Annotated in this window: 55 protein-coding genes, 3 tRNA genes and 1 other RNA gene (2 of these 59 cut by a window edge); 27 read left to right on the top strand and 32 right to left on the bottom strand. The window is 58.0% G+C overall.

All coding sequences use genetic code 11. From position 1 onward, the window contains the following. The 4 genes in view from hisB to hisG are tightly spaced (at most 39 nt apart) and all read right to left on the bottom strand, a layout consistent with a single transcriptional unit that may run on beyond the window. Nucleotides 1–222, bottom strand: partial view of a bifunctional histidinol-phosphatase/imidazoleglycerol-phosphate dehydratase HisB gene (gene hisB, locus E0486_RS12895; protein WP_131852593.1) — the 5' portion only. The gene continues 936 nt to the left of window position 1, outside the view; the window shows 222 of its 1158 coding nt (coding positions 1–222); its start codon is at nt 220–222; its stop codon lies beyond the left edge, outside the window. After that, nucleotides 215–1270 (bottom strand): histidinol-phosphate transaminase, encoded by a 1056-nt coding sequence (hisC, locus tag E0486_RS12900; protein WP_131852594.1) that lies wholly within the window; start codon nt 1268–1270, stop codon nt 215–217. The genes hisB and hisC overlap by 8 nt, the downstream gene beginning before the upstream one ends. A 24-nt stretch (nt 1271–1294) precedes the next feature. Beyond that, on the bottom strand, nt 1295–2569 hold the full coding sequence (hisD, locus tag E0486_RS12905; protein WP_131852595.1) for a histidinol dehydrogenase: 1275 nt from the start codon (nt 2567–2569) through the stop codon (nt 1295–1297). A 39-nt stretch (nt 2570–2608) separates the two neighbouring features. Next, the gene (gene hisG, locus E0486_RS12910) at nt 2609–3463 is read right to left on the bottom strand and encodes an ATP phosphoribosyltransferase (RefSeq protein ID WP_131852596.1); all 855 of its coding nucleotides are present in this window, start codon (nt 3461–3463) and stop codon (nt 2609–2611) included. A 192-nt stretch (nt 3464–3655) separates the two neighbouring features. Between hisG and E0486_RS12915 the strand changes: the two genes are divergently transcribed. Continuing rightward, entirely contained in the window at nt 3656–4054 is a 399-nt protein-coding gene (locus tag E0486_RS12915) for a hypothetical protein (protein WP_131852597.1), read from the top strand. Nucleotides 4055–4153: 99 nt separating this feature from the next. Here E0486_RS12915 and fsa read toward each other — a convergent pair whose 3' ends face one another. Both fsa and ffs read right to left on the bottom strand, forming a co-directional pair. After that, the gene (gene fsa / locus E0486_RS12920; RefSeq protein WP_131852598.1) at nt 4154–4807 is read right to left on the bottom strand and encodes a fructose-6-phosphate aldolase; all 654 of its coding nucleotides are present in this window, start codon (nt 4805–4807) and stop codon (nt 4154–4156) included. A 167-nt stretch (nt 4808–4974) separates the two neighbouring features. Beyond that, an RNA gene (gene ffs, locus E0486_RS12925) (signal recognition particle sRNA small type) lies at nt 4975–5074 on the bottom strand. 130 nt (nt 5075–5204) lie between these two features. On the opposite strand from ffs, the gene E0486_RS12930 reads away from it, so the two are divergent. The 3 genes from E0486_RS12930 (at nt 5205) to E0486_RS12940 (ending at nt 8330) form a co-directional block, all read left to right on the top strand. Beyond that, complete coding sequence (locus E0486_RS12930) at nt 5205–6455, top strand: ABC transporter permease (RefSeq protein ID WP_243697437.1); 1251 nt, start codon at nt 5205–5207, stop codon at nt 6453–6455. Between the two features lie 112 nt (nt 6456–6567). After that, a complete protein-coding gene (gene tsaD, locus E0486_RS12935; RefSeq protein WP_131852599.1) occupies nt 6568–7572 on the top strand; it encodes a tRNA (adenosine(37)-N6)-threonylcarbamoyltransferase complex transferase subunit TsaD in 1005 nt (334 codons plus the stop codon). A 110-nt stretch (nt 7573–7682) separates the two neighbouring features. After that, the gene (locus tag E0486_RS12940; protein ID WP_165917326.1) at nt 7683–8330 is read left to right on the top strand and encodes a tRNA1(Val) (adenine(37)-N6)-methyltransferase; all 648 of its coding nucleotides are present in this window, start codon (nt 7683–7685) and stop codon (nt 8328–8330) included. Nucleotides 8331–8337: 7 nt separating this feature from the next. On the opposite strand, the gene E0486_RS12945 is transcribed toward E0486_RS12940, so the two are convergent. After that, nucleotides 8338–9546, bottom strand: a complete 1209-nt coding sequence (locus tag E0486_RS12945) for an NAD(P)-dependent oxidoreductase (RefSeq protein ID WP_131852601.1) — start codon at nt 9544–9546, stop codon at nt 8338–8340. Between the two features lie 141 nt (nt 9547–9687). Between E0486_RS12945 and hscB the strand changes: the two genes are divergently transcribed. Both hscB and E0486_RS12955 read left to right on the top strand, forming a co-directional pair. After that, nucleotides 9688–10200 carry a Fe-S protein assembly co-chaperone HscB gene (hscB, locus tag E0486_RS12950; RefSeq protein WP_131852602.1) on the top strand — a complete coding sequence of 171 codons (513 nt, stop codon included), beginning with the start codon at nt 9688–9690 and terminating at the stop codon, nt 10198–10200. Between the two features lie 12 nt (nt 10201–10212). Beyond that, nucleotides 10213–10296, top strand: a tRNA-Leu gene (locus E0486_RS12955). A 465-nt stretch (nt 10297–10761) separates the two neighbouring features. On the opposite strand, the gene E0486_RS12960 is transcribed toward E0486_RS12955, so the two are convergent. From E0486_RS12960 to E0486_RS12985, 6 genes are read right to left on the bottom strand one after another with little or no spacing between them, the layout of a single operon-like run. Then, nucleotides 10762–11946: a DUF3570 domain-containing protein gene (locus tag E0486_RS12960; protein ID WP_131852603.1), complete on the bottom strand. Its 1185-nt coding sequence runs from the start codon at nt 11944–11946 to the stop codon at nt 10762–10764. A gap of 10 nt (nt 11947–11956) precedes the next feature. Further along, the gene (locus E0486_RS12965) at nt 11957–12169 is read right to left on the bottom strand and encodes a DUF4266 domain-containing protein (RefSeq protein WP_131852604.1); all 213 of its coding nucleotides are present in this window, start codon (nt 12167–12169) and stop codon (nt 11957–11959) included. Between the two features lies 1 nt (nt 12170). Beyond that, nucleotides 12171–13112: an FAD:protein FMN transferase gene (locus E0486_RS12970; RefSeq protein ID WP_131852605.1), complete on the bottom strand. Its 942-nt coding sequence runs from the start codon at nt 13110–13112 to the stop codon at nt 12171–12173. A gap of 7 nt (nt 13113–13119) precedes the next feature. Beyond that, nucleotides 13120–13557 (bottom strand): thioredoxin family protein, encoded by a 438-nt coding sequence (locus E0486_RS12975; protein ID WP_131852606.1) that lies wholly within the window; start codon nt 13555–13557, stop codon nt 13120–13122. Nucleotides 13558–13604: 47 nt separating this feature from the next. After that, nucleotides 13605–14012, bottom strand: coding sequence for a DUF3037 domain-containing protein (locus E0486_RS12980; RefSeq protein WP_243697438.1), 408 nt, complete (start codon nt 14010–14012; stop codon nt 13605–13607). Continuing rightward, nucleotides 13978–14781: a HipA family kinase gene (locus E0486_RS12985; protein ID WP_243697439.1), complete on the bottom strand. Its 804-nt coding sequence runs from the start codon at nt 14779–14781 to the stop codon at nt 13978–13980. Before E0486_RS12985 ends, E0486_RS12980 begins: the two co-directional genes overlap by 35 nt. A gap of 72 nt (nt 14782–14853) precedes the next feature. Between E0486_RS12985 and E0486_RS12990 the strand changes: the two genes are divergently transcribed. After that, nucleotides 14854–16200, top strand: a complete 1347-nt coding sequence (locus E0486_RS12990) for a DUF2130 domain-containing protein (RefSeq protein WP_207906251.1) — start codon at nt 14854–14856, stop codon at nt 16198–16200. Here the strand turns inward: E0486_RS12990 and E0486_RS12995 are convergent. Beyond that, nucleotides 16197–17450 carry a zinc dependent phospholipase C family protein gene (locus E0486_RS12995; protein ID WP_131852607.1) on the bottom strand — a complete coding sequence of 418 codons (1254 nt, stop codon included), beginning with the start codon at nt 17448–17450 and terminating at the stop codon, nt 16197–16199. The two genes, E0486_RS12990 and E0486_RS12995, sit on opposite strands and share 4 nt — an antisense overlap. 31 nt (nt 17451–17481) lie before the next feature. Beyond that, nucleotides 17482–18111 carry a 4'-phosphopantetheinyl transferase family protein gene (locus tag E0486_RS13000; protein WP_131852608.1) on the bottom strand — a complete coding sequence of 210 codons (630 nt, stop codon included), beginning with the start codon at nt 18109–18111 and terminating at the stop codon, nt 17482–17484. A gap of 69 nt (nt 18112–18180) precedes the next feature. Here E0486_RS13000 and dcd point away from each other — a divergent pair, with 69 nt between their 5' ends. Beyond that, on the top strand, nt 18181–18717 hold the full coding sequence (gene dcd, locus E0486_RS13005; RefSeq protein ID WP_131852609.1) for a dCTP deaminase: 537 nt from the start codon (nt 18181–18183) through the stop codon (nt 18715–18717). Between the two features lie 33 nt (nt 18718–18750). Here the strand turns inward: dcd and E0486_RS13010 are convergent, their stop codons facing one another. Next, a complete protein-coding gene (locus E0486_RS13010; protein ID WP_131852610.1) occupies nt 18751–19224 on the bottom strand; it encodes a TspO/MBR family protein in 474 nt (157 codons plus the stop codon). A 51-nt stretch (nt 19225–19275) separates the two neighbouring features. Next, the gene (locus tag E0486_RS13015; protein WP_131852611.1) at nt 19276–20382 is read right to left on the bottom strand and encodes a DUF3810 domain-containing protein; all 1107 of its coding nucleotides are present in this window, start codon (nt 20380–20382) and stop codon (nt 19276–19278) included. Between the two features lie 88 nt (nt 20383–20470). Between E0486_RS13015 and E0486_RS13020 the strand changes: the two genes are divergently transcribed. The 10 genes from E0486_RS13020 to E0486_RS13065 all read left to right on the top strand — a co-directional run bounded on the left by E0486_RS13020 (nt 20471) and on the right by E0486_RS13065 (nt 31556). Next, on the top strand, nt 20471–21028 hold the full coding sequence (locus E0486_RS13020; RefSeq protein ID WP_131852612.1) for a YceD family protein: 558 nt from the start codon (nt 20471–20473) through the stop codon (nt 21026–21028). 28 nt (nt 21029–21056) lie between these two features. After that, complete coding sequence (gene rpmF / locus E0486_RS13025) at nt 21057–21245, top strand: 50S ribosomal protein L32 (protein WP_131852613.1); 189 nt, start codon at nt 21057–21059, stop codon at nt 21243–21245. A 71-nt stretch (nt 21246–21316) separates the two neighbouring features. Further along, nucleotides 21317–22246: a phosphate acyltransferase PlsX gene (plsX, locus tag E0486_RS13030; protein ID WP_131852614.1), complete on the top strand. Its 930-nt coding sequence runs from the start codon at nt 21317–21319 to the stop codon at nt 22244–22246. Between the two features lie 44 nt (nt 22247–22290). Beyond that, on the top strand, nt 22291–23163 hold the full coding sequence (locus E0486_RS13035; RefSeq protein WP_131852615.1) for a hypothetical protein: 873 nt from the start codon (nt 22291–22293) through the stop codon (nt 23161–23163). Between the two features lie 117 nt (nt 23164–23280). Further along, nucleotides 23281–23353: transfer RNA gene (locus E0486_RS13040), tRNA-Lys, on the top strand. Nucleotides 23354–23461: 108 nt separating this feature from the next. Continuing rightward, nucleotides 23462–24271, top strand: a complete 810-nt coding sequence (locus E0486_RS13045; RefSeq protein ID WP_131852616.1) for an SDR family oxidoreductase — start codon at nt 23462–23464, stop codon at nt 24269–24271. 90 nt (nt 24272–24361) lie between these two features. Further along, a complete protein-coding gene (locus E0486_RS13050; RefSeq protein WP_131852617.1) occupies nt 24362–25171 on the top strand; it encodes an SAM hydrolase/SAM-dependent halogenase family protein in 810 nt (269 codons plus the stop codon). 255 nt (nt 25172–25426) lie between these two features. Beyond that, nucleotides 25427–28753: a glycosyltransferase family 117 protein gene (locus E0486_RS13055; protein WP_131852618.1), complete on the top strand. Its 3327-nt coding sequence runs from the start codon at nt 25427–25429 to the stop codon at nt 28751–28753. 135 nt (nt 28754–28888) lie between these two features. After that, nucleotides 28889–29986 (top strand): vWA domain-containing protein, encoded by a 1098-nt coding sequence (locus tag E0486_RS13060; protein WP_131852619.1) that lies wholly within the window; start codon nt 28889–28891, stop codon nt 29984–29986. A gap of 37 nt (nt 29987–30023) precedes the next feature. Continuing rightward, on the top strand, nt 30024–31556 hold the full coding sequence (locus E0486_RS13065; RefSeq protein ID WP_131852620.1) for a magnesium chelatase ATPase subunit I: 1533 nt from the start codon (nt 30024–30026) through the stop codon (nt 31554–31556). A gap of 26 nt (nt 31557–31582) precedes the next feature. On the opposite strand, the gene E0486_RS13070 is transcribed toward E0486_RS13065, so the two are convergent. Continuing rightward, complete coding sequence (locus E0486_RS13070) at nt 31583–32317, bottom strand: hypothetical protein (RefSeq protein ID WP_131852621.1); 735 nt, start codon at nt 32315–32317, stop codon at nt 31583–31585. A gap of 42 nt (nt 32318–32359) precedes the next feature. Next, nucleotides 32360–33385 (bottom strand): UDP-N-acetylmuramate dehydrogenase, encoded by a 1026-nt coding sequence (gene murB / locus E0486_RS13075; protein WP_131852622.1) that lies wholly within the window; start codon nt 33383–33385, stop codon nt 32360–32362. Between the two features lie 24 nt (nt 33386–33409). Here murB and E0486_RS13080 point away from each other — a divergent pair, with 24 nt between their 5' ends. Further along, nucleotides 33410–34078 (top strand): NAD(P)H-binding protein, encoded by a 669-nt coding sequence (locus E0486_RS13080; RefSeq protein WP_207906252.1) that lies wholly within the window; start codon nt 33410–33412, stop codon nt 34076–34078. 9 nt (nt 34079–34087) lie between these two features. On the opposite strand, the gene priA is transcribed toward E0486_RS13080, so the two are convergent. The 3 genes from priA to E0486_RS13095 are packed head-to-tail and all read right to left on the bottom strand — an operon-like array spanning nt 34088 to nt 37745. Next, nucleotides 34088–36550: a replication restart helicase PriA gene (gene priA / locus E0486_RS13085; protein WP_131852623.1), complete on the bottom strand. Its 2463-nt coding sequence runs from the start codon at nt 36548–36550 to the stop codon at nt 34088–34090. A gap of 32 nt (nt 36551–36582) precedes the next feature. Further along, on the bottom strand, nt 36583–37344 hold the full coding sequence (locus E0486_RS13090) for a lysophospholipid acyltransferase family protein (protein ID WP_131852624.1): 762 nt from the start codon (nt 37342–37344) through the stop codon (nt 36583–36585). Nucleotides 37345–37349: 5 nt separating this feature from the next. Next, nucleotides 37350–37745, bottom strand: a complete 396-nt coding sequence (locus E0486_RS13095; protein WP_131852625.1) for a DUF4258 domain-containing protein — start codon at nt 37743–37745, stop codon at nt 37350–37352. 100 nt (nt 37746–37845) lie between these two features. Between E0486_RS13095 and mtaB the strand changes: the two genes are divergently transcribed. Beyond that, entirely contained in the window at nt 37846–39120 is a 1275-nt protein-coding gene (mtaB, locus tag E0486_RS13100) for a tRNA (N(6)-L-threonylcarbamoyladenosine(37)-C(2))-methylthiotransferase MtaB (RefSeq protein ID WP_131852626.1), read from the top strand. A gap of 107 nt (nt 39121–39227) precedes the next feature. Continuing rightward, nucleotides 39228–39518 (top strand): hypothetical protein, encoded by a 291-nt coding sequence (locus E0486_RS13105; RefSeq protein ID WP_131852627.1) that lies wholly within the window; start codon nt 39228–39230, stop codon nt 39516–39518. Nucleotides 39519–39756: 238 nt separating this feature from the next. On the opposite strand, the gene E0486_RS13110 is transcribed toward E0486_RS13105, so the two are convergent. Then, a tRNA-Val gene (locus E0486_RS13110) sits at nt 39757–39831 on the bottom strand. A 141-nt stretch (nt 39832–39972) separates the two neighbouring features. Here E0486_RS13110 and E0486_RS13115 point away from each other — a divergent pair. After that, a complete protein-coding gene (locus E0486_RS13115; protein ID WP_131852628.1) occupies nt 39973–40482 on the top strand; it encodes a hypothetical protein in 510 nt (169 codons plus the stop codon). Nucleotides 40483–40666: 184 nt separating this feature from the next. Next, on the top strand, nt 40667–40963 hold the full coding sequence (locus tag E0486_RS13120; RefSeq protein ID WP_131852629.1) for an ATP-dependent Clp protease adaptor ClpS: 297 nt from the start codon (nt 40667–40669) through the stop codon (nt 40961–40963). A gap of 170 nt (nt 40964–41133) precedes the next feature. On the opposite strand, the gene E0486_RS13125 is transcribed toward E0486_RS13120, so the two are convergent. Further along, nucleotides 41134–41865, bottom strand: a complete 732-nt coding sequence (locus E0486_RS13125; RefSeq protein ID WP_131852630.1) for an esterase family protein — start codon at nt 41863–41865, stop codon at nt 41134–41136. A gap of 399 nt (nt 41866–42264) precedes the next feature. Here E0486_RS13125 and E0486_RS13130 point away from each other — a divergent pair, with 399 nt between their 5' ends. After that, nucleotides 42265–42924, top strand: a complete 660-nt coding sequence (locus E0486_RS13130; protein WP_131852631.1) for a response regulator — start codon at nt 42265–42267, stop codon at nt 42922–42924. 131 nt (nt 42925–43055) lie between these two features. After that, on the top strand, nt 43056–45692 hold the full coding sequence (locus tag E0486_RS13135) for a valine--tRNA ligase (RefSeq protein WP_131852632.1): 2637 nt from the start codon (nt 43056–43058) through the stop codon (nt 45690–45692). A gap of 605 nt (nt 45693–46297) precedes the next feature. Here the strand turns inward: E0486_RS13135 and secD are convergent. Beyond that, nucleotides 46298–49249 (bottom strand): protein translocase subunit SecD, encoded by a 2952-nt coding sequence (gene secD, locus E0486_RS13140; RefSeq protein WP_131852633.1) that lies wholly within the window; start codon nt 49247–49249, stop codon nt 46298–46300. A 243-nt stretch (nt 49250–49492) separates the two neighbouring features. Between secD and E0486_RS13145 the strand changes: the two genes are divergently transcribed. Further along, a complete protein-coding gene (locus tag E0486_RS13145; RefSeq protein ID WP_131852634.1) occupies nt 49493–50683 on the top strand; it encodes a pyridoxal phosphate-dependent aminotransferase in 1191 nt (396 codons plus the stop codon). Between the two features lie 72 nt (nt 50684–50755). Here E0486_RS13145 and coaE read toward each other — a convergent pair whose 3' ends face one another. The 7 genes from coaE to E0486_RS13180 form a co-directional block, all read right to left on the bottom strand. Next, nucleotides 50756–51349: a dephospho-CoA kinase gene (coaE, locus tag E0486_RS13150; RefSeq protein ID WP_131852635.1), complete on the bottom strand. Its 594-nt coding sequence runs from the start codon at nt 51347–51349 to the stop codon at nt 50756–50758. Between the two features lie 78 nt (nt 51350–51427). Further along, complete coding sequence (gene yajC, locus E0486_RS13155) at nt 51428–51760, bottom strand: preprotein translocase subunit YajC (protein WP_131852636.1); 333 nt, start codon at nt 51758–51760, stop codon at nt 51428–51430. A 17-nt stretch (nt 51761–51777) separates the two neighbouring features. Continuing rightward, complete coding sequence (locus tag E0486_RS13160; RefSeq protein ID WP_131852637.1) at nt 51778–52233, bottom strand: DUF1573 domain-containing protein; 456 nt, start codon at nt 52231–52233, stop codon at nt 51778–51780. Between the two features lie 32 nt (nt 52234–52265). Beyond that, nucleotides 52266–53195 (bottom strand): transcription antitermination factor NusB, encoded by a 930-nt coding sequence (gene nusB, locus E0486_RS13165; RefSeq protein ID WP_131852638.1) that lies wholly within the window; start codon nt 53193–53195, stop codon nt 52266–52268. A 114-nt stretch (nt 53196–53309) separates the two neighbouring features. After that, nucleotides 53310–54083 carry an SDR family NAD(P)-dependent oxidoreductase gene (locus E0486_RS13170; protein WP_131852639.1) on the bottom strand — a complete coding sequence of 258 codons (774 nt, stop codon included), beginning with the start codon at nt 54081–54083 and terminating at the stop codon, nt 53310–53312. A 115-nt stretch (nt 54084–54198) separates the two neighbouring features. Then, the gene (locus E0486_RS13175) at nt 54199–55014 is read right to left on the bottom strand and encodes a phytanoyl-CoA dioxygenase family protein (protein WP_131852640.1); all 816 of its coding nucleotides are present in this window, start codon (nt 55012–55014) and stop codon (nt 54199–54201) included. A gap of 97 nt (nt 55015–55111) precedes the next feature. Beyond that, a complete protein-coding gene (locus E0486_RS13180) occupies nt 55112–55753 on the bottom strand; it encodes a phosphatase PAP2-related protein (protein ID WP_165917327.1) in 642 nt (213 codons plus the stop codon). Between the two features lie 242 nt (nt 55754–55995). Between E0486_RS13180 and E0486_RS13185 the strand changes: the two genes are divergently transcribed. After that, nucleotides 55996–56119, top strand: the 5' portion of a protein-coding gene (locus E0486_RS13185) for a co-chaperone GroES (protein ID WP_131852642.1). 158 nt of this gene lie beyond the right edge of the window; 124 of the gene's 282 nt are visible here — the first part of the coding sequence; its start codon is at nt 55996–55998; the stop codon falls past the right edge of the window.

Here is a 56119-nt window from a genome sequence, read left to right on the forward strand (position 1 = left end):
ATCTTCCTCGGGAAACTTGGCGGTGCCGAGTCCATCCTGGTTGGATACGAGCACGAGCTCAAAGTCGAGCTCACGCGCGATGCGCCCGAGATAATGAAACACATGGGGGTAAAACGACAGCTTGCTGAACGAGTCGATCTGGTAGGTAGGCGGAAACTCCTGGATCATCGTACCATCGCGGTCGATGAAGAGGCAGCGCCGGGAAGCGGGTGCGTCAGGCATTCGGGTATTCTTTTAATGCGTTCAATAATTTCTGGTCCTGCTCGGGTGTGCCTACGGTAATGCGCAGGCAGTCATCGCAAAGCAGCACGTTGCTGCGGTTGCGCACAATGATGCCGCAATCGCGGAGGTATTCGTAAACACGCGTGGCATCGGTGAACCGTACCAGCACGAAGTTGGCATCGGTAGGAAAAATTTGCTGCACACCCGGTACTATCGAAAGCTTTTCCAGCAACGTGTTTCGCTCCTGCACGGTTTCACGGATCATAGCGTTCACTTCATCGAGCTTGTCGAGTGCCTTCAGCGCCAGCTCCTGCGTGGCGGCGTTGATGTTGTAGGGCGGCTTGATCTTATTGAGTACGCTGATGATCGGTGCGGAGGCATACGTGATGCCGAGGCGAAGCGCCGCCAGTCCCCAGGCTTTGGAGAAGGTTTGCAGCACCACCAGGTTGGGATAATCTTTCAGCTCGGTCAGGAAGGAACGGTTGCGGCTATAGTTGATGTAAGCTTCGTCTACCACCACAATTCCATCGAAATTATTCAGGATCACTTCAATGTCCTCGCGGTATAAGCTGTTACCCGTAGGGTTGTTGGGCGAGCAAAGGAAAACGATCTTTGTCGCGGCCGTCAGTGCACCTTCGATGCCTTCAAGGTCAAGCTGGAAGTCGGCGGCCCGCAACGGCACCTCATCGACACCCACGTTGTTAATGTGGGCATACACCTCGTACATTCCGTAGGTGGGCGGGCAGATCAGTACCCGGTCAATCCCAGGCTCACAAAAAGCGCGGATCAGCAGGTCGATGCATTCATCCGATCCGTTGCCGAGGAGCATGCCTTCGGCGGGCACGTTCTTTATACCGGCGATCTTCCGCTTCAGCTCCCACTGCAGCGGGTCGGGGTAACGGTTATACCATTTTGTAAGTGGTGAACCGAACGAATTTTCATTAGCGTCGAGGAACACGCTTGCCACCCCGCTGAATTCAGAGCGGGCGGAGGAGTAAGGCTTCAGGGAACGAATGTTGGGGCGAACGAGTTTTTCAAGATCAAACATGCCTGGGAAATTTGGGGTTTGAAGTTAGCGGAGGCGGACGCGGACCGCTTCGGCGTGGGCCTGCAGCCCTTCGGCTTCGGCCATTTCGGTAACCGTAGCTGCGATGCCCTGCAGGCCTTCCCGCGTAAGCTGCTGGAATGTGATCTTCCTGACAAACGAATCCGTACTGACGCCGCTGGAGGCGCGGGCAAAGCCATTGGTGGGCAGTGTATGGTTGGTGCCGGTGGCATAATCGCCCGCGCTTTCCGGCGACCAGGCACCGATGAATACCGAACCGGCATTGCGTACTTGTTCCGCACGCGCTTCTGCGTCGGCACATTGCAGAATCAGGTGTTCGGCGGCATAGGCGTTGGCCAGCTCCATGGCTTCGTCGAGGCTGCGGAGCAACACGATCCGGCTCCGCTCCAGCGCCTTCCGCGCGATGGTACCGCGCGGCAAAGCGGCAACCTGGCACTCGAGCTCCGCCTCCACGTTGACAATCAGGGCTTCCGAATCCGTCAGCAGCAACACCTGGCTATCGGGGCCGTGCTCGGCCTGCGAGAGCAGGTCGGCGGCGATGTAGGCAGCCTGCGCAGCGGCATCGGCCAGCACACAAACCTCACTCGGTCCGGCAGGCATATCGATGGCCACGCCTTCCTGTTGCACGAGCTGCTTGGCGGCGGTGACGTATTGATTACCGGGACCGAAGATCTTGTCCACCCGCGGAATCGTATCTGTTCCGTACGCCAGCGCCGCGATGGCGCCCGCGCCGCCGGCTTTCACGACCCGGCTGATCCCGCAAAGCGAAGCGGCATAGAGTATTGCGGGATGTACTTTGCCGTCTTTCCCCGGGGGCGTACACAGCACCACTTCGGCACAGCCTGCCAGCCTCGCCGGGATGCCCAGCATCAGTACGGTGGAAAAAAGGGGCGCACTGCCGCCAGGAATGTAAAGCCCTACGCGCTCGATACCGACACTACGGCGCCAGCACCGGATGCCCGGAGCGGTCTCTACCGCTGCCTCTTCGCGCAGCTGGCCGCGGTGAAACGCTTCGATGTTGGCTGCAGCAGCACGGATCGCTGTTTTTAAAGAAGGCGCCAGCGCCGCCTCTGCCGATTGTATTTCTACGGCATCCGCTTCCAGCTTTGCCAGCTCCGCACCGTCAAAACGGCGGGCCAGCTCCAGCAGGGCGGCATCGCCATTGCGGCGCACCTCCCGGAGCACGTGCCGAACGGTGTCCAGCACGGCTCCATTGTCTGTATAGGGCCGCTCCATGATGGCCTTCCATTGTTCCCGTTGCGGGTATTTGATGATTTCCATGACTTCCTACTTTCGACTTCCGACTTGTTTACTTGTTTCTTACTGGATCATCTTCTCAATGGGCACTACGAGGATGCCCTGGGCGCCTGCATACTTGAGGGCCTCGATCTTGTCCCAGAATTCGGCTTCCGGCACCACGCTGTGCACCGAGCTCCAGCCTTCCTCGGCCAGGGGCAGCACCGTGGGGCTCTTCATGCCCGGCAGGAGCGCGAAGATCTCGTCGAGCGCATCATTGGGTGCGTTGAGCAGGATGTATTTGTTTTTGCGGGCGGCCTGCACCGAGTTGATTCGGAACAGCAGCTTACGGAGAAGCTTTTCTTTTTCCTCGTCGAGCTCCGTTTTCTTCACCAGCACGGCCTCGCTTTCGAGGATTGTTTCCACTTCCTGCAGGCCGTTCATAAACAGCGTGGATCCACTGCTGACCAGGTCGCAAACCGCGTCGGCAAGCCCGATGCCGGGGGCGATCTCCACCGACCCGCTGATCTCGTGGATCTCGGCGTCTACGCGGTTCTGGCGCAGCCAGGATTCAACCAGAAAGGGATAGCTGGTGGCGATCTTTCGGCCTTCGAGCGAAGCAACAGACTGATAGGCACTGTTGCGGGGGACGGCCAGGGAAAGCCGGCAGCGCCCAAAGCCGAGCTTTTGCACCACTTCCACATCCTTGCATTTTTCATACAGTACGTTCTCTCCTACCACGCCCAGGTCGGCCACGCCGTCCTGCACGTACTGCGGGATATCGTCGTCGCGGAGGAAATACACCTCCACCGGGAAGTTCTCGGCCTGGCTACGCAGCTTCGCGCCGGCGCTTTTCACGGAAATGCCGCAATCGTTGAGCAGCTTGAGGCTGTCTTCGGACAGGCGTCCGGATTTCTGAATCGCAATTCTGAGGTTCATCGGTTACCATTAAAAAAGGCTTACCAACGTGGTAAGCCCTTGTTATCGTTGCAGCACAATACACCGGCCTACCTCGCGAAGGAAGCATGATGCCCGTGGATATGTACTGTGTTGTTTGTCATTAAGGCCACAAAAGTAGGAAGAAACCAATTATTAACTCCGTCACAGGGTTTGATTCCTGAAATTTGCCCCATGAAGTTTCGCTTGCTGCTCCTACTATTGCTGGGCACCATGGCTGGCCATGGCCAGACCATCGTGAAGTTCGATTTCCACCTGTATACCGACAGCCTGAAGAAGGGATTTTACAACTACATCAACGTCGATGCGCAGCTCAGCGACAGCAGCTGGCGTCCGCTCGATTCCACGAAGGTCATTTTTACTGCCAACACCGGTTTTTTCAAAGGCAACGACCTCTTCATCGACAGCTCGTACCAGCACGATTCCGTGCGGGTGCGCGCCACGCTGCGTGAGAACCCGAAGCGCTGGATCGACACCGTCATTTATATCCGCCGCCGCGGTTTCGGCGAGCTTCCGACGGAGCAGGAAGTGATCGATGGAAAGGCCACAAAGGCGCCCCGCAAGCGGCAATAGCGTCCAAAAAGAATGCAACGAGAAGAATTTTGCGGCGACCCGTCGCAAAAAAAAGTCCCGCCAAAAGCGGGACTTTCTATTTAGAGAAGAACGTATTTGTTACTGGAATTTCTTCGCGTCTTCCACAAATTTCGCCAGCCCGATGTCGGTGAGCGGGTGCTTCAGCAGGCCGAGGATCGACTCGAGCGGCGAGGTGATGACGTCGGCGCCCAGCTCGGCGGCTTTGACGATGTGATTTACGCTGCGGATGGAAGCCGCCAGGATCTCGGTCTCATAGCCCTGTACCGCGTAGATGTTGGCGATTTGCTCGATGAGGATCATACCGTCCCAACCCGAATCGTCGATGCGGCCGATGAACGGCGACACATACGAAGCTCCGGCCTTAGCCGCCAGGATGGCCTGTCCGGCCGAGAACACCAGCGTACAGTTGGTACGGATGCCGTTGTCGGTGAAATACTTGATCGCCTTGATGCCGTCCTTGATCATGGGCACTTTCACCACGATGTTGGGGTGAATGGCGGCCAGCTTCTTGCCTTCCTCGATGATGGTGGCAAAGTCAGTAGACAGTACTTCGGCGGAAATGTCGCCGTCCACCATCTCACAAATGGCCTTGTAGTGATTGTGCACGGCCTCTTCGCCGGAGATGCCCACTTTGGCCATCAGCGAGGGATTGGTAGTTACGCCGTCGAGGATGCCCAGTTCGTTGGCTTCCTTGATCTGGGCCAGGTCGGCCGTATCGATAAAGAATTTCATGAAGGGAAAGTTTGCGCAAAGATAGCAAAGCAAGTGGGGAAGTCGGAGGTGGGAAGCCGGAAGTAATCAAGGCAACGGACAAAAGAAAAGCTCCCCAGAGGGAGCTTTCGATTATGTGGACCCTTTAACTCCCTTCTCCTTTGGAGAAAGGCCGGGGTTGAGGTCAAAAATGGCAGGCTACTTACATCGCACCGCTACAACCGCCTACCCTTGCTACCTTCCGGTCCTGGGGGAGTTCAGCAGGAGCTGGCCGTGTAAGACCTGCCGGTACAAAAGTAAGGAAGTCGGAAGTGCGAAGTGCGAAGTTTTTTCAAAAAAAAGAAAAAAAGCATTCCAATATCCCTTCAGCGAAAGACTTCCGGCCTCCCACTTCCAACTTGCAAACTTATCTTTACGTATGCGTCGCATACTCGAGATCGCCGGCAGCTCGTTCCGGATGGCCCTGCAGGAATTGTGGAAGAACAAGCTCCGCACGTTCCTGTCGCTGTTCGGCATCACCATCGGCATCTTCTGCATCATTAGTGTACTCTCCACCGTTCAGAGCCTCGAGCACAACCTGCAAAACGAGATCAAGTCGCTCGGCTCCAACACCATTTATATCGACAAATGGGACTACTCGGCCGGCGGCGGCCCCGATTATCCTTGGTGGAAATACGTCAAGCGTCCTTCCCCGCAAATAGCGGAGCTGCCCATCATCAAACAACGCACTCCTTCCGCAGGCGCCACCTGCTTCGAGATCAATACCACCGATGCCGTACAGGCCGGCGACCAGACGCTCAGCAACGTTACGTACTACGGGGTGACTGACGAGTTCCCCGTTATCCAGGAAATGGAGATCCGCTACGGCCGCGGCCTCAGCGATGCCGAATACGCCCGCGGCACCAGCACGGTGGTCATGGGCCACGAGGTGGCGGAGAAGCTGTTCCTCGAATCCGAACGCGCGGTCGGCCATATCGTAACCCTGCGCGGCCGCAAATGCCTGGTCATCGGCGTCATCAAAAAACAGGGCAAAAGCATGATCGGCGGCTGGAACTTCGACCAGAGCGTGGTGATGCCCTACCGCTTCGCGCGCACCATCATGGACGAGCGCCACACCGACCCGCTGATCCTCGTGCAGGCGCGGCCGGGCGTGGGCACCACCGAACTGAAAGACGACCTGCGCGTGGTGATGCGCTCGCTGCGCCGGCTGAGCCCGCGCGAGGAAGACAACTTCGCCCTCAACGACATCAACGATTTCAGTTCCGCCATCAGCCAGGCTTTCGTCAGCGTCAACATCGGCGGCTGGCTGATCGCGGCCCTTTCCCTTATCGTAGGCATGTTTGGCGTAGCCAATATCATGTTTGTCACGGTCAAGGAGCGCACCTCGCAGATCGGGCTCAAAAAAGCGCTCGGCGCCAAAAGCGGCGTCATCCTGAGTGAGTTCCTGCTGGAGTCGGCCTTCCTTTGCATCATCGGCGGGATCATCGGCATCCTGCTCGTTTTCGGGCTGACGCAGATCGTTACCCGTGTGCTCGACTTCCCCATCTTCATACCCACCTCCCTGCTGATCATCGCCGTGCTCATCTGCATCGGCGTTGGCCTCCTGGCCGGGCTTATCCCCGCCATCCGCGCCGCCAAGCTGAACCCGGTGGTGGCCATCCGTTCTTGATTAATGAGATCCTAGGGTTACGTGCTGATGGGGTGATATTCGCCATCGAATCATCCGACTGTCGCATCACCCCATTTTCCCATCACCCCCATTCCCGTATTACTTTTGTGTTATGCCTACGATTTTAGCGATCGAATCTTCCTGCGATGAAACCTCGGCTTCGGTGTGCCGCGACGGAAAGATCCTGTCCAACCACATTGCCAACCAGACGGTGCACGAGCAGTATGGCGGCGTGGTGCCCGAACTTGCCAGCCGCGCCCACATGCAGCACATTGTGCCCGTGGTAGACCTCGCGCTGCGCCAGGCTGGCGTTACACCTTCGGACCTCGATGCGATCGCATTTACGCAGGCGCCCGGCCTCATCGGCTCGTTGCTGGTGGGCGCACAGTTTGCGAAGTCGCTCGCGCTGGCGCTCGGAAAACCGCTGCTGGCCGTGCACCATATGCAGGCGCACGTGCTGGCCAATCTCATCCCGGAAGAGCGCCCCGGCTTCCCCTTTCTCTGTCTCACGGTCAGCGGGGGGCATACGCAGATCGTGCGTGCCAACAGCCCGACGAGCCTCGAAGTGCTGGGAGAAACCATCGACGACGCTGCCGGTGAAGCATTCGATAAATCGGCCAAACTACTGGGTCTCCCCTATCCCGGCGGACCGCTGATCGACAAATATGCGCAGGCAGGCAACCCCGCCCGGTTCACCTTCGCAGAGCCGCAAATGGAAGGACTGAATTTCAGTTTCAGCGGCCTCAAAACCTCCGTGCTCTATTTCCTGCAAAAAGAAAAGGCCGCCAATCCGGCATTTGTGGAAGAAAACCTGGCCGACATTTGTGCGTCGCTGCAAGCTACCATCATCCGGATCCTGCTGAAGAAGCTGCGCAGGGCTGCGCTGGTCACCGGTATCAGCGACCTGTGTATCGCCGGCGGCGTGTCGGCCAACAGCGGCCTCCGGACGGCGTTTACCGAACTCGGACAAAAAGAGGGCTGGCGCACGTTCGTTCCGGCTTTTCAATATTGCACCGACAACGCCGCTATGATCGCGATCACGGCCTACTATAAGCTACTGGCCGGCGAAACGTCGGACCTGTCGGTGTCGGCAACGGCCCGTTCGGAGTGGCATTGAGGCGGTTCAAATCTGAACGTATTTTACAATTCCGTACACCTGTTTCGCGCGCTATGCCGAATCCCTTTTTTCGTTTCAAGCAATTCACGATCTGCCATGACCGTTGTGCCATGAAGGTCACTACCGACGCCTGCCTGTTTGGCGCCTGGTGTGCCGCGCTGCTGGAAGGCCACAGCGGGACGGCGCTCGACATCGGTACGGGTACAGGACTGCTCGCATTGATGCTGGCGCAGAAAACCGCGCTGCAGATCGATGCCGTGGAGCTCGACACCGAAGCAGCCCTGCAGGCGGCGGAGAACCGCACAGCGGCCGGTTTGGCCAACGTCCGTATTATTACGGGCGACATCCGCACGCTCGACCTGCCTCGATACGATCTCATCATCAGCAACCCGCCTTTCTACGAAGCAGAGATCGTTTCAGCGGACGCGCGCAAGCGCAGCGCGCACCACGATGGCGGACTTACCTGGAAGGAATTGTTCGGCGTCATCGGCCGGTTGCTCACGGAGCAGGGCAAGGCGTACCTCCTGCTCCCCGCCAAACGACGAAAGGACCTCGATCGCTTCCTGCGCGAGAATGGCCTGCACCTGCAGCAGCTGGTGCAGGTGCGTCCTACCGAACGGCAGGACGCCAGCAGGCTAATGGTAGCCATCGGGCGCAACCCGCAACCCCTGGAAGAAGAATCATTGGTGATCGCGGACATAAAGGGTTATACACCGCGCTTCTCGGAACTTCTAAAAGATTACTACCTGTATCTCTGAAAGGCTGTCAATCCTGCACACCCGACACATAGTCCTGCAGGTAGGTAAACGGCTCATTCAGCGCTCCTCCCTGCGCGATCGTAGCGCGCTCGATCACCCGGGAAGTGCCGCGCAGCAGGTCGGGCAACACGTATTTGAGCAACTGCTCGCCGAAGTAGCGCGACGCATCGCGCGGCAATTCGTTGGGCAGGTTACCGACGGCCATCACATCGATGGAGCCGGGTTGGTACGGCGCTGTTTTTTGAAGTGTTTGCCGGTCGACGCCGTACACCGGGTCGGCAATGCTCTGGTCGCCGAGGTTGATGGGCACGGAGCCACCGGTATCGTCGGTGATGTCGGCGATCACCTGCAGGCGGAACCCGGGCTCGCCCACGTCTTCGGACTCGAAAAGGCGCGGCACCTGCGTGTCCCAGTACACACCGTTCATCAGCACATCCGCCGAGCGGGCATAAGGCAGAAAGTTGCATTCGTACGCGGTCGGATCCGCGTGAAAGTCCTGGCGCTGGTAAGCGCCGCCATCCTTGCGCCGGTAGAGGTCGCTGCCCTTCAGGTGCACATACACCGGGTAGGCAAATTCGCGCTCCAGGAATTCTTCTTTTTCCACCTCGCGGATCTGCATCAGGTTCATGATCTCCAGGGCACCGTGCGCCACACGCCCCGAGCCCGTGACCACCACTTTCACGTTGGGAAGGTCGAGGCCGAAATACGTGTGCATCAGCTTGCGGAAGGTGCGGTGCTGGTGCACGCGGCCGAGTGAATAGGCACCGGTGCGGTTGCCGTACACCATCATGCCGTTGTGGGCGCCGACGATGCCGGCGAAAAAGCCGAATCCGATGATGCGCTGGCCGTCTTCGTGTAGCAGGCATTCGTAATCGATGAGGCGTATGCGGCGCTCGAGCACTGTTTGCAACAATCCGCGGTTATGCGGCTGCTTTTTCTTCGTATGCGAAAAGAACAGGTAGGTTTTGCCCGCGATGAGTTGCTCGGGTGGCACCTCTTTGATACCGAGCAGGATGTCGGCGTCGCTCACATCGGGCAGCACTTCAATGCCGGCCCTTCGGTATTCAGCGTCGGAAAAGCAACGCCCCGGCGCGCTCTGCACCTTGACGCGGACGCCCGGATGCTTTTTTTCAATCCATTTGCATTGCGTGGGCGTCAGGGCCACCCGGTTGTCGGCCGGTGTTTTTCCTTCGCGGATAAGTCCGATGGTCATCATAACAAGCGGTCAAAGCTAACTTTTTCCGTCGAAGGACCTACAGGTTTTCACGGGCAGCGGGATGGGCTGAAAATCCCCGGAACAGCGTCCCGCCGCAGCATTTAACAGGGGCACCGCCCGGTTCTTTGTAAATTTGCCGGGATGAATTATTTCGAGCTGTTCGGCCTCCCGGTGCAATTTCAGGTAGACAAAGCCGCGCTGCGCAAGCGCTTTTTTGAATTGTCGCGCGAATCGCACCCGGACTATTTTGCCCAGGCCGGCGCTGATGCGCAGGCCGACGTGCTGGAGCGGTCGGCGCAGCTGAACAAGGCGTTTAAAACGCTCGGGGATGACGACGAACGCCTCCGCTACGTGCTGCAGGAAAAGGGCCTGCTGCTGCCGGATGAGAAATACGCGCTGGCGCCGGAATTCCTGATGGAGATGATGGAGCTCAACGAAGCCGTGCCCGAAGCCCTCGGCGACGAAACCGCCCGCGCAGGACTGCTGCGTCAATTGCAAACCTGGAAAAACGATATCTATGCGCCTGTTGCAAACACTTTGGAACATTATCAGGAAGGTGTTACTTCCGAAGAAGAGCTGCTGCAAGTAAAGGAGTACTATTACCGCAAAAAATACCTGCAGCGCCTCGCCGGCCAGTTAGGGCAAAAGTTGTAATATTGCCGCCCTGCCTCGGTGGCGAAACTGGTAGACGCAGCAGACTCAAAATCTGCCATTAGCAATAATGTGCCGGTTCGATTCCGGCCCGGGGCACACGCAAACCTCCTTCGGGAGGTTTTCTTTTTTGTGAAAATCGCCGCCAGAGCCGCTATCTCTGCATTTTTCACCTGCCCTGCGTTGAACTTTATCGCCCTAAACCCCAGTTGTCATTCGACACCCCGAATTATGCCCTTACCCTACCAGTTGCTCCTGGATGGCCTTCCCGAGGCCGTTTTTCACTTCGACAACGACGGCTACGTTCGCTACCAACGCTGCCGCCGCACGGCTGACGGGTTATAGCACACAGGAGCTTTTCAACAAACCCCGCACGATCCTTTATCCCCTTGCCGACGACGCCGTAAAGGCAGAGTACGAATTCGACATGGCGCTGCGCCGATAAATGCCTTGAGGCCGGCGCTTCAAGCTACGTTGTGAAACCCGATACCTTCATTCACTACTAGCCTTCTGTGCACGGCCTTTACCAGCTCATCATCGACAAAGGCATCGTGCAGCGCCAGCCTACCGGAACCGGAAATTAAGCGACACGATATCGGAGTTGAGCGCGGTGCTGCGTTGGTAATGGCCATAGCGCAGCTCCAGCATATTCCACCTTTTCCAGCCAAATACGCCTTTTGCAGGCACCCAGCGGATGCCGCTACCGAAGTAATGGCTCTGGAGTGCCGCCAGGTCGTAGTCGCTCGTAAAATACGCATCGGTGACCGCGTGCACCTTGTAGGGTGCAAAATAATCGGCGCTGCGCTGTGTGTAGTAGCGGTAAAACGGGCTTATCGAAACAGAAGGCGTCAGCTTCACCGGCACTTCCAGCTCGGCGGTATGCGCCGTCAGTCCCCAGTCGTCGGCATAAAAGCGGTACAGCGCGCGCACAATGACGCGGTCACCCCAAAAATAGTGCAGCCGCGCGCCCACGGGCACTTTGAACCGGGTGCCGGGCAGGTGCTCGTAGTTCAGCGAACCGTCTTTGAAGTAAACACGCTGGTAGTCGGTGGCCAGCAACCCCTCCTGGGCCACGAGGTCCAGGAGAAATACGGCCTGCAGGCGGGGGTTGATCACCTGCGACCACGACAGCGACGCACTATAGGTGCGGCGCGGGGCGCTGCCTTCGGTCAGCCGGCCGCCGGGCCGTAGTTCTACGGGCAGGATCACCTTCCATTGGTCCAGGTATGCCTGCAGCCGCAGGCTGAAGCTGCGGTTGTTGTCCTTGGAAGTTTTTTCGTATTGCCCGCCGATGCCCAGCGACTGGTAATCGTATTCTTTTGAGTACGACAAGCTGGCACCCAGGGTGCGGCCCTTGGTGTTTTGTACGCTGTAGTTCACGGAAGGGTAAATGCGGGTATCTGCGTACGAGGGCGAGGTAACGGCCGCCGGGTCGATGGCATCGGAAGAAGCCGATGTGTAATGATCCACACCGAGCTCGAAGGTCAGGTTGTGACGGCGGTCGAGCTTGTCGTAGCGCAGCCACTGCAAGTCGATCGTATTGCTGATGTCGGTCAAACGCTCGGTGCCTACGCCGCCGGTGACGGCCGAATGATTGCCGTCCTGCGTGTAGTAGGCCGATACGAGGTCAATTTCGGTCAGCGTGAGCCGCCGGGGCTTATAGGCTCCCGTGTCGGCGGTGGCCGTCTGGGCCCAGGCCGACAAAATGCCGGCATACAGCGCCAGCACAGAAAGGTAGATTTTTTTCATCGATCCGGTTTTAGTTACAGCCGCAGCCGCCGCCTGTTTTACCACCCGTGGCGCCCGAGGCGCCCTCGCGATAGGACTGGAAATTGAACTCGAACTTTTGCACCTTGCGGGCCGCGAGCTCCATCTCGGAGTCATTGAGGTAGGTCTTCTGGTACGATTTCACCGGCTGGCAGGCTGCCAGCAGCAGCATAGCCGCCAACATGGGCGCGCATAACTTTTTCATCTCAGTGCCATTTGATGTTTTGCGAACAATGAACCCGGTCCTGCTCATCGATAAGGAGGCATTCCACATCGCGGAGCTGGTTTATGAGGTCAAGGCCGGCCCGGATGCCCATCACCAGTACAGGCGTAGCCAATGCATCAGCGATTTCGGCATTCGGACAGAAGATCGTTACACTTTTTATGCCACCCACCGGATAGCCGGTGCGTGGGTCGATCGTATGGGAATAGCGCTTGCCCCCGATGAGCACAAATTTTTCGTAATCGCCCGAGGTGGCTACGGCTCCATCGCGGAGCAGGAAGCGTGCAAAAGGCTGCCGCTCCGTTTCCGGGGCGGCAATGCCCACGGTCCACGGGGTGCCGTCGGGCTGCGTGCCCCAGGCGCAGAGGTCGCCGGATGCGTTGACAACACCGGAGTGGATGCCGCAAGCCAGCAGCACGCCTTTGGCACGCTCGGCGGCATAGCCCTTCCCGATGCCGCCGAAGCCGATCCGCATGCCTTTTTCCCGTAGAAATACCGTGCTGGCTCCGGGGTCGAGAATAATGTTCCGGTAGTTGATGAGGCGCACCCGCTCTTTGGCCTCTGCCGGGTCAGGCAGCGCGGTCATGTGGCGGTCGAAATTCCAGAAACGCTTGTCGATCGATCCATAGCTGATGTCGAAGGCGCCTTGCGTGAGGCCCGAGATGCGCAGGGACCGCTCGATGAGTGCGTAGACTTCGATGGGAACACGTACCGGGCACTCGCCGGCAGCCGCATTGATCTGCGCCGTAACGCTGTCGTTGGAAAACGTGGTCAGCAGCGCTTCGATGCGTCGGATCTCGTTCACGGCTTCCTCCAGCGCCGCTTCCGCGTGGGTATTGCTACCGGAGACGGCCGTAAGGATGAACTGGTTGCCCATCAGCCGCTCAGCGCGGCGGTAGCTGGCAAGGGTGGTCGGTTGGGTCATATCAGGCTCAGGAGCCCTTCAGCTTCGAAAGCTGGTCCACGAAGGCCGCCGGCTTCGCTTCCACGCTTCCCTCCCAGCGCCTCAGCACCGAGCCCTTTTCGTCGAGCAGCAGGATCAGCGGGAAGCTTCCCTGCGGGTTGTAGCGTTCGGCGAGGCGGTCGTTCTCCGCCTGCAGCTCCGGGCTCAACCGGTGTTTTTTCAAGCGGGGAAAATCGGCCGCAAGAAGCACCAGGTTGCTGTCGGCATAATGGTGGAAGTCAGCGTTGCTGAAGAGTTCTTTTTCCATACGTATGCAAGGAATGCACCAGTCGGAGCCACTGAAACGCAGCAGTACCTGGCGGTGCGTTGTGCGGGCCTGGGCAAGTGCCGAATCGAGGTGCTGCGTTTGCGCGGACACAGAAAAAACGAGGAAAAGGGAGAGGATCCCGGTGAGTATCGTTTTCATAGGCTGGATTGTTCCTTAAAACTACAACAGCCAGTTTAAAAGCCCTGTTAAAGCACGGGCATTGCTACCAATTGCTGGAAAAGGCGGTCGAGCGCCGCATCCGGCTCAGAGCAGAAACCTGGGTGCACCCGCGAGGTCTGGATCACGGTACTCCGCACCGCGGTAAGCCAGCGGAAGCGGCTGGCGGCATCGAGGCGCGCAATCGGGCCGCTGTCGGCTTCCCCGCGGGCGATCCGCGCGAAGGCGTCGAGGTAGGACCGTATTTCTACAAGATCAGCGGCGGGGGACAGCGCGCGCAGGCGCGCTTCATCGAGCTCCATGCGTACAAGGATGCGTTTCTGTTGCCGGCAGTACAGCACGACGCCCGCGTTGAGAAACTCGTCGCGCTCCACGCGGGGCACCACCCGGATGACGGCGTATTCATAAAGCAGCGGCGCGGGCATGGAGGGCTTCATTTAAGAAAGGTTCGGAATGGCGAATGCGCTCGTTGAGGAAATCGGAGTATGCCGTCCGCATCACTTCGGCGTCTTCTTCGGGAAAGGCCGTTTGCAGCCACTCCGTAGGGAGCTGTGCCGTGATGGTGGTCACTACCTCCGGCGTCAGCAATGCGCGTAATTCAGTGTCGGCCACTTCCAGGCCGGAAGCCTGCCGCAGCAGCACATGGTCTTTCACTTGCGGAAAAGGCCGCGCCGCCTGTGCGCCGAATTCTGTGCTGCCGTGGTGAAAATAAAGCGCCGCCCCATGATCGATCAGCCACAATTCTTTTTGCCACATGAGCAGGTTCGTATTGCGGGCGGTGCGGTCCACGTTCATCAGCAGGGCGTCGAGCCATACGATGCGGGACGCGAGCTCCTCCTCCACCGGGGCCACCGCCGGATCGTAGGTGATGGCGCCCGACAGGTAATGCAATGCCAGGTTTTGCCCGGCACTGGCTTTGAGCAGGTCCTGGATCTCTTCATCCGGCTCGGTGCGGCCGAAAGCAGGATCTACTTCAGCGAACACGAGCTCGGGCACCTTGAGGCCGGCGGCGCGCGTCAGCTCTCCTCCGATCAATTCGGCGAGCAGGGCCTTCACGCCTTGCCCCGCGCCACGGAACTTGAGCACGTAAAGGAAGTCATCGTCGCCTTCCACGATGGCGGGCAGCGAGCCGCCTTCGCGCAGGGGCGTTACATAGCGGTGAACGTTGACAGTACGCAGGGGTGACACGCGGCAAAGAAAAGGCACGGCCCCTATTTATCCACAATTACTAAACTATTTAGCCATTGGCGTTACTTTGTTATTCCAAAGAACGATCTCATGCCTACCCATATCGCCTGCCCCAACTGCCTTACCGCCATCGACGTCGACGCCGTGCTCTCCGCGGATGCCGAGCAACGCATCCGCCAGCAATACGAGCAGCAGCTCCAAAGCAACCTCGCCTCCATCGGCGCCGAAAAGAAAAAGCTCGAAGAGGAGCAACGTCTCTTTGAAGAAAAGCGCCGACGCGAGAACGAGATCTTCCAGGAAAAACTAAAAGCCGAAAAGCAAAAGCTGGAAGGCGAGCTGAAGGCCGAAAAGCAAAAGCTGGAAAACGAGCTCATTTCCGAAAAGCGCCGCCTCGAAAGCGAGCTGCAGCAACAACTTAAACTAAAGATCGCGGCCGACTACGAAAACCAGCTGCGGATGCTCCACGAAAGTGCCGCCGACAACGAAGCAAAGCTGAAGGAAGCCCGCCAGAAAGAGCTCGCGTTTTTACAAAAAGAACAGCAACTCAAAAACAGGGAGGCGGAGCTCGAAATCGAGCTGCAGAAAAAGCTGCTCGAAGAACGCAATGTGCTTGCCCAGCAGATCCGCCGCGAGGAGGCCGAGCGCGTGCAGCTGAAAGAAACCGAATACACGCTCAAGCTGAAGGAACTCGAGAAGCAACTCGAAGACCAGCGCAAGCTCGCCGAGGAAATGAAGCGTAAGGCCGAGCAGGGCTCGATGCAACTCCAGGGCGAGGTGCAGGAGCTGCTGCTGGAAGCGCTTCTACGCGAGGCATTTCCCACCGACAACGTGCAGGAAGTGGGCAAAGGCGTTGAAGGAGCGGACTGTATGCTGACCGTGCAGAACCGCCTCGGGCAGGAAAGCGGCAAGATCATCTTCGAAAGCAAACGCACCAAAGCCTTCAACAACGCCTGGATCGAAAAGCTCAAGAACGACATGCGCGCCCAGCAGGCCGATGTGGCCATCCTGGTGACGTCCATCTACCCGAAAGACATGCATTGCTTCGGCGAGCGCGACGGCGTCTGGATCTGCTCCTTTGCGGAAGTGATCGCGCTGACCAATGCCCTGCGCCACACCATCCTGCGCGTGAGTGAAGCCCGCAAATCGGAGGAGAACAAGGGGGACAAGATGAACCTGCTGTACGGCTACCTCACCGGCACGGAATTTCGCCAGCAGATCGAGACGATCGTAGAAGGTTTCCTTTCACTGAAGAACAGCATCACCAAAGAGCGCATCCAGATGGAGAAGCTGTGGAAGGAACGCGAAAAGCAACTGGAAAAAGTGCTGATCTCAACGTCCGGGATGTACGGCTCCATCAAAGGAATAGCCGGCGCTTCGATCGGATCCATCCCGCTCCTCGACGACGGCTTCGACGACAGCAGCCTACTCGACAACTAACGGGCTTCTGTTTTAAAATCTTTCAAGGCCGTGGTCAGCTTGACCCGGTCTTTTTCTTTTTCCGGGTACATGGCCTGCCCACCCCGGCCAAAGAAGGCAGCCAGGTTCGAACGCAGCGCGGGCGGCACCGTACGGAAGTCCTCCTTGTGCAGGTTCACCAGCAGGCAGCGATAGGTTTGGTCGGTGAGTTTATACTCGCCCGGCTCCGTGCGCTGGCCGGTATCGTAATCATAATTCGGCAACGACGGAGCTTTCCCCTCGTGCAGCAACTGTGTGTAAGCGCGCAGGTGAAGCGTGACGGTGTCGAAGGAGGCAATGAAGATCTTTTCCGTTTCCCGGTCGGGCACTTTGAATTTCAGCGGCCGCAGCGGTCCCACTTTGGGCAGGAGGAAGCGAACGTTCGCGAACAGCCGCGTGAAAAAGCGGGGATGGTCTTCGGAGCGCGGGAAGCGTTTATTGTATTGCTTTTGCCGCATGCGGTAACGAAAGGAACGCGCGGTGGCACCCGGCTGCGCCTTATTGATTTCTGCGCGGCGGTTGTGCCAGGCCGACTTGGCCAGCAGGGGAAAGAAATCGCGCACACATATGCGCAGCAGGCTGATGGCCCGCCCGTAGTTCCCGAATACATCCTGGATCCGGAGGCCGTAGGTCTGCACGAACACCCGCGCCAGCAGGCTGTCGGCGAACTGAAAACCGATGAAATCGTGGTAGGCTTCCGGAGCGTAGTTGCCACGTGCCGTTTGCAGCACATCGAAACCAAACTCCACGCGCTTGTGCGCGAGTGGGGCTTCCTCGTAGGTGAGCGCGCCGGCGCCCTTCGCCGATTTGGGATACAGGATCGGGGCACAGCGGTTGGTGCCCAGCGGGTGCCCCCAGCGGTCGGCGTGGTAGTGGCTCAGGGCGCCAAGAGCGAATCCGAGCTCGAGGCTTGTCTTCGCCTCGCGCAGGAGGGCGGACACAAAATCGCCGCTGCGGACGTAGTGCACCAGGTTGGTAAAGAAAGGAGCGCCGCCGGGGAAGTAACCCATATCGGGCATCAGGGCGCCGCCGTAAGCGGCTGCGTGTGCCGCCTTCAGGTCTTCCGCCGTTGCGCCGGGAAAGCGGCGCAGCAACAGCGGGCGGAGGCTGCTCTCCCACACGGCATCCACGATGGCCTCGTGGGTCAGCACCGAATAGGCTCCGGCCCGCGGAGAAGCGAGGATTCCGGCAACGAATAGGACGAGGGCCCAAAGGCCACGGCGGGGGCGCATAGTCCGGGTATTGCAAAAGCAGCGCCAGAGCTTAGTCGCCGGCCACGAAGCTCAGTGCCAGCGGTGGCAGGAACCGCGTATGCACCCCGATGCGGCGTCCAATCTCCTTGCCAAAGTGCAGCGCGGTAAGAAAGGCGCCGTCCCTTTCTTCCGGGGATTCCTCAATCGACATATCGCGGCGGAAGTCTACCTGACCGGCCCCATACCATTTAAAGGCCGCTTCCTTGGCGCTCCATACGAGGGTGGCGTTCCATACCGGCGGCATCTGCGCCTGCAGGCCATTCAAGCGCGTTTCCTCTTCGGGTGCAATGAACTTCGCGCGTATCCGCTGTACTTTCTCTACGGGAATTTCAATGTCGATCCCGACGCGGTGCCGGGTGCTTACGATAGCCGCGGCGTAGGGGCCGCAATGGGAAATGGAAAAGTGATACGCTTCATCTTCCAAAAAAGGCCGCCGTGTGTCGGCAACCAGAATGAGCTCCAGCGGGAATTCCGGGAACAGGTGTCGCAGCAGGTAGCGACCGGCCCGGTGCTGCAAGCGTTTGTGTGGGTGGCTGATATCGCGCTGCAGCGGAACGTTGAAGAAAGGCTCCTCCTCGGTGATCTCCCAAACCGCCAGCCGCGTGTCGTTATCCACTTCCTGTTGATAAAAGATCGGCATCTGCGAAAATGCATTTTATTTGTCGCGCCCAAAGTACGCCTATCTTGGGCACCTAAATTCCGAAGCCGCATGATCCTGTCCGACAAACGTATACTCGAGGAGATCGAAAAAGGGACGATCCTGGTCAAACCCTTCGATCGGGGCTGCCTCGGCTCGAACAGCTACGATGTGCACCTGGGCCGTACCCTGGCCACGTACAAGAATCATATTCTCGACGCGAAGCTCCACAACGAGATCGAGTCCTTCGAGATCCCGGATGAGGGCTTTGTGCTGTATCCCCATATCTTTTACCTGGGCGTCACGGCTGAATATACAGAAACCCATGCCCACGTACCCTTCCTCGAAGGCAAGTCTTCGACGGGTCGCCTTGGTATCGACATCCACGCCACCGCCGGCAAGGGCGATGTCGGCTTTTGCGGCCACTGGACCCTCGAGATCTCGGTAAAGCAGCCGGTACGCGTATATGCAGGCATGCCTGTCGGCCAGCTTATTTACTTCCCCGTTGATGGCGAGATCGAGATCGCGTACAACCAGAAAGCGAACGCCAAATACAGCTACCAGAGCGATAAGCCCGTGGAATCGATGATGTGGAAGAACAAGTTTTAGGAGGTTGGGTAATGGGTCTGAACCTTTTTCTCCCTATCTATTCAGCATCCAGATCGTATAATTCAGGATCCCGGCGAACGTTACCCAGCTAATGTAGGGTACCAGGAGCCAGGCAGCCGTTTTGCTGATGCGGGCGAAGGCGAAGATGGTCAGGAGGATCAGCACCCAGAGTACAACGAGGTCGGCGAGCGCAAGGCCGGTGCGGTGCTGGTTGAAAAAGAAAAAGGACCAAAGAAAGTTGACCGCCAGCTGCAGGCTCCAGAGTGTGATGGCACTTCTTTTCTGTGCGCTCCGCTCCTTTCGCTTCCATACGAGGTACAGCGCGATGCCCATCAGGATATAAAGGGCCGTCCACACCGGCCCGAAAAGCCAATTGGGCGGGTTCCACTCCGGGCGGCGGATCGTTTGGTACCAGCTGCCTACGCCGGTTACCGTAAAATACCCCGCCGTGAGGCCCACTACCTGCGGGATCAGCAGAGATAAAAAAAGTTTCCAGCCGTTTTTCATAATGGTAGAACAAATGAGTTGACGTTTCGATCGACGTTCCCGACCATTTCACTAAAGCGCCGCGCTTCCCTGTTTTCGCAGGTAAGCTAATAGCCACTGTACCACCTCATCGTAGCTCTCCAGCCCGTGCTCCTGGTTGTTGAAGCGCAGGTAGCCGTCGTAAAATTTTGATACCAGGGGCTCCATTGCATTTTGCTTCTGCAGCAGGTAATCGCGGTAGACCTTATAGTCGGACCGCACCCGCGGGTGCGCGGCGCGGCGCAGCAGCACCGTCGCCCAGGGATCGGTCCGGGCGAGCTCGCGCAGGGTATAGAGGTACATTTCAAAGTAGGCGGAGTAGATAAAATCGGGATCGCCTGAATTGCGGGCGGCGAGGAAGCCGGCGAAGTTGGCTTCATTCTCCCGCGCATAACCCAATTGGTGGCCGATTTCGTGACAGGTGACAAAGGGCTGCATGAACAGCGGGTAGCCGGTATGCACCTGCGCCTCCCCGGTCAGCGGGTTGTAGTACCCCGAAAAGCCGAACAGGTGCGCCACCGGACCATACAGTGACGGCTTCACTGAAGGGCGGCGGTATTCAAGGAAGGGCAACTGCCGCTGCGCGCTGGCATAAGCGGCCACGGCGCGGTTGAAGAGGAGGCGATGGTCATTCAGCTGCAGTCGGCGCACCGAATCCACCCGGTCGCCCCAGGTGCACAGTCGCTCTTGCAGCAGATCGGCCAGGGCGCGGAGTCGCGCCGTATCGGAAGCTTCGGGTTGCAGGCGTGCCTGGGCGGCGATCCCCTGGCGGCTGTAGTTGAGCCCCCAGCAAACCTGGAAAAGCAGGTAAACGATGAGGACTACCTTCGCAGTACGGAGAAAGGCCCGGGTGTGTACGTGGCCCCGCAGCTCGCGCCGGAAGGCCCAGCGGACGAGGCGCAGGATTCGGAGCACCAGGAAGAGACCGGCGGCAAAGTAAAGGACGTCGCCAAAGCTGAACGGCAGGCGGCCGAACACCGCCCGGAAGGCGCGGCCGATGCCTGGATACAGCCCCTGGCTATAGCGCCGCTCCACGCGCCCGGGGTCGGCGGCAAACCATTGGAGGGCGGCCGTGGCAAGCACCAGAAGCCAGAGAAAGGGGTCGCGGAAGGAGGATCGGTCGGGCGTCCGGGCAGCCATTCGTTAAAATTCTTGGGGCAAAATAGCCTATTTCCCGCTTTTTATCCTACCTTTGCGCTCCGAATTTCACGGACTTAACTTAGGGAGCATGAACCATCGGCGCGAGTTTGAAATTGCCTTTGTAGGATTGAAGCCGGGGGTGCACGAGTTCCAGTATGACGTGAATGATTCGTTCTTTGAAGAATACGGAGCACAGGATTTCCGGAAGTCGTCGGCCACCGTGCGGCTCTTGCTGGAAAAGAACAGCGGTTTCATGCGCCTCAAATTCGAGGTAGGCGGAAAGGCCGAAGTTACCTGCGACCGCTGTGCCAACGAACTGCCCTTCCAGTTGTTCGACGAGTTCAACCTCACCGTGAAAATGGTGGAGGACCCCGAGCTGATGAACGACCAGGAGGACGACCCGGATGTCTATTACATTGCCCGCGGCGAAAGCCACCTCGATGTAAAAGGCTGGATCTACGAGTTCGTTTGCCTCAGCATCCCCATGCAGAAAACCTGCGAGTTTGAAAACATGGATGGTCCGTATTGCAACCCCGAAGCCCGCCGCCTGCTCAACGACATGCGACCGGCAGAAGGACCCAAGGAAAACCCGCTTTGGAAAGGCCTGGAGAAATTCAAGGATCTCGACGAAGAGGAATTAAATTAATTAACGACTGAAACATTAAAATCGAGTTATGCCTAATCCTAAACGCAGACATTCGCAGCAACGCAGCGCCAAGCGTCGTACGCACTATAAAGCCGTTGCTCCCACGCTTTCTACTGATAAGACCTCCGGCGATATCCACGTTCGTCACCGCGCTCACGTTAGCGAAGGCAACCTGGTATACAAAGGCCAGGTAGTAGTTGAAGGCTTCAAGAAGTAAATCAACGCATTTTTGCACATCCATAGTTCCGCTGTTCGGCGGGACCATGGATTTTTTATTTTTGGCGCTGCATGAAGATCGGAATTGATATGATGGGGGGCGACTTCGCACCCCTGGAAGCGGTAAAAGGCATCCAGCAATACCTGGCCGGCGGTGGTGCCGCCCACCTCGTTCTTACCGGCAACGAGGACCTTGTCCGCCCCTTGCTTGAGAAGCACGGCATCCCGGCATCAGCCTATACGCTGGTGCACGCGCCCCAGGTGATCGACATGCACGAGCATCCCACGCGGGCACTCAAGGAAAAGCAGCAGTCCTCCATCGCTATCGGGTTTCACCTGCTGGCAACCGGAAAGACCGACGCCTTTCTCTCGGCCGGCAACACCGGCGCCATGCTCGTCGGGTCCCTCTATGCCCTGCGCCCCCTCGAAGGTGTGCTCCGTCCGACGATTTCCACAATTATCCCCAAAGAGAACGGCAGCACCGGCCTCCTGCTCGATGTGGGCCTCAATTCGGACTGCAAGCCGGAGCAGCTCAACCAGTTCGCACGGATGGGCTCGGTGTATGCCCGCACCATCCTCGGCATTGAAAAGCCGCGCGTAGCCCTGCTCAATATCGGCGAGGAAGAAGGCAAGGGCAACCTCCTGGCGCAGGCCACCTATCCCCTGCTCAAGGCCAACGAGCACATTCACTTTATCGGCAACGTGGAAGGCCGCGACGTGCTGCTGGACAAGGCCGACGTGATGGTGTGCGATGGCTTTACAGGCAATATCATCCTGAAGCTGGCCGAGTCGCTCTACGAGATCACGCGGCAAAAGCACATCGACCACGAGTACTTTGAGCGCTTCAACTTCGAGAACTACGGAGGCACCCCGGTGCTCGGCATTTCGCACCCCGTGGTCATTGGTCACGGCATCTCGCGGGGCACTGCTTTTCACAACATGATAACATTGGCACAGAAAATGATTTATACGGGAGTAATGCAGCAGATGTCGATGGGATGATGTGAGGACAGACTTGCTGCGGAACACCCTTAATCATTTTAACCGTGAAACACCTACTGTCCGGCATGCTGCTCCTTGGCGGCATCACTTTCCTGCATGCCCAGGAATCAACCTCCCCGCTTACCTCGCTCGTATCCAGCCAGATTGCACACTTTTCCGGCCCCGCTGCCTACACCGGCACTGATGGCTCTGAAAAAGCGCCCGCAAAGCGCACCCTGACGGTGACGCAGCGCAGGACCTACTTCCGCCTCGGCGAGCGCCTCATTGCGCTGAACCGCCAGGTTACCGACGATGCGACGCCCTACGTGTTCGTATCGCTGCACAACAACGAAACGGGTATCGCCGAAGCTGCCCGCCGCTCCATCTTCAACAACGGCGGCTCCTTGCTCGAGCTGCTCAACGACAACCAGCGCGAGATCGAGTTCACGCTTTTCGACAAGCAGCTGAGCGTTGACCCCAACAACATCTTCACCCCCAAAGGCCGCAACCGTGAATTGTCGGTAAACAGCAAGACCGACGCAACGATCTCGCGCCAGCTCAATGGCTTCGCGCAATTTATCCTCGAAGAGATCCCGCACGAAAAGACGATCGTATCGGTGCACAGCAATGAGCCCGGTGAAGCGCTCGTGACAGCTTTCAACCGCAGCGGCGACCGTGACCGCGAGGCCCAACTGGTGTATATCAACCCCGACCAGGACGCGAACGACTATTTTGTAACCACCAGCAAAGAAATTTTCGAGCAACTGAAAGACCAGAAATACAACGTGGTGTTGCAGAGTATGCGCAGCAAGGACGATGGCTCTCTGGCCGTGTACTGTGGCCGTATGCGCCGCAATTACGTAGGCATTGAAACAGCCCGCGAACATGAGGCGCAACAGCAATCCATGGTCGCTGCGATCAGCTCGATTCTTCGCTGATGAAAAAAAATTTTCGCTGAGCTCAAAAATTATTTTGGCTGTTACACAACAGCCTTTTATTTTTGCACTCCCAACGCAATCAAACACAAGCGATTGCCGAAGGAAAAACCGGAAAAAGATCTGGTAGCTCAGTTGGTAGAGCAATACACTTTTAATGTATGGGCCCTGGGTTCGAGTCCCAGCCGGATCACAAGAAACGCCTCCGCAAGGAGGCGTTTCTGCGTTTGGGAATGTTCCGGCACATTCGAAAATTGACGGTTGTGAATTTTCTCCTTAGGTTTGGGCAAATCCCAATCCTGTGTCCGACTTCTTCAAAGACAAAGTAGTAGTAGTGACCGGCGGCACCGATGGTATCGGCCGGGCGCTGGTAGACGAGTTGCTGCGCCGCGGCGCCAAAGTAGCGACCTGCGCCCGCAACCACGACAAGCTGTATGCGCTGCAGGCCGAGTATCCCTCCTACCCGCTTCATGCTTTCGGCGCCGATGTGAGCGACGAAAACGCCTGCCGCGCCTTTATCGCTTCCACGATCAAGATCTACGGCGGCATCGACATCCTGATCAACAACGCCGGCATCTCTATGCGCGCCCTTCTGCGCGACCTCAACACCGAGGTGCTGCACCAAGTGATGAACGTCAATTTTTTCGGCGCCGTGTATTGCACCAAGTATGCATTGCCTGCGCTGCTCGAACGGCGCGGCACCATCGTGGGCGTTTCCTCCATCGCCGGCTACCGAGGCTTGCCCGGACGCAGTGGTTACTCAGCTTCGAAGTTTGCGCTGCAAGGATGGCTGGAAGCGATCCGCACCGAGTTGCTTTCGAGCGGCGTGCACGTGATGTGGGTATGCCCCGGGTTCACGACCTCCAATATCCGCAACGCGGCGCTGAATGAGGCAGGGCTGCCCCACGGCGAAAGCCCTATGGACGAAAGCGAGCTCATGTCCGCCGAACGTTGCGCGCGGATCATCCTGTCGGCGATCGAAAAAAGACGCCGCAGCGTCGTCATGACGCTCACCGGCAAACGCACCGTCCTGATGAATAAATTCTTCCCGGGGTGGGCAGACCGGCTTGTGCAAAAGTTCTTCTTCAGGGAAGGAAAGCTTGTGCGCTAGCGGGCTTCCGGCGTTGGGGAAAACCGTTTCGCAACAACGGATTCCTCTTTTTCATAATTAATGAGCATTTTTGGGGCAGCAAGCTATTCCATGCCCCTTGTAACGCTGACATCCGATATTGGCCAGCAGGACTACCTGGTGGGCGCCATCAAGGGCCGTTTGCTACGCATCAACCCCGAATTCCGCATCATCGACATCTCTCACAGTCTCTCCCCGTTCAACTACCCGCAGGCCGCTTACGTGTGCCGCAGCGCCATCAAAAACTTCCCGGAGTTCACGTTTCACATTGTATTGATCAACCTCTTTGAGTCGAAGCCCGACCAGCTGCTCCTCGCCTACCACAATAACCAGTACGTGCTGTGCGCCGACAACGGCCTGCTGGAGATGATCCTCGAAGACCGTCCCGAAATGGTGATCGGCGTGCCGCTCGAAAAAACGGCGATCAAGAATACACTCTATTGCATCGATGTGGCGGCCAAGGCCATCACCCAGCTGGTCAACGGGGAGCCGGTGCAGAACATCGGCGTGCCCGACTGCAACTACATCGAGAAAAACCCGCTCCGCCCCCTGCACGGCGAAGGCTGGATCGAAGGGCATATCATCTTTATCGACAACTTCGAAAACGTGGTGGTCAACATCACCCAGGAGCAGTTCGAGCAGCAGCGTCGCGGGCGCCGCTTCAAGATCGTGTTCAAACGCGACGAGGTCATCGACCGCATCTCGGGCTCCTATGCCGACGTGCCCCAGGGCGAGAAGCTCGTGCTGTTCAACAGCGCCGGCTATATGGAGATCGCCATCAACAAGGGCAATGCCGCCGGCCTCTTCGGCCTGCGCGGCTTCAACGAGAAAGAGCAGAACCGCCTTTTCTACCAGACGGTGAAGGTGTTCTTCGACGCGTGAGCGTGAAGCGTGAGGCGTGATCCGTGAGCGCGCATGGCGCAGTATAGAATCAGGTATGCTTACAGCATCCCTGATTCGTTAAAGGCGTCAGCCCGCACGGCTCACGGCTCAGGGCTCACGCCTCACGACACCTCGTACTTCCGCGTTCCGACTTCTTTAACAATTCAGCCCGCCGTTTCCGGGTAATTTAGCCCCTTCCCTATATTTTTGCGAGACTCCCCAAAAACCGTTGGGGCTAAACAACCATAACTCTGTATGAACTTTAAAAGAGTGAACAACCTGACCGGCTGGGTCGTGGGAATCATTGCCTGCCTGGTTTATGTACTGACTGCTGAAAAATCGGGCTCCTTCTGGGATTGCGGCGAGTTCGTCTCTACCGCTTACAAGCTGCAGCTGCCCCACCCCCCGGGCGCTCCCGTATTCACCCTGCTGGGCCGCTTTTTCATCATCCTGTTTGGCGACAACCCGGCTACCGCCGCCAAGGCCGTTAACATCATGAACGCGCTGGCCAGCGGCCTCACCATTCTCTTTCTGTTCTGGACTATCACGCACTTCGCCCGCAAGCTGATGGTGGGTTATGTGGCCGAACCCGACCGCATGCAAACGCTCACCATCATGGGCGCGGGCATTGTAGGCGGACTGGCCTACACGTTCACCGACTCCTTCTGGTTCAGCGCCGTGGAAGGTGAGGTGTACGCCCTCTCGTCCTTCTTCACCGCGCTCATCTTCTGGGCAATGCTCAAATGGGAACGCGCCGACGTTGAAGCCGGCACCGACCGCCAAGAGCGCGCCTATGCCGACCGCTGGATCGTGTTCATCGCCTTCATGACCGGCCTCGCCATCGGCGTGCACCTGTTGGGCCTGCTCACCATCCCGGCCATCGTGATGATCTACTACTACCGCCGCTATGAGTATACACAGCGGGGCGCCATCATCGCCTTTATCATCGGCTGCGCCATCACCGGCGTGGTGCAGGTGGCGGCCATCCAGTGGACGGTGAAGATTGCCGGCAAGTTCGACATCTTCTTTGTCAACAACTTCGGTGCGCCCTTCTTCTCGGGCTTTATCTTCTTCTTCCTGCTACTGGCCGCCGGCGTCTGGTACGGCCTCCGCGCCGCCCGCCGCAACGGCTGGAGCTTCCTGCGCCTGGGACTCTGGTCCTTCATCTTCATGATGCTCGGTTACTCGCTCTATGGCACCACGATGATCCGTTCGAACGCCAACCCGGCCATCGACATGAACAACGTGGACAACCCGATGAGCCTTGTTTCCTACCTGGGCCGCGACCAGTATGGCGCCGCGCCCCTGCTGTACGGCCCGCACTTCGCCGCGTCTCCCAAGATCGACGAAAGTGGTCAGCAGTACGAAATGAAAGAAACCAACATGCGCTACAGCCGCAACGACAAGCGCTACATCGAGCTGGGCTACAACCGCGAGTATGTGTATGAAGGAAAAGACCAGATGCTCTTCCCCCGCATCTGGGACAGTGGCAACGAGCAAGGCCACGCCGACGCCTACGCCAGCTGGCTCAACATCGGGCGCGCACAAGGACAGAACGGCCAGCCCGATGGCTACGATACGCCCTCCTACGGCGACAACATCAACTGGTTCATCACCTACCAGATGGGCCATATGTATTGGCGCTATTTTATGTGGAACTTCGCCGGCCGCCAGAACGACATCCAGGGCGACGGCAACAAGCGCGACGGCAACTGGATCTCCGGCATCGGCCTGATCGACAACACCCGCCTCGGCGACCAGTCGAAGCTGCCCGACAGCATCCGCCACAACAAGGCCACCAATAAGCTGTACCTGCTGCCCTTCATTCTCGGCATCTTCGGCTGTGTGTATCACTTCATGCGGGACCGCAAAGACTGGATCGTTTCCTTCCTGCTGTTCTTCTTCACCGGCATTGCCATTGTACTGTACCTCAACCAACCCGGCAACCAGCCGCGTGAGCGCGACTACGCCTATGCCGGCTCTTTCTATGCTTATTGTATCTGGATCGGGCTTGCTGTGGTTGGCTTCGTGGGTCTAGCCCGCGAGCGTGCCGACAAGAGCCTGCTGTCCAACAGCCTGATCTACGGCAGCCTTGCTACGTTCACGATCACGCTGATGAGCAATACCACTACCTCGTTCGGACCGGCGATCGGCACTGCCCTCGTAGCCGCGCTGATCTACGCCGCACTCGTTGGCCTAGTCTACTTCGTGGTGCGCGCCGCTTCCGGTAACGGTTCTCGGCTCGCCCCGGCCGCGGCACTGGCAACCCTGCTTTGCCTGTCTGCGCCCATCGTCATGGGCATGCAGGAGTGGGATGACCACGACCGCAGCCGCAAGACGCTGGCTCCGGATGTTGCCCGCGATTACCTGGAAAGCTGCGCACCCAATGCCATCCTGTTCACCTTCGGCGACAACGACACCTACCCGCTCTGGTATGCCCAGGAAACGGAAGGCGTTCGTCCCGACATCCGCATCATCAACACGAGCCTGCTGGGCATCGACTGGTATGTGAACCAGCTTCGCTACAAAGTGAACCAGAGCGCACCGATCGATGTGATCTGGACGCCGGAGCAGATCACCGGCCTCGGTTATATCCAGCTCCGCCCGGGTGGCGGTCCCACCGACCTGTTACGCGCCATGCGCGACGATGTGGGCCGACAAATCACCGGCGACGACCGCTCCGCCGTGCAGGCCACCCTCACGGGCCGCAGCTTCACGGTGCCGGTAGACATGGCCCGCGTACGTGCCAATAAGGTAGTGAATGATTCCGACGTGGTACTGCCGCAATTGCAGTTTGATATTTCGGAAGGCAAGCGCATCCTGACGCTCGACCAGCTGACGATCCTCAACGTGATCGCCGCCAATGCCGCCAAAGGCTGGGAGCGACCGATCTACTTCACCTCGCCCTACGGCGACCTCGGTTTCGGTCAGTTCCTCCGCAAAGACGGGATGACCTACCGCCTCGTGCCGGTACAAAATTCCTTCCCGCAGCGCAACTGGATCGTTGACCAGGCTATGCGCGGCTCTTCCATCCGCGATAACAATACGAAGTGGATGTATGACGTGCTGATGCAGAAATTCCGCTCCGGTGGCGCCAACCTTGGTGGCGTTTATTTCGACGAAGAAAACCGCCGCCACCTGCTGACGGTGCGCTCCACCTTTGCCGAAGCGGCCGGAAACATGGCCGACAAAGGCGATAAGGCACGTGCCGTGCAACTGCTCGACCGCTCCGAAAGCCTCATCTCGCCCAACGATATGCCGTATGCCATGGTCGGGCGCTTCAACGCGCACAACCAGACGGCTTTCATCTACCTGGAAGCCGCCTACAAGGCCGGTCACACGGCACTCGCCAAGCGCCTGCACGACGCAATCGTAAAAGACCTCACCGAGCAGAAGGCGTACTACGATTACCTGAAGACCGAGAAAGAAGCTTTCTACCAGTCGCTGGCCCGCGAGGACGATATCAACAACTTCCTTCTCACCCAGTTGCTCCCGGCCCTCGACCGCCAGTACAACCCCGCCACGCAGGCCACCGAGCACGTCCCGGCAGCCGCGGCGGACAGCACGAACCGGAAGCACTAAAAACAGACAATCTTTGCTTCAGAAAGCAGCCCTCCGGGGCTGCTTTTTTTATACGGATCAAAGTCCGCAACGACTGATTTTCTTAACATTTCCGGCTTGCCGGGTCAAATTGGTTTTGGTGTAGCTTGTGTCGTTATGCAAGGATTTCACTTTACCCGGTTCGACCCCGACGAAGAAGGGAAAACCCGCTTCGAACAGCTGCTGGACCTCTTTATGCAACTGCTCACCTATACCAGCGGCGACGTCGGTGAGGCCCTGCAGTGGCTCAACGAGCTCGACAAGCAATACGAGCTGACGGACAACGAGTACGGCATGGGCGACTTCATCGACGATCTGAAAGAAAAGGGCTACATCACCGATGAGAACAACGCGGGCGAGATACGCATTACGCCCAAAACCGAGCAGGGCATACGCAAGCGCAGCCTCGAAGAAATCTTCGGCAAGCTGAAGAAATCGCGTGCCGGCGAGCACAATACCTTCAAGCCCGGGCAGGGCGACGAGCAAAGCCCCAACACGCGCCCCTTCCAGTTTGGCGACATGCTGGAGCAGATCGACTTTACCGAGTCCATCCGCACCGCGCAGATCAACCACGGACTCGACTCCTTCGCGATGAGTGAGGACGACCTGCAGATCCGTGAGAACGACTTCAAGGCACAGACCTCCACAGTGCTGATGATCGACATCTCGCACTCGATGATCCTGTACGGCGAAGACCGCATCACACCGGCGAAGAAGGTGGCGATGGCGCTCAGCGAGCTCATCACCACGAAGTACCCGAAAGACACCCTCGACATCGTGGTGTTCGGCAACGATGCCTGGACCGTGGAGATCAAGGATCTTCCGTACCTGCAGGTGGGCCCCTACCATACCAATACCGTGGCCGGGCTCGAGCTGGCGATGGACATCCTGCGGCGCCGGAAGAATCCGAACAAGCAGATCTTCATGATCACCGATGGCAAGCCAACCTGCCTTAAGATTGGCAAGCGCTACTACAAGAATTCCTTCGGCCTCGACCGAAAGGTGACCAGCCGCTGTATGAACCTCGCCGCGCAGTGCAAGAAGCTGAAGATCCCCATCACCACCTTCATGATCGCCACCGACCCATACCTGCAGCGCTTTGTGCAGGAGTTTACCGAGACGAACAACGGCAAGGCCTTCTTCGCCTCGCTCGACAAGCTGGGTGCGTTCATCTTCCGCGACTTCGAAAGCGGCAAACGTAAAACGCTCTATTGAAATTGAATCACGAACACTGAATAACGAATTGTACCGAATGGACATCAAGCACATCAACACCCTGGGTGAACTGAAAGAAAGTGGTTACGTACCGAAGAACATCAAAGAAGAGATCCGCAGCAACCTGGTGGCAAAGCTGCAGCAGAAGGAAACCAGCTTCACCGGCATCGTGGGCTACGAGGAAACCGTTATCCCCGACGTGGAGCGGGCCCTGCTGAGCAAGCACAACATACTGTTTCTGGGATTGCGCGGCCAGGCCAAAACCCGCATGGCGCGCCAGATGACCGGTCTGCTCGATGAATGGATCCCCGTCATTGCCGGCTCCGAGATCAACGACGACCCGCTGCAACCGCTCTCCCGCTATTCGCGCGAGCTGATCGCCGAAAAGGGCGACGCCACACCGGTGGAATGGATCCACCGCTCACAGCGCTACGGTGAAAAGCTCGCCACGCCCGACGTGAGCGTTGCCGACCTGATCGGCGATGTGGACCCGATCAAAGCGGCCAACCTGCGCCTGTCGTTCGCCGACGAGCGCGTGATCCATTACGGCATCATTCCGAAAAGCAACCGCGGCATCTTCGTTATCAACGAGCTCCCCGACCTGCAGGCAAGGATCCAGGTGGCCCTGTTCAATATCCTCGAGGAGGGCGATGTGCAGATCCGTGGCTTTAAGCTGCGCCTGCCGCTCGACATCCTGTTCGTTTTCACCGCCAACCCCGAAGACTATACCAACCGCGGCTCGATCGTGACGCCGCTCAAAGACCGCATCCAGAGCCAGATCCTGACGCACTACCCGAAGACGATCGAAGACGCGCTGTCGATCACCGGGCAGGAAGCCGACCTCGACGCGGCACAGGAGGAGCTTGTGGACGTATCGGATATGGTGAAACGACTTATCGAGCAGGTGGCGTTCGAAGCACGCGCTTCCGAGTTTGTGGACAAGAAAAGCGGCGTCAGCGCACGCCTCACGATCTCGGCGTTCGAGAATGCCGTGAGCGCCGCCGAGCGCCGCGCGCTGGTAAACGGTGAAGCGGCCACACAGGTGTGGATCTCCGACCTGGTAGGCATCATCCCTTCCATCACCGGCAAGATCGAGCTCGTTTATGAAGGCGAGCAGGAAGGCCCCTACCAGGTGGCGATGAACCTGCTCAGCAAAGCCATCCGCACCCAGTTCGTGCAGTATTTCCCCAATCCCGAAACACTCAAGAAGCGCGCACCGAGGAAAGGCGCCGCGCCTGAGCCGGTAGACAATCCGTACCGCGCGGTCATCAACTGGTTCGACAAGGGCAACCATATCAACCTGCTTTTCGGCCTCTCCGACCGCGACCGGATCAACCAGTTGTACCAGGTAGACGGGCTGCACGCCCTGGTGAAAAAAATGTTCCCCGGCGCCAACGAAAAGGAATCGGCCCTGCTGATGGAATTCGTGCTGCACGGACTGGCCGCGTTCTCGCTGATCAGCAAAAAGATCCTGGAAACTTCTGTGGAGTTCAAAGACCTTATGGGCAGCATGTTCAACATGCCCTCCGAAGGTTTTGATGAGGACGAGGACGAAGATTTCAGTTCGTAAAAAAAGGGAGCGCGCCGCTCCCTTTTTTATTCGATAAGTCCGTTGTTGAGCGCTACAATCCGCAGCGACGGTTTCCCCGGATAGACATCCCGGATCCAAACCTCACCGTTCCCAAGCATCACGCCCTGGTAATTACTGAACAGCGTACAAAGGCAGGTGTTCCGGATACGCTGCAGATAAGCCTTGTGTAGTATGGCCGGCGCATGGGCCAGGAACGCAGACCGGCTGCGGATGGTGGCCACGCGACGCCCGTTCAGGAATACACGCACCGGGTAGCGTACCTGTGTGGCCAGCCAGGCGGCATCGCGCTTGAGGAGCGCCGTGCGCACACGCTGCATAAAAGCATCCACGACGCTGTCATCCGACTCCTGCCCGTAATGAAGTTTATTTGACACACCAACGATAGCAGAAACGAGGTGCAGGCGCACGATGAGGTGACGTTGCGCCGTTGCGTCGGTCCACGAGCCGGTGAGGCTATCCCCTTTGACCAATTGCAGCCGGAACAGCGCTTTTGTTTTCCCGTTCCCGGTCTCGCGCAACACGATACCAGAAGGCGCGACCGTGCCCGACAGGGGTATCCGCGTGCAATATTTCTCGTAGCAATAATGAGCAGTAACGATGCTGTCGGAAGAAAGGTGCAGCAGTAGTCGCACGGGTATTTCGCCAACCGTTCCGGCGTAATCGTGCCAGGTCGATTTTTCCAGCTCCTGCGCGGCGGCGGCTTGGGACAAAAGACAGAACCCGAACAGCCACTTCCACATAGAAAAGTTTTTGAGTTACGTTTTACCAAAGCGCCGCTCGGCTCAAACGATATTCACCTCGCGCTCCAGCAGTACGCCGAATTTATCCTGCACCGACCCGATGATCTTTTCGCTCAGCGCAAAGATCTCGCCACCGGTAGCCTTGCCGTAGTTCACCAGCACCAGCGCCTGCTTCGGGTAGCATCCGGCATCGCCCTCGCGGTGACCTTTCCAGCCACATTGCTCGATGAGCCAGCCGGCGGCGAGCTTCATGCCGCTTTCCTGAGGGTAGGCCGGGATCGACGGGTAGGCGGTCTTCAGCTCCGCGTATTTATCGAGCGGCACCTGCGGGTTTTTGAAGAAAGAGCCCGCATTGCCTGTTTCGTGCCAGTCGGGCAGCTTCGAGGTGCGTATGTTAATGACAGCCTGCGCGATCGCGCCGATACTCAGCTCCGTGACACCCATGGCTTCGAGCTCCTGCCGAATGGCGCCGTACTCGGTATGAAAAACAGGCTGTTTCCGCAGCCGGTAGGTAACCGATGTAATGATGTATTTTCCCTTGTACTTATTCTTGAACACGCTTTCGCGATAGCCAAAGGCGCAGGCTTCGGCATCGAATGTGCGGCGTTTGCGGTCGGCAATGTGCATGGCCTCAAGCTCGTGAAACACATCTTTGATCTCCACGCCGTAGGCGCCAATGTTCTGCATCGGCGATGCGCCTACCGAGCCGGGGATCAGGGAGAGATTCTCTACGCCGGCATAGCCCAGCGCCAGGCAATGCAACACAAACTGGTGCCAGTTGACGCCGGCCCCGGCGCGTACGTAAACAAATTCCTCGTCTTCTCCGATCGTGTCGATGCCGCCGATGTTGTTCTTTAGCACGGTTCCGGCTACATCACCCGTGAGCAGGATATTGCTGCCACCGCCCAGCACAAGAAGCTTTCCCGCGTCACGCACAAGCGGTTCCTGCAGCAACAACTCCAGCTCTTCTGTTGAAGCAAATTCCGCGTAGTAGCGGGCGCTCGCCTCGATGCCGAAGGTGTTGCAGTTCCGGAGCGAATAATTTTCCCGAATTTGTGCGTGTTCCATTGGAGCAAGGATACAACAAAAATCATGACACGAACCGCAACCCTCATCGGCGCCACTGGTCTTATCGGCGGGCACCTGTACCGCCTGCTGCTGGCCGACGGCTACTATCAAACAATCCGGCTGCTGGTGCGCAAACCCTTCCCGGCCAACGACCCGCGGGTAGAAGTGCGCCTCACCGATTTTGCCGATGCCGAATCGCTGCGCCTCGGCCTCGAAGGCAGCGACGCGATCTTTTGCGCCGTCGGCACGACGCAGAAAAAGGTCGGGGGCGACCGCGCGGCGTACCGCAAGGTGGATTTGGACATTCCCGCACAGGCGGCACGCTGGGGCGCCGAAAGGGGCGCGCGGCACTTTCTGCTGGTGTCGGCGGTGGGGGCCAATGCCGCAAGCGGCAACTTTTACCTGCGCCTGAAGGGCGAAGCGGAAGAAGCGGTGCGCGCCTCGGGCATGCCGGCCGTATCGGTCTTCCGACCTTCGATGCTGCTCGGTCACCGCGCTGAAAACCGCCCGGGTGAACGGATCGGGCAGGTGGCATCAAAGATCATAGGGCCGCTGCTCGGTGGTAGCTGGCGAAAATACCGCCCCGTGGAAGCCGAAGCCGTGGCAGCAGCCATGCTGGCGCAATCGAAGCGGACAGTACTGGGATTTGAAGTGCTGGAATACGACGCCATCCGCAGGCTTGCGGGACGCTAGTGAGGCTTGTCAGAGCGCATCCACGTCGGGAATGATCTGCACCTTTTTGAATCGGTTTTCGAAATGGAGCGCCGCACACTGCTTCTGGATGTCTTCCTTACAGCGGGCGATGGTGGCGCTGTCGCGCGGGAGTTTCAGCATCAACTCCATGAGGTACTGGTTGCGCACGCGGTTCACCGTAGGCTCGGCCGGACCAACGAGGTATGCGCCATAGGCGGCCCCCATTTTTTGCGCGAATACGTGTGCCGCTTCCGTCACCACCTCCCGTTCCTTGTGCCGGAAATGGAGCATGATGATGCGGGAAAAGGGCGGGTAGAAAAACTGTTTGCGCTTGTCGATCTCCTCGAGGTACATCCCTACGTAATCGTGCCGCATCACGTGCTGGAGCAAAGGATGGTTGGGCGTGGACGTCTGGATCAGCACATCGCCGACCCCGTCACGGCGACCCGCGCGGCCGCTGACCTGCTCCATCAGCTGGAACGCCCGCTCGTGCACGCGGAAGTCGGCAAAGTGCAGCAGGCCGTCGGCATCGATGACACCCACCAGCTCCACGTTATCAAAGTCGAGGCCTTTCACCACCATCTGGGTGCCTACCAGCACATCGATCTTCTTCTGCTCGAATTGCTGGATCAGCACATCGTGCGCATTCTTGTTGCGGATGGCGTCGAAGTCCATACGCGCAATGCGCGCGTCGGGCAATTGCTCTTCGAGCACTTCTTCCACGCGCTCGGTGCCGAAGCTTTTCTGAATGAGCTTGTCCGATCCGCAGCCGCCACAGGTATGCATCGGCGGATAAACCTGACCGCAATAGTGGCACTTCAGCTTATTCGCGAATTTGTGGTAGGTAAGCGATACGTCGCAGTTCTTGCACTGTGCGATCCAACCGCAGATGGTGCACACCTGGTAGGGCGCATAGCCGCGGCGGTTCTGAAACAGGATGATCTGCTTGCCGCGGGCGATGGTGGCTTTCATGTCTTCGAGGAGGTGCATCGAGAACATCACTTTTTCGCCAGGCTTCCTGGGCACTGCACGTAGATCTACAAGTTGAATGGTGGGCATCTTGACGTCACCGTAGCGCTCGCTGAGCGCTACGAGGCCGAACTTCCCGGCCTTGGCGTTATGGTAGGTTTCGAGCGAGGGTGTGGCGCTGCCGAGCAGCACCTTGGCGCCGGTCAAACCCGACAGGTAGATTGCCGCATCGCGGCCGTGGTAACGCGGTGCAGGGTCCTGCTGCTTGTAGGAAGGATCATGCTCTTCGTCGCAGATGATCAGCCCCAGGTCCTGGTAGGGAAGAAACAGCGAGGAACGGGCGCCGAGCACCACTTTCATCTCGCCGGTCTTGACCTTGTTCCAGATCTCCACCCGTTCGTTGTGCGAGAAGCGCGAATGATAGATGCCGATATGACCGCCAAAATATTTCTGCAGGCGCCGGATGATCTGTGCCGTCAACGCGATCTCGGGAAGCATATACAGCACCTGCCGCCCCTGCCGGATGAATTGTTCGATGAGGCGGATGTAAAGGAGCGTTTTGCCGCTCGACGTTACGCCGTGCAGGAGGCACACCGGTTTTTCTGCCAGTGCCGCCTCCACCCCGCTGAAAGCTTCCTGCTGAGCCGGAGTCAGCTCGAAGTCGATAGTGACGTCCTTCGGCAGGTACAGGATGCGGTCCACGGCACGGCGCTCCGCACGGAGAATGCCTTTGTCTACCAAACCTTTGAGCTGTGCCTCCGAAGCACCGGATTTTTTGAGCAAGCTGCCTTTCGTTACCTCGCCCTCGGTCTTACTGAGGTGCAGGTAAGCCAGCAACAGTTCCATTTGCTTTGGCGCGCGGCTCCAGTTGTTCAGCAGTTCCGAGAGCTTTTCTTCGTTACTGTATTCGGGCTGCAACACCACGAATGTTTCCTTTCGCGGTGCGTAGGTTTGCTTCAGCGACTCCCAAACGTGGCAAACCTTTTTTCCGATCAACTTGTTTACGATCGGGTACACGTGCGTCGTGTCGAGGATCTGCTGCACTTCGTTGAGCCGCAACTCGTGCTTCATCAGCAATGCTTCGGCCACCATATATTCTTCCGAATCGAGGCTGGAAAAATCGTCGCCGTACTCGTCGTTGAATACGAGCACCGTTTCGCTCGACAGCTTGAAATGGGCGGGCAGCGCCGCAGCCATCACCTCCCCCTCCGTGCAGCAGTAGTAAGAGGCGATCCACTCCCAGAAACCGAGTTGCCAGGGATGAACGACCGGCTCCGGGTCGAGCACGTTGAGAATTTCTTTCGTCTGCACGCCGGCGGGCTTGTCGTGGAGCAACGCCTTGACCACGCCCGCGTACTTTTTCTGCTTGCCCAGGTTCACCTCCACGCGGCAGCCGACGCGCACTGACTCCCGGAAGCGCTCGGGCACTTCCCAGGTATAGTTGCGGGGCAGGGCAAGGGGTATGACGATCTCGGCAAACAAGGGGATCAATTGGGGAAACAAAAGGCATCAAAAATAACACGCCGCGGGCAAATTCAGGCACCGATCCAGGGCGCGTTCCATTCCAGCAGCGCCGCTTCCATCTTACGGTAAACATCTTCCTTGAGACGGCCGGCCTCTTCGGGACGGTAACCATCCACCGGCACGGGCTCCAGGAACACCGTACGGCTGCGTCCCGGGCGGAGCGAAAACACATGGCGCGGGTGCATGCGGCTCCAGGTGTCGAGCATCAGCACGGGCTGAATGGCCGTGCCCGTTTCGATGGCCACGCGGAAAGCGCCTTCGTAAAAATCTTTCAACGGCCTCCCGGTTTCGTTAAACGTGCCTTCGGGAAATACCAGCACCGATATTCCCTGCTGGATGTAGGCCTTGAGCAGCCGCACGCTGCGGGCCCGGTTTTCAGGGCTGCTCCGGTCTACAGTTACTATGGCGTTGCGGTAGATATAGCCGAACACCGGCACTTTCGCCATCTCGGCTTTGCCGAGCGTGCGCACCGGGTGCCGGAAGGTTTTCACGATGACGGGAACATCGAAGTAAGACGTGTGCGTGGACACGTAAATAAACGCTGCGCGGTGGTCGTAGTCGGCCGCGTCGACGTTTCGGTGGCGCACGAAAATGAGGGGAAACCAGATGTCGGCCCAGAGCACGCAGGCCCGGTAGATCAGGTTGCCGCCGCGAAGCCGCCCCAACGGCATCACCAGCAGCGCCCACAGGAACACGGGGATCATCAGCGCCACAAAAAGCAGCATTGCATAAAGCGCGTACAGGATCTGAAAAGGTTTCCACAGGTGGCGCATGCTCATTAGTTTTTACGTTCGTCGCCGGGGCAGTGGCATTCAAACTCTTTGTGCAGGTTGTAGCAGGTGATGACCCGGGTTTGGCCGGAAAACTGGGCTACGATGACGCGGATGGACTCGCCCCGCGGCGTTTCGCCCTGCACCGCCAGAGTCGGGCAAGGCCGGTCGCGGGGATCGCTTTTGGCCAGGTTGACCACGCCCCGTTCGATCACAGTGCGGATGTCGGCCTCGGAAATACGGCGGCAGTCCATACGGCAGCGCGCATGCCGGGTGTAATAGATCGACGCCGGGTGCCGTTCGAGCACCTCCCGCGACGCCGGCTCGTGCCAGCGCCGCTTCAGAAAATATCCAAAGACCAGCAGTAGCAGAAAAAGGATGGCAATAAGGTTACGGGGCTTCACGCGGGCAAATTACAGGGCAAATGTTAAAGCTTTTTTGCTCTTTGTCAATTCCCGCATCCAACTTACCACTTCCGCACATCGATTTGTACCTTTGCCCGCTATGTCCCCACAGCGCACCGTTGCCTTCCACACGCTGGGCTGCAAGCTCAATTTCTCGGAAACTTCTACCCTCTCGCGCCACCTCGAGGCCGAGGGCTTTGTGAAGAAGGAGTTCGAGGATGCCGCCGACGTATATGTGATCAATACCTGCTCGGTTACCGACAATGCCGACAAGGAATGCCGCCAGCTCGTGCGCCGCATCCAGCGCCGCGCCCCGGAAAGCCTGGTGGTCATTACGGGTTGCTATGCACAGCTGAAGCCGAAGGAGATCTCCGAGATCCCCGGTGTGGACCTCGTTCTGGGCGCCGCCGAAAAATTCAACCTGGCCAGCCACCTCCGCGACCTCGCAAAGGGTGATTCCTCGAAGATCTCGTCCTGCGACATCGATGCGGTGACGGGCTTTCACGCTTCCTGGTCGGTCAACGACCGGACGCGCACGTTTTTAAAAGTACAGGACGGCTGCGACTATACCTGCTCCTTCTGCACCATCCCGATGGCGCGGGGCAAAAGCCGCAGCGACAGCGTCGACAATGTACTGACGCACGCCCGCACCCTCGCCGAAAGCGGGGTAAAGGAGATCGTGCTCACAGGGGTCAACCTCGGCGACTTCGGGAAAGGTCCCGACGGAGCGAAGCAACACGAAGAAAATTTCTACGACCTCATCCAGGCCCTCGATGAGATAACTGGCATTGAGCGTTACCGCATCTCCTCCATCGAGCCGAACCTGCTCACACCGGAGATCATCGGCTTCGTGGCTTCGAGCAAGCGCTTCATGCCGCACTTCCACATCCCGCTGCAGAGCGGCTCCAACGACATCCTCGGCCGCATGCGGCGCCGCTACCGCCGGGAGTTGTATGCCGAACGCGTGGCGTTGGTGAAGGAAAAGATGCCGCACTGCGCCATCGGCGTAGACGTGATCGTGGGCTTTCCCACCGAAAGCGAGGCGCACTTCCGCGAAACCTTCGACTTCCTTCATGACCTCGACGTGTCGTACCTGCACGTGTTCACTTATTCGGAACGCGCGGAAACAAAAGCGCTCGAGCTGCAGCCGGTGGTGCCGGTGAACGTTCGCCACGAGCGCAACAAAACACTGCGCAACCTGAGCTACCTGAAGCTGCAGCATTTTACCGGCCAGCACCGCGGGCAGTCGCGGCCGGTGCTTTTCGAAGGACACGAGAAAGGCGGCATGATGGAGGGTTATACCGATAACTATATTCGCATCCAGACCCCCTACCGTGCCGAATGGGCCAACCAGATCATCGAGTGGACCGTTTAAGGGTCAGTAGACAATGAGTAATGAGTTTAGTTAGTTTAGAAGTTGGTCGCGCCCTGTTACCAATAGACCAATAAACGAATCAACCAATAAACGTTTTCGCAGCCTACATGAAGAAATACCAGGCCATCATACAATTTCAATGGAACGATCAGGCGGCTGCCGTCATCGAGGAGCACCGCGCTTATATCAACGAGCTTATCGACGACCAGGTGATCGAACATTACGTGGTCAGCATGGAGACCCAGCAGGCCTGGGTTACGATCAATGCCGAGTCGAAGGAAGAGGCGCAGGAAGTGCTCGACCATTCGCCCTTCAGCCGCTTCTGGACCGTGGAGCTTAACGAGCTGTTTCTCTGGGACGGCGTGGGCTATCGCTTGCCGGCCGTGCAGCTGAATTAATTTTTCTATTGCACCACCATTGGCAGATAAAGAGAGCTGGCGCAGGTAATTGCGCGGCTATACGTCTTCTTATGTAATAGCAAAAAGCCCGGTCGTTAACCCGAACAGGCTTTTGCCTGTTCACCGGCCACCACCAGCAGCGCCAAGGTAATAGCGGTCGCACCCTGCAGAGTAAAGGATATAAACGTGGCCGGCCATGGGTACATAAAAAAGCCCCGCGATTGCGGGGCTTTTTTCGTGGGAGTTGACGGGTTCGAACCGCCGACCCTCTGTGTGTAAAACAGATGCTCTGAACCAGCTGAGCTAAACTCCCAATGTTTTTTTAGAACTTCCCAACCCGTTTGTTTCGCGTTGGGAGTGCAAATATAGGAGCCTTTGTTTTTCTTCCAAAAAAAGTTTGAAATTTTTTTTCGCATCGCGTTCATTACCTTGGCTCTATCTAATACCAACTGCTTTGAAAAAGTTCGCGCTCGTACTTTTTTGTCTGTCCCTCGGGCTGCTTTCCCGATCCCAATCGTCGCCGGCGCAGCAGCAAGCCATCCTGCTGCGGCGTATCATCGAACGCAACCACTACAGCCCACGCCCGGTCGATGATTCCTTTGCCGCACAGGTATACCAGAAGGTCGTCCGCAGGCTCGACGACGACGGCTTTTTGTTTACCCAACCCGAACTGGACGTACTCGCCGCGCAGCGTTACCGCATCGACGACGAGCTGCTCGGCAACGGCTGGAACTTTCTCCCGCAACTGGCGCAACTCTATACCCGCGCGCTGCAGCGCGCCGACACAATGGTGCAGGCGCTGCTGCAAAAGCCGCTCGACTTCACCGCCGACGACAAAGGCCTCATCGCCCGCGACGCATCGCCCCGCTACCCGCCCAACGTGGCCGAACTGGCCCGCCACTGGCAAAAACAGTTCAAGTATCGCGCCCTCCTCTCAAAGGCTACCAAGGCGATCCTTCGCTGATCGACGCGTGCACAACCGCGCTCGCGACCTGTTCAAGGGAGTACTGGGAAAAGGCATTTCCATCGAAAAGGCCGAGATGCAACTGAAGGGGTTGCTTCCGGGTCGGAAGGGGCGCTGAGCGATGCCTCAGCCATACCGTTTCCAGCCAAAGCACCTACCTTTGTGCCGTTAAAACAGCGTTTTTATGCCCGTTACCAAAGATTATGTGCAGCCCCAGGAAACGGTGGCAACCGACGTGGCGACGGAAGATCCCTGTCAGTTGATCGTGTGGAACGACGAAGTAAACACTTTTGAATGGGTCATTGAGACACTTGTAGAGATCTGTGGCCATTCGCAGGAACAAGCCGAGCAATGCGCCTATATCATTCATTTTCGTGGGAAGTACGGCGTGCAATATGGTTCCTTTGATGAGCTGCGCCCAAAGGCGGAGGCCATCATCGACCGGGGCATCAATGCCACCATTGAGGTGATGGCGTCGTAATCCCCGACAATTGACGAAAAAAGGAAAGGTTTTTCCATCTGGTTCATACAGCACCTTGAACTATTATAAAGAAAATCCCCGCCCATGGCGGGGATTTTTTATGAACCATACGGGCACGAGTAGGTGCAAGCAAAATGGAGCCAGGACGGATGGCCCCTCCGGGAACAGGGCTAAAAACGGCTACCGATATAGTGAGGCAGCACCTTACGCCAGGTATCCCAGTCGTGGCGCCACTCTTCGCCCCAGATATCGAGCTCGTAGTTGATGCCTTTATTGTAGAGGATCCCCGCGAAGCTGCGGGCCGCATTGGGATCTTCGTAAGGACCACTGCCCGAAAACAGGTGAATGTGCGGGCTGCGGCGGATCTGCTCCAGCACGCCGTGATCGGTCAGATTGGGCATATAGTGCTGCGGGCTGTTGAAGTACACGTCATCGTCCCAATAACCCTTCGTGTATTCGGTGAGGTCGTACACACCGCTCATGGCGATGACGCCGTTGATCAGGTCGGGGCGCTTCAGGAACAGGTTCATACTGTGCAGCGCGCCGAAAGAGGCGCCACTGACAATGATCGGCGTGTCCCAACTAGTATTTGTACGGATGAACGGGATCACTTCCTCATACACATAGCTGTTGAATTGCTGGTGGCGGATCACTTTGTGCCGCGGGTCCATGTTGTTGTTCAGCCAGCTTTCGTTGTTGATACTGTTGATGGAAAACACCTTCAGCTTGCCCGCATCGATAAAGGGGCGCAGGGTGTCGATCAGCTGGAAGCGCTCGTATTCGAGGAAATCAGCCGCTGCGGTGGGCACCAGCAGGAGGGCAAAGCCGAAGTGGCCGTAAGACGCGATGGGCATTTCTTTCTGAAGTCGTTCGCTGTACCAGGAGGTCGTATGTCGTTCCATATGTCGTCGGTTGCGCACAAGTAACATCAAAAACAGGTTGCCCGCGCAGCCGTCGCAGATTTTTTTGAAATGACCGGTCCCCTTTATTTCACCGGTCATATACCAACGAAGACCCTTCCCTTTGAAACAAGACCACTCAGAGATCACCTACGACAGGGCCGGCGTTTCGGAAGCCCATCCAGCTGACCCGCTTGCAGAACGCCACGCAACGTGCGAAATATTCGGTGCTGCTCACTGTAACGGACGCCGGCATTGGATTTGAGCATGCTGATGGGAAAAAGGGAGCCGGCCGGCGCAATATGGAAAATAGGGTATATTTGGCGAGCGGGACGCTGCGCGTGGAAAGCAAGCCACGGCAGGGCTGTACCTTGATTGTTCAACTTCCGATGAAAACATAACATGGCAGAAACCAACGAAAAGATCACGATTCTGATTGCCGACGACCACACCCTGGTGCGTGAGACCTGGAGCTTTATTTTGAACACCGACCCCCGTTTTCAGGTGGTTGCCGAAAGCGGAAGCGGCGAGGAAGCCGTGGAAATGGCCAAGAACCTGCGCCCCAATATTGTCATCATGGATATCAACCTGCCCGGTATGAACGGCATTGAGGCGACCCAACTGATCCGCAAATTCTCTCCCGGCTCGAAGGTGCTCGGCGTATCGCTGCACACCCAGCCTACCTACGCCCGCAAAATGATGCAGAAGGGCGCCATGGGTTATGTGACCAAGAACTCCTCGCGCGAGGAAATGTTCAAGGCCATCATGGAGATCAACAACGGCAAAAAATACATCTGCGACGAGATCAAGAACATCCTGTCCGAGCAGGTCATCTCCGGGGAGGACCAGCAAACGGGCCTCAACTCACTTTCGCAGCGCGAGATCGAGATCATCTCCTTCATCAAGAAGGGCCACTCCTCTAAGGAAATCGCCGATGCCCTCAGTATCTCGGTGAAGACGGTGGAAGTGCACCGCTACAACATCCTGAAAAAGCTGAACCTGAAGAACGCGGCCGCCCTCGTGAACTATATCAACAACAGCCAGCTCGATTTCGACAACTAGCCCCACCCCGCCCTCCCCGAAAAGGAGGGAGCGAAAAGCCTTGGCATCATTGCCGGGGCTTTTTGTTTTTACCCCCTTCCCTTCGGGAAGGGTTGGGGATGGGCTTCATGATTCCTTACCTTTGCCCCCTCATGAACACGACGCTTTCCAAGAACTACGAGCCCGGGCAGGTGGAAGAATCCTGGTACGCCCACTGGGAGCACAAAGGCTATTTCAAAAGCACGCCCGACGACCGGCCGCCCTTTACGGTGGTGATCCCGCCGCCCAACGTTACCGGCGTGCTCCATATGGGCCATACACTCAACGAGACCGTGCAGGACGTGCTGGTACGCCATGCCCGCATGAGCGGCTTCAACGCCTGCTGGGTGCCCGGCTCCGACCACGCTTCCATCGCTACCGAAGCCAAGGTGGTACAGATGCTCGAAAAAGAAAAAGGCATCAAAAAAAGCGAGCTCACCCGTCGCGAGTTTCTCAAATACGCGTTCGAGTGGAAAGAGAAATACGGCGGCATCATCTACCACCAGATCAAAAAGCTGGGCTGCTCCGTCGACTGGAGCCGTGTTACGTTCACCATGGACGACCACTACTACGAGGCCGTGATCAAGGTGTTCGTAGACCTGTACGACAAAGGCCTCATTTACCGTGGTGCCCGCATGATCAACTGGGACCCGGCTGCAAAAACGGCCCTGTCGGATGAGGAAGTGGAATACAAAGACGTTACCGGCACTCTGTACTACGTTCGCTACCGCGTAGAGAACAGCGACGAATATATCACCATCGCCACCCAGCGACCGGAAACGATCATGGGCGACACGGCGGTGTGCGTGAACCCGGCCGACGAGCGCTATGCCCACCTGAAAGGCAAGCGGATCATCGTGCCGCTGGTGAACCGCGCGGTGCCAATCATTTTTGACGAATATGTTGATCCGGCCTTCGGCACCGGTGCCCTCAAGGTGACGCCCGCCCACGACATCAACGATTATAACCTCGGCCTCAAGCACGGTCTGCCCACTATCGATACCCTCAACGAAGACGGTACGCTGAGCGCGGCCGCCGAAGTGTTCGTAGGCATGGACCGCTTTGAAGCCCGCAAAGCCGCCGTGGCGCAATTAAAGGCCGACGGCGCGCTGGTAAAGGAAGAAGAATACAGCACCCGCCTCGGCTACTCGCAGCGCAGCAGCGCCGTTGTGGAACCGCGTATCTCCACGCAGTGGTTCGTCAAGATGCAGCACTTCGCCGGGCTGGCCCTCGACGCCGTTAGCAGCGGCGACGTGAAAATCCACCCCGAAGAGCGCTTCCTGGCCACGTATAAATACTGGCTGGAAAACATCAAGGACTGGTGCATCTCGCGCCAGCTGTGGTGGGGCCAGCGCATCCCCGCCTGGTATGCGCCGGATGGCTCATTCGTTGTTGCCGAAACACGTGAGGCTGCTTTCGCAAAATTCCAGGAGAAGTCCGCTGCTCCAGGCTCACGGCTCACGGCTGACGATCTTCGCCAGGACGAAGACGTACTCGACACCTGGTTCTCCTCCTGGCTCTGGCCCATCGAGGTGTTCAACGGCATCGTGGACCCGGGCAACAAAGACATCGAATACTACTACCCCACCAACGTGCTCGTTACCGGACAGGATATCATCTTCTTCTGGGTGGCGCGCATGATCATGGCGGGCATGGAATACAAGCAGCAGCGTCCCTTCGAGCACGTGTACTTTACAGGTATGGTGCGCGACAAGCAGGGCCGCAAGATGAGCAAGAGCCTCGGCAACTCGCCCGACCTGCTCGACCTCATCGACCGCTTCGGCGCCGACGCCGTTCGCTTCGGTATCCTCATCTCCTCCCCCGCCGGTAATGACCTGCTCTTTGACGACTCGAGCTGCGAGCAGGGCCGCAACTTCAACAACAAGCTTTGGAACGCGCTGAAGCTGGTGAAAATGTGGGAAGGCCGGCAGAGCGATACGGCCGCAACCGAGCCGCACTTTGCGGTGGAATGGTTCGGCCAGCGCCTCGCCCAGGTAAAAGCCCAGGTAGCCGAACTCTACAAAGGCTTCCGCTTGTCTGAAGCGCTGAAGACGATCTACTCACTGATCTGGGACGACTTCTGCAGCTGGTACCTCGAATGGGCGAAGCCCGGGTACGAGCAGCCCATCGACCGGGCCGTGTACCAGCAAACGGTGGCTTACTTCTCCGAACTGATGCAGTTGCTACACCCCTTCATGCCCTTTATCACCGAGGAGATCTACCACAAGCTCGCCGACCGCAGCGACGATCTGTGCGTCAAGCAGTTCGTTCCCGCCGGCGCGGTTGATAACGCGCGCATCGCCCAGGGAACGCTGCTCCAGGAAGCCATTTCGGCCCTCCGCGATGCCCGGGTGAAGAACAACATCAAACCCAAAGACCCCATCACCCTTTCGATCCAGAGTGAAGGAGCCACCGCCTTCGAAGCCATCAGCGCCATCCTGGGCAAGCAGGTCAATGCCGATGTACAGTTTGTTTCGGAAGCCGTTGCCGGCTCCATCGCCGTCGTCGTAGGCACGCACAAATTGTACATCAGCACCGAACAGGCCGTGGACGCATCGGTGCAGAAAGAACAGCTCCTGAAAGATCTTGAATACCAGCAGGGATTTCTCGCGTCGGTTGAAAAGAAGTTGAACAATGAGCGGTTCGTGCAGAATGCCAAACCTGAAGTGGTGGAAGCAGAGCGCAAAAAGCAAAGCGACGCGCAGGAAAAGATCGAAGCGCTTCAAAAAAGCCTGTCGCTGCTGGATTAAGTTGCCCCGGAATCATAAAGTAGAAAGCGTCCGCCGGTTGGCGGACGCTTTTTTTTACGGCTTCAGTCGGCGACAGCACGCTAGAAAATTGATTACGATACACATACAACCGGCTGGCGCGGGAAATAACGGATTAAAATGTCATAGAACCCTCCTACTGCGCTTCAATCGATTTACACGGACTTATAGGATGTCCCGACAGGCATATGTTCAATTTGCATATGCTTGTAGGAAGTTCCTACAGGTACATATACGTTTTACAAGAGGTTATAGGAAGTTCCTACAGGCACATGTACGTTTTACAGGAGGTTGTAGGAAGTTCCTACAGGCACATTAAGAATTGCAATCAGCTTGTAGGAAAAATCTACCTGCGCTGCTTACGACTACGCCTGAGGCGGCGTGACTTTGATCCTCCTGCAGGCGGAGATGGAGACCTGTGCGTTGCGCAGTTTAATGGTGCAAGTGCGTTTTGGCAACCAACCTTCCCAAAGTCGGGGAGTTTGCTTCGCTGCGCCCGCAATGACGGCCTCTCGCCGTCCAGTTCAATCCTAACAAAAAGCCCCTGACAACGTCAGGGGCTTTTTTATCTGCCGAAGATTGCAGGCTTAGTGCTTGGCCAGCTCTTTCTTCTTGGCGGGCTCGGCTGAAGCTACCGGCTCGGCGTCACCACCAAGGGAGCGTTTGCCGCCCATATCCACCAGGATCGGGGCTGCCACGAAGATCGAGGAGTAGGTACCGGTGATCACACCGATCAGCATCGCGAAGGCAAAGCCGCGGGTTACTTCACCACCTACCAGGAAAAGAATCAGGATGGTCAGGAATACCGTCAGCGAGGTCATGATCGTACGGCTCAGCGTGTCGTTAATGGCCTTGTTGATCACCACTTCTTTCGGCGCGCCCACCATCTGGCGGGTGTATTCACGGATACGGTCGAATACGATCACGGTATCGTTCATCGAGAAGCCGATTACCGTCAGCACCGCCGCGATAAAGTGCTGGTCGATCTCCAGCGGGAAGGGAACCACGTTGCGGAGGAACGAGAACACGGCGAGCGTCACGAGCACGTCGTGCAGCAGGGCCACGATTGTACCCATCGAGTAGCGCCAGTCGCGGAAACGGATGAAGATGTAGAGACAGATGATGATGATCGAGAAGATCGTAGCCTGGAGGGCGCCGCTCTTCAGGTCATCGGAGATCGTCGGCAGCACCTTGGTCATACCGAGCTTGTTCTGCTTGTCGAACTGCTGGAAAGTAGTGCCTGCAGGGAGGTGCTTCGACAGGCCGGCGAGCAGTTTGCCTTCCACCAGCGAGTCGGCTGTGTTGCGTGTGTCGGTGATGAGGTACGAAGTAGTGATATCGAGCTGGTTGTCGGCGCCGATCGTCTTGATCACGGGGTTCTCACCGAAGGCGGCCTTGAGGTCGTCGCGCACTTCATCCACGTTCACCGGCTTGTCGAAGCGAACGATGTAGCTGCGACCACCTTTGAACTCCACACCTTCATCGAAACCGTTGAAGATGGAGGCCACACCGAGAGCGAGTACCACGAAGGAGATCGCGTAGGCCACTTTACGGTACTCGATGAATTTGAAGGCGGCGTGCTTGAATACGCGCTTCGAAACACCGGTGAAGTACTCGAGGTGACGCTTGCGGGTGGTGAACAAGTCACTAACCCAGCGGCTGACCAGGATGCCGCAGAACAGCGACAGGAGGATACCGATGATCTGGGTGGTGGCGAATCCCTTCACAGGGCCGAGACCGAACGAGAACAGGATAATAGCGGTCAGCAGGGTCGTAACGTGGGCGTCGAGCACCGGCGGCAGCGAGCGGCGGTAGCCCTCGGCAACGGCAGCCTGGTAGTTTTTGCCCCGCGTCAGTTCTTCCTTGATGCGCTCATAGATAATTACGTTGGTGTCCACCGCCATACCGATCGTCAGCACGAGGCCGGCGATACCGGGGGCCGTCAGCGTAGCGCCCAGGCCGGTGAGGATACCGATGGTGAAGAGAAGGTTCAGAATAAGGGCGATGTTGGCTACCCAGCCGCTTGTGTTGTAATACACCAGCATCAGGAGGAAGATCACCACGAAGGAGAGGCCGAAGGCCAGCATACCACCTTTGATGGCGTCTTTACCGAGCGTCGGTCCAACTACCTGCTCCGCAACGATCTTGGCGGGGGCGGGCGTCTTACCCACTTTCAGCATGTTGGCAAGGTCCTGTGCTTCCTGGAGGCTGAACGAGCCGGAGATGCTGGAGTTGCCGCCTTCGATGGCTTCGTTTACAGTAGGCGCGGAATACACCACGTTGTCGAGCACGATCGCAATTGAGCGCTTCACGTTAGCGCGGGTAAGGTCGGCCCAGGCACGGGCACCGGCCGGGTTCATGCGCAGCAGTACTTCGGTCTTGCCGTTCATCTGGTTGAAGTCGGCACGGGCCTCTTCAACGCCTTCACCTTCGAGCTTGGCCTTTTCACGGCCGCCGGTCTTCAGCACATAGAGCGCTACGAAGTCGCCGGATTTGTTGTTGGCGCCTTTATCGGGCATACCGTAAGCAAAGCGTGCGTCAGCGGGGAAGTTGTTGCGAACAGCGGGATTCTCCATCACCGAACGCACGTACTCGGTGTCGGTCACGTTGACCATACCGATCACATTCGGGTAGGGAGCGCCGCGGAAATATTTGGCGATGGGCTGGTTGGCCAGGCCCTTGGCAGTTGTGTCCTTGGCAGCAGCGGAGTCGGCACCGGCAACTAGGTTGAAGGCACTGGCGAAGTTCTGCATACCGGCGTTGAGTTCGGCACCTTCATACACCTCCCAGAATTGCAGGTTGGCCGAAGACTGGAGGATGCGGCGAACGCGCTCCTGGTCCTGTACACCCGGCAGTTCTACGGTGATGATGCCGCGGTCGCGGTCGGGGTTGATCGAGGGCTGGGCCACACCGAACTGGTCGATGCGCGTGTGCAGCACCTGGAAGGTACGGTCGAAGGCCGAATTGGCTTCGGCGCGGATGGCGCTTTCCACCTGGTCGTTGGTGGAACCGGGCTTGATCTTATCCTGGCCGGCTACCGCGAAGAGGGAAGCGAGCTTGGCGTTGGGAACGAGCCTTTCATATTCTTTGCGGAACAGCGACACGTAGTCGGCGTTGCTGTTGGCCTTGGCCGTTTCGGCGTTGGCGAGGGCCTGGAGGAACAGGGGATCCTTCGAGTTATTGGCCATGGAGCGCAGGAGGCCGGCCAGTTCCACTTCGAGGGTTACGTTGATACCGCCCTGCAGGTCAAGACCAAGGTTGAGTTCGTTTTCTTTGGCTTTCTGGTAGCTGATGGCACCGGTGGGACCGTAGTGCACGGTCACATTCTTGGTGCTGTCGAGCAGGCGCTTGTAGCGATGAGCCTGCGCTTGCTCCTTTGTTTCTTTGTCCGCATTTTTGAAGTTCAGATTCGTCCAGGCCTGAGCCTTTGCCTCCATTTTCTTCTCGTGGCTACGTACCACCCAGGTAAAGGACAATTCATAAATAGAGTACAGGATCAGCAGGATCGTGAAGAAACGGACCAGGCCTTTCAATTGCATACACGGTTTTTTTAAAGAGGGGCAAATATAGCCTTTTCGGTGTACAATACCAGCAAATCTTCGACGGGCCCGGCGTCCGGAATCGGCCATTGGGCAAGGGATACGGCGCTTTTAACGAAACGGCCTGCCGGCGCGGAACCGGCCCGCACGGGGAGGTCCGCCGGATGCGCTCCGGCAACGTTTGCGAAGATGCCGCCACCGCATCCGTATTTCCTTACTTTTGCCCCTTTCCAACCCAATCCCATGGAATTAGCTGCACGATTGCTTCTGTTTAACGAACCCGAAACCCTGCGGATGGCCAAGCTTGGCCGCGAACTGCGCGCCCAGGGCATTGACATTGTCGACCTGAGCCTCGGAGAACCCGATTTCGATACGCCCCAGCACATCAAGGACGCCGCCAAGCAGGCGATCGATGACAACTGGAGCCACTACACGCCCGTGGCCGGCTACCTCGACCTCCGTGAAGCGATCTGCGCCAAGTTCAGCCGCGACAACGGGCTCAGCTTCACCCCCGACCAGATCGTAGTGAGCACCGGCGCCAAGCACAGCCTGGCCAACGCCGTGCTGAGTATCATCAATAAGGGCGACGAAGTGCTCATTCCTACGCCGTTCTGGGTCACCTACGAGGCCCTGGTGCAACTCGCCGAAGGCACGGTGATCAAGATCAACTCCTCGCTTGCCAACGGCTACAAGATCACAGCGGAGCAGCTCGAAGCCGCCATCACGCCCAAAACGCGGCTCTTTATGTTCTCCTCCCCCTGCAACCCCAGTGGCGCCGTGTATTCGCGCGAGGAGCTGCAGGGTCTGGCGGAGGTGTTCCGCAAGCATCCGAACATCCTCGTCATTTCCGACGAGATCTACGAATACATCACCTACGGCGGCCCCGCCGAGAGCATCGCGCAATTCGACTGGATGAAAGACCGCACCATCGTGGTCAACGGCTTGTCGAAGGGATTCGCCATGACCGGCTGGCGCCTTGGCTACCTGGCCGCCCCGAAAGAGATCGCCAAGGCCTGCGAAAAGCTCCAGGGCCAGTTCACCAGTGGCACCAATGCCGTGACGCAGCGCGCCGCCATCGTGGCGCTGACGGCTCCGCTCGATGCCACCAAAGCCATGGTGGCGGAGTTCGCCCGCCGCCGTGAGCGCGTGCTCGAGCTGATGCGCGCTATCCCCGGTTTTGAATTTGCTTCCCCTGAAGGCGCCTTTTACGCATTCCCCTGCGTGGACCATTACTTCGGTAAAAAGGACGGCGAAAACGTCATCAGCAATGCCGACGACCTCGCCATGTACCTGCTCCACAAAGGCCATGTGAGCACCGTCACCGGATCAGCCTTTGGCGACAAGCAATGCCTGCGCCTTTCCTTTGCCAACAGTATGGAAAATATTGAAAAGGGCTTCGCCCGGATTAAGGATGCGCTGGCGAAGCTGAATTAATTGATTAACCGGTTGATTGATTAACCGGTTAATAAAAAAGCCAAGGGCGTTGCGCAAGCGACGCCTTTGGCGTCATTGCGCGTTCGCCAATTGCAGCAGCTTTTCGTGCAACGCAATGACCTGTGGGATCAGCAGTTCCTGCTCATCGTTTTTAAGCACAAAGTCACACAGCTTCATTTTTATCCCATTGTCGATCTGGCGCTGCATGCGGGCCAGGACGGCCTCGCGGCTGGCGCCGTCGCGCTGCATGGCGCGCTGGAGGCGGATGTGCAGGGGCGCGTCGACACCGATGACGTAATCGAGGCCGGCGGCAGAGCCGCTTTCGAAGATGAGCGCCGCTTCCTTCAGGGCATAGGGCGCCTGCTGGGCAGCCATCCACCGGGCCGCGTCGGCGATGGTGGGCGGGTGCGCCAAGGCATTGAGGCGGGCGAGCTTTTCGGGGTCGCTGAACACGAGGGCGGCCAACGCGGCCCGGTCGAGGCGGCCACCAGCGTAGAGTGCCGCACCGAACTCCTTCGTCAGCGCCTCCTTCAGCCCGGCGTCGGTGTCGTACAGCCGCTTCGACGCCGCGTCGGCGTCGTACACGGGAATGCCGAGCAGCGCAAAAACCTTTGCGACGGTAGATTTACCCGAACCAATTCCTCCAGTCAGACCAACTTTAAGCATATAAAAAAACCGGAACGTTCCGTTCCGGTTTAAAGATAACAGTTGTGGGCCAGCGGCCTGGTGCTGCCGGCTTATGGATTACTTTTTCTCGGCCGGGGCTGCAGTGCCTGTTTTGTTCAGGTTCTGCGTCATTTCCATGGAAATCGAGGTGCGCTCCATCTTGATATAAGAGCCGGGCGAGATCTCGAGGTCGACGGTGCCGTCTTCGTTGATGCGGCTCAGCTTGCCGTGGATACCGGCAATGGTCACCACGCGGTCGCCTTTCTGCAGTCCTTCAGCGAAGGACTTCTGCTGCTTCTGGCGCTTCGCCTGCGGGCGGATGAAAAAGAGCCAGAATACGAGGATCATGCCGCCGATGAAGATGAACTGAAAGCCACCGCCACCGGGTGCGCCTGTTTGCAATAAAAACATAGTTGCTGGTTAAATAGTTATTGAGCCGCCACTTCCACGTTGAAATAAAGCTCGTGGATGGTGGAGGGTTTGGTATTGGCCTGTACGATGAGGTTCTTGTGCTGGGTGCCTACGCGGCCTTCGCTGTTGAAGGTGGCGCGGATGCGGCCTTCGCCACCGGGGGGAATCGGCGCCTCGGGCTTCTCGGCCACGGTGCAACCGCAGCCGGGCTGTGCTTTTTCGATCACCAGCGGCTTCGTGCCGGTGTTGCGGAAACGCCACGACACGTCCACCTGCGCTCCTTCCATCACTTTGTGCAGGTCCTGAGTGCTGGAATCCAGCCACTGGAGCGTGGTAAAGTTGGCCGAGTCGGTCATGACGCGGGTATCGGCGGCGCGGCGCGCGGAGTCGGAATTGTGGCCACTCTGTGTGTCCTGGCCGTTGCAGGCGGCGAGCAGGATGACGGCGGCCAGTGCGGGGATAAATGCTTTCATGCGCTTCGGGTTGAGGTCGCAAATTTAATGGCTCAGGCTCCTTTGCGGAAATCCGTTTTGTGCAGCTGGCCCGATTGCACGAGGTCTTTGTGAATGTTGTCGAGAATGCCGTTGATGAATTGCCCGCTTTGTGCCGTGCTGTATTCCTTGGCCAGCTCGATGTATTCGTTGATGGTCACTTTCGGGGGGATGGTTTCAAAGAACAGCAATTCGGCCACTCCCATCTTCATCAGGATCATATCGAGGGAAGCGATCCGCTCGGCGTCCCAGTTTTTCAGTTTGGGGTGGATATATCCTTCGAGCTGCTCGTGCTTCTCGAGCACGGTAGCCAGCAGACTTTTGGCAAACTGCAGCTTCTCGGCCGAAATGAACTGGTCGATGCGGAAGGAGCCCGGCTTCTGGAGGTAGCCCTGAACGAGCTGAACAGCCATCTCGCCGTCGTCGTCCCAGTTGGGAAACAGTTCTTCAAGGTGCGCGATGAACGACTCATCGGGCAGCAGCAGCTCTTCGAAAATATATTCAAGAATAGCGCGTTCGCTCTTCTTTTCGCGCGTTTCGGTGCTGATGTACGTATGGTACTCCGGGCTTTCAGCCAGGCGCTGGTAAGCTTTACGCAGGATATCGCGGTCGATACGATGCATCGACTGGCCCATCTCCCACTGGGCCGCAAGTGCCGTGTCTTCCTTCAGGGTCCAGAGCAGCTCGTTACCGGCGATCTTGGTGTTTACATTTAGGTCTTCCTGCGAGGGCAGGTGCTTGGAGCGACGCTGGAACGAATCGGTTTCGGCATAGCCGGCCACTTCGGTCACAAAATAAAGGAGGTATTGAAGCAGGTCGCGCGACTGGTCAAAATGCTTTTGCAGCAGGCGCTGCGGCTCCCCGGGTTTTCCTTGTCCATCCTGGGTGCTCAACGTATACAAGGTCTGCATCACTTTCACCCGGATATTCCTTCTGCTGATCATCGGTAAAGAACTTTTGAGCCGGCAAAGATAGGGCAAACAAGTTGGGTAGCGGGAAGTTTGAAGTGGGAAGCACTGCTCCTCTCCTTTACTTCCGACTTTCCACTTCGCACTTTATTACTTATAGAGCCCTGCTGCCGTTTTCTCTGCGAGCGACTTGGGGAAGAGCCATACGAGGAATGCGCCGAGCTTATTGATGGCCCCGGTGATGACCTCGGCGCGGCCCTGGAGGGTTGCTTTCACCGCCGCTTCGGCTACCGCTTCGGGCGTCATGTTGACCTTCTCAGCGGCCTTCTGCGCCTTGGGCCCTACCTGTGCCCGGTTGGCAAAGTCGGTGTCGGTAGACCCGGGACAGACGCAGGTAACCGACACGGAAGTGTCGCGCAGCTCGTAGCGGAGGCCGCGGCTGAAGGTGAGCACAAAGGCTTTCGTAGCCGCGTAGATGCTCAGGAAAGGTACCGCCTGGTAGGCAGCCGAGGAAGCAATGTTGAGCAGCCAGGCCTTCGGCTGTTTTTTCAGTTCCGGCAGAAACAGGTGCGTCAGCGCCACAAGGGCGTTCATGTTCACCTGCATCATGTTTTGCTGCCCTTCGAGCGGCAGCTCCGCAAAGGCACCGCTCGACCCGAAGCCGGCGTTGTTGACCAGTCCCTGCACCGCGTAGCCCGAGCTGCGGCACCAGTCGAGCAGGCGCTGCGGCGCCGCGGCGTCGCCGAGGTCTTCGGAGCGGAAGTCAACCTGCACGCCGAAGTCCTTGCGGATGGCAGCAGCGGCCGCTTCGAGGGCTTCGGCGCCACGGGCCACCAGCAATACGTTGAAGCCGCGGGCCGCCCAGGCGCGGGCGATGGAAAGGCCGATGCCCTTCGAGGCGCCGGTAATCAGGATATAGTTCATGGTCGGAGCGTAATGGGTAGTAAAAGTAGTGCGTGCCGGAGTTCGAAGAAAAAGCCTCCCGTTGAGGAGGCTCCACTTCAATATGCTACAGTCCTTGTTGTTTATTCGATATTCATTAGTTCTGCACCGTACTTGCCAGGCGGTGGTAGAACGGCGTTTTGCTCTTATCGTCCTTCGGCATGTACTTGCCGGTAACAACGGGCACATACATCACGCGGCGGCGGCTGGCCTCGCCGAAGTGGGGCGACTGCTGCACGCGGTGCCAGAGGCGGCCGTCGTGTACGGTAAGGTCGCCGGCCTCGATGTCGAAGCCCACCTCGCGGCGGTCGGGCTTGTGGTCGATAAAGTATTTCTTGCCGAACAGCAGGCGCAGGATGCCTTGCGTGTGGGTGCCGGGGAGGATCCGCAGGCCGCCGTTCTCGAAGGGGCAGGTATCGAGGTGGATGCCCACGTTGAGCATCGGCATGATGCGCTGGCCCAGGAAGAGGTCGCGCGGCGAGTCGGTATGCCAGCCCATTTGCGAAAAGGCGCTGTTCGGTGTGCGTACGTAGTTGTTGAGCACCAGCCCGTCTTTCTCATACTCGCCGATGCGGCCTTCAAACGGGGCTACAAGGCCGGTGAGCGCCTGCAGGCGCGGGTCCTTCAGCAGGTCCTGCAGCAGGGGGCTGAACTTGGAGGTGAAGCAGATGCGCTGGATGGTCTTGCGGCCATCTTCGTCCTTGCCGAACTTCAGCGGGATGCCGTGGATCTTCTCCACACCTTCGTCGAGCAGCTGCTGCTCAATCCGGCTTACTTCGGCGCGTATAGCCGTTACGGTTTCCTGCGGGATAAAGCCGCGGAACATCAATACACCGTGTTTTTGAAAAAAAGCCAGTTGCTCTTCTGTGATCGTTTTGCCCAGCACAAAATCAGGTATCGTAAACTTCCTCATTACAGACAATAGTTTATAGGGTGGCCGACGATGTTCGGGGAAACACCGCATTTGGCCGCTTAAAACAACACAAAAATACGGAGCCTGCCAAAGCATTTTAGCGGAATGCGGCCTTTTTGCCGCCCAAATAGCACAAATAGGTCAGCAACGGTGCCGCCAGCACATCGATGGTATAATGCACATGCTGCACCAGCACCAGCACGGCCACGGCGCAGGCGGCGGCCAGCGTAAGCCGGCGCTGCCAGGGCAACGGAAAACAATAAACGAAAAGGAACATCGTGGCCGTATGCCCGGAGTAAAAAAGATCCTTGGTGATGAAGGTGCTGCCATAAAAGCGGTTGGCCAGCGGGTCTACCAGCGGGATGAGGGCGGGCGGTGTTTCCAGCGGCACGAGGTAAATGCTGATCATCCGGCTGGCCGTCAGCAGGGCGAAGCTCCAGATAAAGATGACCGTGAAGCGCGGACTTTTCAAAGCCTGCCAGATGGCAAGGGCCGCCGCGCCCCAGATACAGCTGAATACCGCTATCGATACATCGGTGGCGGGCAGCACCCGCAGGATCGGGTCGTTGAGCGGGGTGCCGCTGCGGGCTTCGATATATTGAAAGAACGGCGGCAGCGCGGCCAGCAACGCCAGGGCCAGGAAGGCCCCGGGCAGGAGACTCTGCCGGTAGCGGCGCTGGCGCCAGGCATCCGGCCAGCGGTCGGCGGCCTGCACGAAACGGGACCCTTGTTCAGACATCGGCGCAATGTTACGACAGATGCCGCCAGCGGCCCGGCAACCTGACAGAATTTCGCACCGACACCCGTAAAGAACGCCTCTTTCGGAAAAAGTGCCGCCCGGCCTGCTAAAAATTCCTCCCCGACCGGAAATAATTTCCGGATTTTCCCGGTGGCACATAATTCGCGCATGGGTGCTGCGCCGCGGGCGGAACACCCGTACCTTGCGGCCCACATCTTCAATCAAACCAAAATTTCATACGTATGTCGAACAAAGTGAATGTTACCCCCCTGCACGACAGAGTGATCGTGAAACCGGCTGCTGCAGAAGAAAAAACGGCCGGCGGTATCATTATCCCGGACACGGCAAAGGAAAAGCCCATGCGCG

Origin of the sequence: Flaviaesturariibacter aridisoli (assembly GCF_004343705.1) — a bacterium.
Taxonomy (GTDB): domain Bacteria; phylum Bacteroidota; class Bacteroidia; order Chitinophagales; family Chitinophagaceae; genus Flavisolibacter; species Flavisolibacter aridisoli.

Excerpts from the sequence above, each read along its gene's own strand:
- hisC (WP_131852594.1), bottom strand. The coding sequence starts at position 1,270 with ATGTTTGATCTTGAAAAACTCGTTCGCCCCAACATTCGTTCCCTGAAG.
- hisD (WP_131852595.1), bottom strand. The coding sequence starts at position 2,569 with ATGGAAATCATCAAATACCCGCAACGGGAACAATGGAAGGCCATCATG.
- hisG (WP_131852596.1), bottom strand. The coding sequence starts at position 3,463 with ATGAACCTCAGAATTGCGATTCAGAAATCCGGACGCCTGTCCGAAGAC.
- E0486_RS12915 (WP_131852597.1), top strand. The coding sequence starts at position 3,656 with ATGAAGTTTCGCTTGCTGCTCCTACTATTGCTGGGCACCATGGCTGGC.
- fsa (WP_131852598.1), bottom strand. The coding sequence starts at position 4,807 with ATGAAATTCTTTATCGATACGGCCGACCTGGCCCAGATCAAGGAAGCC.
- E0486_RS12930 (WP_243697437.1), top strand. The coding sequence starts at position 5,205 with ATGCGTCGCATACTCGAGATCGCCGGCAGCTCGTTCCGGATGGCCCTG.
- tsaD (WP_131852599.1), top strand. The coding sequence starts at position 6,568 with ATGCCTACGATTTTAGCGATCGAATCTTCCTGCGATGAAACCTCGGCT.
- E0486_RS12940 (WP_165917326.1), top strand. The coding sequence starts at position 7,683 with ATGAAGGTCACTACCGACGCCTGCCTGTTTGGCGCCTGGTGTGCCGCG.
- E0486_RS12945 (WP_131852601.1), bottom strand. The coding sequence starts at position 9,546 with ATGATGACCATCGGACTTATCCGCGAAGGAAAAACACCGGCCGACAAC.
- hscB (WP_131852602.1), top strand. The coding sequence starts at position 9,688 with ATGAATTATTTCGAGCTGTTCGGCCTCCCGGTGCAATTTCAGGTAGAC.
- E0486_RS12960 (WP_131852603.1), bottom strand. The coding sequence starts at position 11,946 with ATGAAAAAAATCTACCTTTCTGTGCTGGCGCTGTATGCCGGCATTTTG.
- E0486_RS12965 (WP_131852604.1), bottom strand. The coding sequence starts at position 12,169 with ATGAAAAAGTTATGCGCGCCCATGTTGGCGGCTATGCTGCTGCTGGCA.
- E0486_RS12970 (WP_131852605.1), bottom strand. The coding sequence starts at position 13,112 with ATGACCCAACCGACCACCCTTGCCAGCTACCGCCGCGCTGAGCGGCTG.
- E0486_RS12975 (WP_131852606.1), bottom strand. The coding sequence starts at position 13,557 with ATGAAAACGATACTCACCGGGATCCTCTCCCTTTTCCTCGTTTTTTCT.
- E0486_RS12980 (WP_243697438.1), bottom strand. The coding sequence starts at position 14,012 with ATGAAGCCCTCCATGCCCGCGCCGCTGCTTTATGAATACGCCGTCATC.
- E0486_RS12990 (WP_207906251.1), top strand. The coding sequence starts at position 14,854 with ATGCCTACCCATATCGCCTGCCCCAACTGCCTTACCGCCATCGACGTC.
- E0486_RS12995 (WP_131852607.1), bottom strand. The coding sequence starts at position 17,450 with ATGCGCCCCCGCCGTGGCCTTTGGGCCCTCGTCCTATTCGTTGCCGGA.
- E0486_RS13000 (WP_131852608.1), bottom strand. The coding sequence starts at position 18,111 with ATGCCGATCTTTTATCAACAGGAAGTGGATAACGACACGCGGCTGGCG.
- dcd (WP_131852609.1), top strand. The coding sequence starts at position 18,181 with ATGATCCTGTCCGACAAACGTATACTCGAGGAGATCGAAAAAGGGACG.
- E0486_RS13010 (WP_131852610.1), bottom strand. The coding sequence starts at position 19,224 with ATGAAAAACGGCTGGAAACTTTTTTTATCTCTGCTGATCCCGCAGGTA.
- E0486_RS13015 (WP_131852611.1), bottom strand. The coding sequence starts at position 20,382 with ATGGCTGCCCGGACGCCCGACCGATCCTCCTTCCGCGACCCCTTTCTC.
- E0486_RS13020 (WP_131852612.1), top strand. The coding sequence starts at position 20,471 with ATGAACCATCGGCGCGAGTTTGAAATTGCCTTTGTAGGATTGAAGCCG.
- rpmF (WP_131852613.1), top strand. The coding sequence starts at position 21,057 with ATGCCTAATCCTAAACGCAGACATTCGCAGCAACGCAGCGCCAAGCGT.
- plsX (WP_131852614.1), top strand. The coding sequence starts at position 21,317 with ATGAAGATCGGAATTGATATGATGGGGGGCGACTTCGCACCCCTGGAA.
- E0486_RS13050 (WP_131852617.1), top strand. The coding sequence starts at position 24,362 with ATGCCCCTTGTAACGCTGACATCCGATATTGGCCAGCAGGACTACCTG.
- E0486_RS13055 (WP_131852618.1), top strand. The coding sequence starts at position 25,427 with ATGAACTTTAAAAGAGTGAACAACCTGACCGGCTGGGTCGTGGGAATC.
- E0486_RS13060 (WP_131852619.1), top strand. The coding sequence starts at position 28,889 with ATGCAAGGATTTCACTTTACCCGGTTCGACCCCGACGAAGAAGGGAAA.
- E0486_RS13065 (WP_131852620.1), top strand. The coding sequence starts at position 30,024 with ATGGACATCAAGCACATCAACACCCTGGGTGAACTGAAAGAAAGTGGT.
- E0486_RS13070 (WP_131852621.1), bottom strand. The coding sequence starts at position 32,317 with ATGTGGAAGTGGCTGTTCGGGTTCTGTCTTTTGTCCCAAGCCGCCGCC.
- murB (WP_131852622.1), bottom strand. The coding sequence starts at position 33,385 with ATGGAACACGCACAAATTCGGGAAAATTATTCGCTCCGGAACTGCAAC.
- E0486_RS13080 (WP_207906252.1), top strand. The coding sequence starts at position 33,410 with ATGACACGAACCGCAACCCTCATCGGCGCCACTGGTCTTATCGGCGGG.
- E0486_RS13090 (WP_131852624.1), bottom strand. The coding sequence starts at position 37,344 with ATGCGCCACCTGTGGAAACCTTTTCAGATCCTGTACGCGCTTTATGCA.
- mtaB (WP_131852626.1), top strand. The coding sequence starts at position 37,846 with ATGTCCCCACAGCGCACCGTTGCCTTCCACACGCTGGGCTGCAAGCTC.
- E0486_RS13105 (WP_131852627.1), top strand. The coding sequence starts at position 39,228 with ATGAAGAAATACCAGGCCATCATACAATTTCAATGGAACGATCAGGCG.
- E0486_RS13120 (WP_131852629.1), top strand. The coding sequence starts at position 40,667 with ATGCCCGTTACCAAAGATTATGTGCAGCCCCAGGAAACGGTGGCAACC.
- E0486_RS13125 (WP_131852630.1), bottom strand. The coding sequence starts at position 41,865 with ATGGAACGACATACGACCTCCTGGTACAGCGAACGACTTCAGAAAGAA.
- E0486_RS13130 (WP_131852631.1), top strand. The coding sequence starts at position 42,265 with ATGGCAGAAACCAACGAAAAGATCACGATTCTGATTGCCGACGACCAC.
- E0486_RS13135 (WP_131852632.1), top strand. The coding sequence starts at position 43,056 with ATGAACACGACGCTTTCCAAGAACTACGAGCCCGGGCAGGTGGAAGAA.
- secD (WP_131852633.1), bottom strand. The coding sequence starts at position 49,249 with ATGCAATTGAAAGGCCTGGTCCGTTTCTTCACGATCCTGCTGATCCTG.
- E0486_RS13145 (WP_131852634.1), top strand. The coding sequence starts at position 49,493 with ATGGAATTAGCTGCACGATTGCTTCTGTTTAACGAACCCGAAACCCTG.
- coaE (WP_131852635.1), bottom strand. The coding sequence starts at position 51,349 with ATGCTTAAAGTTGGTCTGACTGGAGGAATTGGTTCGGGTAAATCTACC.
- yajC (WP_131852636.1), bottom strand. The coding sequence starts at position 51,760 with ATGTTTTTATTGCAAACAGGCGCACCCGGTGGCGGTGGCTTTCAGTTC.
- E0486_RS13160 (WP_131852637.1), bottom strand. The coding sequence starts at position 52,233 with ATGAAAGCATTTATCCCCGCACTGGCCGCCGTCATCCTGCTCGCCGCC.
- nusB (WP_131852638.1), bottom strand. The coding sequence starts at position 53,195 with ATGATCAGCAGAAGGAATATCCGGGTGAAAGTGATGCAGACCTTGTAT.
- E0486_RS13170 (WP_131852639.1), bottom strand. The coding sequence starts at position 54,083 with ATGAACTATATCCTGATTACCGGCGCCTCGAAGGGCATCGGCCTTTCC.
- E0486_RS13175 (WP_131852640.1), bottom strand. The coding sequence starts at position 55,014 with ATGAGGAAGTTTACGATACCTGATTTTGTGCTGGGCAAAACGATCACA.
- E0486_RS13180 (WP_165917327.1), bottom strand. The coding sequence starts at position 55,753 with ATGTCTGAACAAGGGTCCCGTTTCGTGCAGGCCGCCGACCGCTGGCCG.